Origin of the sequence: Aquimarina hainanensis (assembly GCF_042684685.1) — a bacterium.
In the GTDB taxonomy this organism is placed as follows: Bacteria; Bacteroidota; Bacteroidia; order Flavobacteriales; family Flavobacteriaceae; genus Aquimarina; species Aquimarina hainanensis.
Window position 1 is genome coordinate 1 of sequence record NZ_JBHULX010000017.1, and the last position, 57,671, is coordinate 57,671.

A 57,671-nucleotide genomic window follows, 5' to 3' on the forward strand; every position below is an offset into this window, starting at 1 on the left:
CCGCATTTAGCGCCAGGGATGTTAATGTTTCCAGGTTGCTTACATCTACAGTTGTTGTTGATCCGTCCTCATCTACATAGGAGAACGTTCCATTTGCATTTTCTATGATGGTTGTTAAGGTGTTTAAATAAATAGATAAATCAGCATTTCCCCCATTTTCAAGCGATAATAAATTTCCGGTAAGAGTTAGTTGCTGATTATCTGTGCCATCAAATGTGATAGGAGTTCCTCCTCCGTTATCAAATGTAAAGATTCCGTCACCATTATCTATTAATTGTGCTTTATTAATGGTATAAGTGGTTCCTTCTTCATTAATATAAGTGTAAGAATCTCCATTATCAATAATGAACGTTATTGATTCAGTTGAATTGCACAAAGAAACCCAATTGGATCCATCAAATTGGAAAACACAGTTTTGATCGGTGTTAAAAACCATAGCACCTTCTAAAGGTGTTAGGGAATTCATTTGGCTGTCATTTATTCGAGTAAGTACAAAAACCTTATCGGCACTTTGTAACTCTAAAATAGAGGTAGGGTCGATAACGTTAGGATTGTCTCCTATTTTTACCTGAGCATACAATGCGCTAAAATTCAAACAAATGAGTAAGATTAGGGTAGCTTTTATTTTCATATTTGTAAGAAATTTCTTATTTTTTGAGTCCGTTTCTTTTTTACGGTTATACCATAAATTAGTTGATTGAAAATTTCATAACAGTAACTAATATAAGGATTTATTTAAATTATAAAAAACTGTTAACAAAAATACATTATTTTTTTTATTTTCCGGGGTTTTACCGATTAAATGCGCTTTTGTTGGATTAAATGCATTAATTTTAACTTTTTTTAAGTACAATATTTTTTATTCATTTTTTTTAAAAAGTTCTTTTCTAATTATAAAAAAGATGTATATTTGCAACCGCAAAGGCGGGAGTAGCTCAGTTGGTAGAGCGTCAGCCTTCCAAGCTGAATGTCGCCGGTTCGAACCCGGTCTCCCGCTCTAAAAAAATCTCATCAATATTGATGAGATTTTTTTTTATTCCTTAAAATATAATCATTTTAATTTAAAATCAATTATATAACATAATATGTTGATGAAAAAAAATGAGATAAGTAGAATGTGTGTGATTATATAAGACTTCGTTATTTAATTGTAAGCCGTACTTCTTGTCTTTTGATAATTGGTTATTCATAAATTTACATATTCTTTTATATTGGAGAAAAAGGAGGGTAGAGGAGAACTTGTCTTTTTTAACAAGGATATGATTTAGTCTTTTGATATATTCTGAAAAAAAGAATAATTGAAATAGGCAAGGGATATGCTATATGAGCTAATTTAATATATTTACTAAATAAATTTAGAAATAGATAATGGCGAATAAAATTTTGACTAACTATGAAGAGGTTTTGCAAAAAACAGATTCGCAAAAGATCTTACTAGCGATCTTGTTAATTGGTTTAGGAGTTTATAGTCCTGTGTTCCTGGGGTCACAGTTTCTTACATATGATGATAACTGGTATATTTATGAAAATAAAAATGTGATTGACTTATCATGGAGTTCTATAGTAAATATATTTACAACTCTCCAAGGAGGGCAATATTCTCCATTAGGAGAAGTGTATCACGCTATTTTGTATTCTATTTTTGGTAAAAATGCAACAGCTTTTAAGATTTGTGCTTTATTAGTACATCTTGTTAATGTTACTTTGTTGTTTAAAGTTTTTAACGGGCTTTTTGAAGATAAAGTATTAGTATCTTTCGTAGCTTTGGTTTTTGCGATTCATCCTATGCAGGTAGAGACTATCGGTTGGATTTCTGTGATTTTCAGAAATGCTGTTTTTTTTATGTTTCTTGGGTATTGGTTCTATATAAGATATCTGGAAAATAATTGTAAGAAAAGTAATTTAATTCCTGTTATTGTTTGTTTTGTATTAGCTCTTTTTACTAAAGAGCAGGCTGTATTATTTCCTGTAGGGCTGTTTTTGATAAGCCTTATTAAATTAGAAACAATTAATGTCAAAAGATTCTGGGTAGAAATGGTGTTTTGGGCAATACTTACCATGATATTCGGCTTAGTGACTATAGAGATAACCAAAACAGGAGGTCCTAGTATTGTTAATAGGAGTGTGTCTTTGTATGATAAAGTAGGGTTGTTATCTAAAACAATACTATCCTATTTTTATAATTTCTTATTTCCTTTTAAATTGTCTTTTTCTTATCCGTATCCATTAGAGGGGAATTCTCCTTCTGTTTTTAATATGTTTTTTTCTTTAGGAGTGTTATTGTTAGGAGGGTATCTGTCTCTTAAGAATAAATTATTTAGATTCGGTTTCTTGTGGAGTTTTGGTTTTTTAAGTCTTGGGCTGGCATTTGCTTTTTTTCATTTAAGAGATTCTTTTATGGCGGATCGTTATGCATATGTAGCTATAATAGGTTTTGCGTTTTTGCTGTATTTGATTTTAAAGCACATTAAGAAATTGCTGGGGAATAATAAGTCATTGTTTTTTATTTTAGTATTAGGGTTTTTGATTACTTTCTCTATTCAGTCTTTTAATAGAGTACCAGTTTTTAAAAACTCTAAAAGTGTTTGGACTCAGGCTGTAGAGGCAAATCCTAATAATCAATATGCATACAATAGTTTGGGGTTTTATTATAGAACTCAAAAAAAATTAGATACGGCTTTGGTGTTGTATAAACGAGCAATAAAAATTAAACCAGAGTATTTAGCTCATAGTAATATTGGAAAAATTTATTTTAGTAGAAAGCAATATGATAGCGCTTTGTATCATGTATCCCAAGCTATCTTTTTAAACCCATCTTATCAGAGAGCTTATGAGAATAGGGCAGCTATTTATTATAAGTTGAAACAAAAAGATTCTTTATTGGCGGATTTGAATAAGATTTTATTCTTGGATCCAGATAATATAAAGTACCTTAAAGAGAGAGCTAAGATTTCTTTCGAAAAGAAGAAGTATAAGGAAACGATCCTTGATATGGAGAAAATACTGAAATACGATAAAGCAAATGATTATGCATATTATCTGATTGGTCATTCGAATATGGCGATAAAAAATTATGTCGATGCTAATACCTATTTAGATGAGGCTATTAGGTTGAAAAAAAATAAACCAAACTATTATTATATTCGGTCATTGTGCCGGGTTAATGTCAAAAACTATAAAGGCGCATTAGAAGATGCGATGAAAGCAAAAAAAATGGGAATGAAAATAAGTCATGAGTACTTGATGGCATTACGTCAACAGTTGAAAAAATCAAATGAATAAGTAAAATTTACAAATGAGAATCAATACACTGTCAATAGTTATCCCTTGTTTTAATGAACAAGATAATATCAAAATCCTGTTTGAAGAATTGAAAAAGGTGTTGAATGATTTTGATTTTGTGGTAGAAATGATATTTGTTGATGATGGAAGTAAGGATGGTACGTTTGGAGAAATTGAAAAAATAGCCGATGTAGATAATCGTGTTATGGGGATTTCGTTTTCCAGAAATTTTGGTCATCAGATAGCCTTGTTGGCAGGAATGGAAAAAGCAAAGGGAGATGCAGTTGTAACAATGGATGGCGATTTGCAGCATCCGCCAGAGGTAATCCCTGAGATGATTCAACAATACAATCAGGGGTATGATATTGTGAATACCAAGAGAATTGATGGGGTTTCTACTTCTCTTTTTAAGAGGAAAACATCAAAATGGTTTTATGCTCTGATTAATAAGTTGTCTGATGTACGAGTAGAACCCAATAGTGCAGACTTTAGATTAATGAGTAGGGAAACAGTAGATGCGTTTTTGAAAATAAAAGAACAAGACCGTTTTACCCGAGGACTTATAAGCTGGATTGGATTTAAACAGACGTTTGTAGCGTATACTTCACAACCCAGGTATTCTGGGAAGACTTCATATACCTTAAAAAAAATGCTTGTTTTGGCAGTCAACGGGATAACGAGTATGTCATCAAAACCATTGCGAATATCCCTCTACTTAGGATTATTGTTTTTTGTTACCGGAATCGTATATTCGATTTTTATTTTGTACAATTTTTTTAAGGGAGTTAATGTCGAAGGATGGACCTCTATTCTTATAACTATTCTTATTCTGGGAGGAGTTCAGCTATTTATAATGTCTATAATTGGAGAGTATGTTTCTCGCATATTTAATGAGACAAAAGCCAGACCTCTCTATTTGGTAAAAAAAGAGACCGGTCAAAAGAGTTAATGTGTACTATATAAGCTTAGTGTTGCAAAGGAAAGCTTTCTTCCAATGTAGTTTCTGAAAAATAATGAATCTATTCTAAATAATAATTTAACCAGCCCTTTACCTCCTATGTTTAGAAAAGGAAAAGCATCCGGGTTATAAAACAAAATATATGAGAGAAGTCCTGGGTATATTTGATCTTTTAGAGTGTATCCGTTTTTTAGAAACATTTGATTCAGATCTTTTAAGATAAAAGCCTTTTCGGTTTCCTGATCAAATAGCTCATTTTTTTTGTAGATGCGTTCCCGGATTTTTCTAAAGATAATATTATTGTGTGTTGGTTCTAAGAGGATAAAGGAACCGCCTTCTTTTAGGTTGTTTTTTAGGTTTTCGACTACTTGTTCACACATAGATGGAACATGATGAAGCCCTCCAATGATAATAATGATATCAAATTTTTTGTCACTCTTAAAGGTAGAGATATCCTGAACATATACATGTAAAGCTGGATTTTTTTCTTTGACTTTTTTTATTAATACAGAGCTATAATCAAAGCCTTCATACGATCCCAGATTACCAATGTTTTCTTCGAGTATAGATTTTCCTTCAGAGTATCCACACATGGGCTCCAGAACAGATAATTGCTGGTTTTTTAGATGTTTTTTGTTTTTAAAGAAAAAATGCCACATTAATTTCTTTAGGCACAAATGATTTGTTGCTCTTCGGGCATTGTAATATTTTTCAGAAATATTTTCAAAATGTTCTCTTTGCTGTTCTATTAAGTCACTCATGGGGGTGAATTACAATTTTGATGTAAGGTATAAAAATAATGGTTTTCTTAAAATATAGATAATCCGGTTAAGGTTGTTAGCCGTTCCAGTGCATACATTCCTAATTCCGAGTTTCCTTTAGGGTTTAGAGGAGGGCTCCATACAGCAACAGTGTATTGTCCTGGGTGTATAGCGACAATACCCCCGCCGACACCACTTTTACCAGGTAAACCGACTCTAAAGCTAAACTCTCCGGCTTCGTCATAAAAACCACAAGTTTGCATGATGGCATTAATTCTTTTTATTTTACTGGGAGGTATGAGTGCTATTGAAGTAGTTGGTTTCTTGCCTTCATTTGCATAGATAGCAAAGGCAGAAGAAAGTTCTTTGCAAGACATCTCTATAGCACATTGATAGGTGTAAAAATCCAAAACCTCCTCGATATCATTTTCGATATTTCCGAAAGACTTCATAAGATTCAATAAGGAAGCATTTCTGTAACTGTGTTTTTTTTCAGATTCAAAAACATCATTGTCAATATTGATAGTAGGAATATTGCTGATCCCACTAATAAAAGCGAGGAGTTCTTCTTTAGGGTGCTTTAATTTGGATAGTAATATATCAGAAATGACGAGTGCTCCGGCATTTATAAAAGGATTTCTGGGGATTCCTTCTTCGTGCTCTAGTTGTACGAGAGAATTAAATGGATCTCCCGATGGTTCTACATCCAATCTTTTGAAAATATCATCGCCGATTAACGACATAGCCAGGCTGAGAGAGAATACTTTAGAAATACTTTGAATAGAGAATTTTTCTTCATGACTTCCAATGTGATAGTGTCCGGATTTTAGACAATATAAATGCATGGCAAATTTGTCTTTAGGAACTTTTTCTAATTCAGGGATGTATGAGGCTACTTTTCCTATTGCTTTTTGATAAGGGAGTTCAGACTGAATCTGGTGTAAGATATTTTGGTATTCCATGACGGTTAGTTAAGGTTGGCAAAAGAGCTTCCAGAAGGTACTTCATAAGGTTTTTTATGTTGCTCAAAAACTCTAGCAGATAAAGCACCTTTTAGTAAGATATCATTATTAGAAAGTTCTAACCAGCTGCCTTCTCTTAATCCGATTACAGGTTGGGAGTTAAGTGTGTGGAACTCTTTGATTCTGGTTTCTCTGGTTTCTCCTTTATGGGTAGAGGTAGGATCTGGGTCTAAGTAATGTGGATTAATATTAAACGGGAGAATACCGATAGTTTTAAAGCCGGGAGGGTAGATAATAGGCATGTCATTAGTGGTTTTCATATCGAGACCGCAAATATTACTTCCAGCACTGGTTCCTAAATAAGGAGTTCCGGCTTCTATGACCTCCTTTAAAACGGTTAATAAATCATTTTTATATAATTGACTAACAAGAAGGAAGGTGTTTCCTCCTCCGGTAAAAATACCTTTAGCGTCTTTGATAGCTTTGATCGGATCAGCAAAAGAATGAATTCCTTTGAGAGCTATGTTTATTTTTTGAAATGCCTGTTGTGCTATCTGAGTATACTCATCATGAGAGATCCCATTGGGCTTTGCATAGGGGATAAAGAGAACTTCATTTGTGTTAGAAAATAAGTTTGCTAGGTCATTGAGAATGTATTCCAGATAACCGCTTCCATGTATGGTTGAAGTACTGGCGATGATGCATTTTTTCATATGATTATAATTGTGCTTTACTGGTTGTATGTATTTCTAATTGGAATTGCCATCAGCGTTTTTTGAAGGAGATTTTATATTGTTACTCAGATATGCGTCTCCTTTTTTTAAACAAGCTAATGTAAATTATTTTTAGAAAACTTAAGGGAGAAATGATAGGTGTATTTTGGAATACTCTTTGAAGTTATCATGATGTTAGTTTCTCGGAGTGTCACACAATGTGTTTTAGGTAGTCTTTGGGGTGTATAATTAGTTATGGGAGAAAAATATTTTTTTAGCGCTTTGGAGAAGAATCAGCAACTCTTGTGTTGCTTTTTTTTGATCATTATTCCTTCTGTCATATTGGGGCAAGATGTAAAAATGATACAAGGAAAAGTGGAAGGGGATGCGATTCAGGGATATGCTATTAATATTGTTAATTATACCCAGCAGAAAGGTACGACAAATGACGAACTGGGTTTTTTTGAAATTCCTGTAAAAGTTAATGATTCGGTAGTGTTTTCTTCTGTTCAGTATAATGAATATGTGTGGGTGGTAAAAAAAGAAGATCTTGATAAAGAGCTTGTGGTGATTCCATTAATATCTGCTGTTACAATGCTGAATGAAGTAAATATAAGAGATACAGAATTAACAGGCTTTTTGGGAAAAGATTCAAAAGAAATACAAGTGAACCCCTATGTGAGTAACAGAACGCTTGGGCTTCCGTTTTTAGATTTGGAACCATTGCCCAAAGTGGATAGGGTACTGTTTACAGCTAAATCAGGGATATTAGATTATCCTATCAATCTGTTAAACGGAACAATTAAAAGGCTAAAGAAGCATAAAAATATTCATGAAAAAAGGAGTTTAGTCTCCAAAGGTGAAAAAATTATGGATCCGGTATTTTTTACAGAAACTTTGGGGATTCCTCAAGAATTAGTAACTGATTTTGTGTATTATTGCGAAGAAGATGCAAAGTTTAAGCAATTGATAAGGATAGGTGACCTTTTAGTGTTGATGGATTTTTATCAGAAAAAAGCAAAACAATATAAAGAGCATAAGCAGTTGGATTAGGTGTTTTTAAAGGCTTGTCTTCATAGAAAAAAGTTAATAAGAATTACAGATATTGTTCCATAAGAAAGATGAAAAAAAAAGCATTATTAGGTTTGGTCATGATGGTAATTGTAGTGAGTTCATTTACTACATTACATAAGTTTTATGTAAGTGTTACTCAGATAGAGTATAAAGAGGAAGAAAAATCGTTACAGGTTATATCCAGGGTTTTTATAGATGATTTGGAGAAGGTAATGCGAGAACGATATGATGAATCTCTTACGTTTCTGCCAGAGGGGGAAGATCCTATGGTTGTATCGTATTTAGAGTCGTATTTCAGGCAAAAACTAATAATTAGGGTAAATGGAGAAGAGGTGAGTTGTTCTTTTTTAGGGAAAGAATATGAAAATGATCTGGTTCTCTGTTATTTCGAAGTTTTGGGAGTGTCAGGGCTGGATGAGATAGAGGTGACCAATCAAGCCTTGATGGATGTGTTTGAAGAACAACAAAATATTATTCACATAAAAAAAGGGAAAGAGCGAAAAAGTTTAATATTGGAGAAAGAACGAGAAAGTGGACTTGTTAAATTTTAGTAAATAAATCATCAATTCTTTAAAAAATAAATTATTTTGCGCTTTTATAGTTAACGCAATGTCAATCAAAATGAAAAAATTATTATTTGTATTTTCTGTTGCTTTCTGGGGTTCTGGAGTTGTGTCATATGCACAAGAACAAAAAGCAGAAACTCGTGAGTTAGGGCATATTAATGAAAATAAATTTAGACAGCTGTATCAGGAGTTTTCAACTCCAAATATGTATCGTACAGCTTCTGGGGCTCCTGGTTCTGCGTATTATCAGCAACAAGCTGATTATATCATGGATATAGAACTGGATGATGAAAATAAAAAGCTAACAGGTAAGGAAACAATTACTTATACAAACAATTCTCCTGATGTTTTAGAATTTTTATGGGTTCAGTTGGATCAAAATATGAGAGCTAAAGATTCTAAAACTCCATTAATACAAAATGATCCTATGGGGATAGGAGATACCCCAGATCAGTTTGTTAAAAAATATTTCAAAGAGCCTTTTGATGGAGGGTTTAATATTACTGCTGTAAAAGATCAAAATGGAAAGGCATTAAAGTATACGATTAATCAGACAATGATGCGTGTAGAAATGCCTCAACACCTAAAGTCAGGAGCAAGTTTTACTTTCTCGATAGATTGGTGGTATAATATTAATAATCATGTAGATGGAAGAGGGAGATCTGGTTATGAAGAATTTGAGGATGGAAATAGAGCTTATGTAATCGCTCAGTTTTACCCGAGAATGGCAGTATATAATGATGTAGAAGGATGGCAGAACTCTCAGTTCTGGGGACGAGGAGAATTTGCATTACCTTTTGGTAATTTTGAAGTAAATATCACAACGCCGGATGATCATATTCTAGATGGTACCGGAGTACTTACCAACCGTAAGGAAGTGTATACTAAAGAGATGTTAAAAAGATATGAGAAAGCTAAGAAATCATATGATAAACCTGTGATTATTGTATCTCAAAAAGAAGCTGAAGAGAATTCAAAAACATTTTCTAAAGGGAAGAAAACATGGAAATTAAAAGCAGAGAATGTTAGAGATTTTGGTTTTGCAACTTCCAGACGATTTATCTGGGATATGATGGCTGTAAAAGTTGGAGGAAAAGATGTGATGGCTGTTTCTATGTACCCTAAGGAAGGGAATCCATTGTGGGAAGAATGGTCGACAATTGCTGTTGCGAGTACTTTGAAATCTTATAGTAGAATGACATTTGATTATCCATATCATAAGGCAATTTCTGTACATGCAAAAAATCAAGGTATGGAGTATCCTATGATCTGTTGGAACTGGGGAAGACCAGATGAAGATGGTAAATATACTGACCGGGTTAAGTTCGGAATGATCAGTGTTATTATACATGAAGTGGGACATAACTTTTTTCCTATGATTGTCAATAGTGATGAGCGTCAGTGGACATGGATGGATGAAGGGCTAAATACTTTTGTACAATACGTAGCAGAACAAGATTTTGGAGAATGGTATCCACAAGCTTTAAAACCATTAAAAAAATATCCATCGCGTAGAGGACCAGCAGAAAAAATAGTGCCTTACATGAGTGGGGATCAGAGTTTTATTTCTCCTATCATGACACAATCGAACAATATTTATCAGTTTGGATCTAATGCATATTCAAAACCTGCTACCGGATTGAATATTCTTAGAGAGACAATTATGGGAAGAGATTTGTTTGATTATGCATTTAGGACTTATTCCCAGAGATGGATGTTTAAGCATCCAACACCAGAAGATTTTTTCCGTACGATGGAAGATGCTTCTGCAGTTGATTTAGATTGGTTCTGGAGAGGCTGGTTTTACACTACAGATTATACAGATATAGGAGTAAAAGATGTGAAAAAGTATTATGTGTCTTCTTCTATAAATGATAGAGCAAAAGCATTTATAGAGAGCAGAGGAATTAAAGAAAGTGATTTAGGACCTAGAGTGTATTTGGTAGAAGAAGGAGCTAATGATTACAAAGAAGAATATAAAGAGAAAAGTTCTATAGAAACCTCTAAATCATTAAAAGAATATATGATGGATAATTTCTCTGCTACAGAAAGAACAGCATTAAAAAATCCGAAGTATTTTTATGAAGTTACATTCGAGAAACCAGGAGGGTTGGTGATGCCATTAATTGTAGAATATAGTTATAAAGATGGGACATCAGAAACAATTAAATACCCTGCACAAGTTTGGAGAAAAAATGATTTGGAAGTTAAAAAATCAATTGCTTCAGATAAGGAAATAGTGAAGATAACTGTGGATCCTAAAAACGAAACAGCAGATATTGATACGTCTAATAACAATTGGCCAAAAGGAGCTGCTCCAATAAATAAGTTTGATCAGTTCAAGAAACGAAGTCAGAAACAATAAAAAAACAATATTCAATATATAAAAATAAGGCCAACTCTCGTAGTTGGCTTTTTTATGGAGTTTATTGTCCTTATATTTGCAACTAGTTATGACAGTACTTCCTTTATTTATTAGTGGTCCAGAAATTGCCTTTATCGTTTTTGTTTTGGTAATGGTTTTTGGTGCAGATAAAATACCTGAAATCGCTAGAGGTTTAGGGAAAGGAATGCGTGTCGTAAAAGATGCTACCAATGATATTAAATCAGAAATTACCAAAAGTGCAGAACGCCATGGGATTGATCAAGAAATCACTTCTATAACATCTGATGTTAAAGAAGGAATCAATCAGGTAAAAGATGATATCGAAGAGTTTTCCGGTTCTGTAAAAAGAAAGCTCTAATTCTTCTCTTATTAGAAAATTTTATTCTTTTTTTTAAAAAAAACAAATATTTTTTCAAGTCTCAAATTCCTTTGTTTTTAAGGGGTTTTGTGAGTTTTTATAGTATTATGCAGGCATAATATCGAGTTTTTGTTTGTGTATTTGATACTTTATCTTTTATTTTATTGAGAAATATTTAATATATTTCACTTATAATTGCGCAATTATCAAATATAGTAACATTAAATTAAATTTTTATTAATAGAAGTTTCACACAAACTCAAACTTAATTTAAAATGAAAAAAACACCTTTTATTATAATTTGTTTATTCTTAATCTTTTCCTGTACAAAGGAAGAATCTAATGATATAATCACTTCTGAAACAGAAGAACAAACAGAAGAAAAATTATTATCAATCAAAGAAGTTAATGCCTATATCGCAAAAGAACTAAAAACACATGGAGATGTTAATTGGACAGAAGCACCTGCTCATGTTTTATGGAGTGCTGTATTCCATGGGGATAAAGTTCTTAGTGTAGGGTATGGAGAAGAAGGACAAAGTTTTTCTGAAGTAAAATCTCCTGCACTGAATCAGATAAAGAAAGATATTTATAACGTTATTTATCAGCATGAAGGAGTTGAAAAATCTCAACTCAAAATGCATGAAGATAAAATATTGAATGTTATAGACGTCAAGGTAACTTCTCTGGAAACTATTGTAGCATTAAAAAAAGAAGATCATATCCGTTATTTAGAACCTATAGGATATGCTTCTTACTTAAAACAGGAAACTCAAAAATCGAGTTTTGGATGTAGAAAAGATAATGAAACAATCAATAGTAACGATTATAGAGTGATAACTCCGGCAGCTTGGGTTCCTTGGAGTTATGATAAGCATAATATTTCGCAAGCCTGGAATCATAGTACAGGAGCAGGAATTACTGTAGGAGTTATAGATACCGGAATCTCTCCTAATCAGAATTTATTGGGCTCAGGGTTCAATGATGGAGCATCTAGCGGCAGAACAATCAGTAAGTATGGAACATTTATAGATGGTGCTTTCTGGTGGTCTACAAATGTAGATGGACCAAACGATAAATGTGGGCATGGAACATCGATGGCATCTGCAATCGCATCTCCTCGTAATTCGAGTAATATGCCGGTAGGAGTTGCTTATAACTGTAATTTGGTTTCGTATAGAGGGACAGAAGATGTATTATTAAATGATTATCACGAACGAAAAGGAGTAAGTGATGCGTTGACCGCTTTGGGTAATAAAAGCGATGTAAAAATCATTTCTATGTCGATTGGATATCCCTGGTCTATTGGAAATGTTAAAGATGCTGTTAGGTATGCATACAGTAAAGGAAAACTTATCATCGCAGCAGGAGGGACATCTACTAGTTTTACTAATTGGTTTGGGGTTATTTTTCCTGCAAATATGAGTGAAACAGTAGCTGTAACAGGAATAAAAGATAATGGATACAATCGATGTGATGTGTGCCATGATGGAAATGAAATTGATTTTACAATAGTGATGCAGCGTGCAGCTAATACAAGTAGAACAATTCCTGTACTTGGGTTTAATAATGGAACCAGAAAATACTCTTCGGGCTCCTCAATTGCTACTGCGGCTACCGCAGGAATAGCAGCATTAGTATGGGCTAGAAACCCTGGGATGACTAGAGCACAGGTGCTTACAAAATTGAAAAAAGCAGGGGAATTTTATCCAAATAAAAACGGAGATTTTGGATATGGGAATATAGACGCTTTAAAAGCAGTGCAGTAAGCATTGAATAAATGTCTAATAGTTAATTAATGCCATAGCGAATCGTTTTGATTTGCTATGGTCTTTTTGTTACAAAACCCTGCTTATTGTAAGACCGTCTCGGATTGGAAGTAAAACGGTTTCTACTCTGGGGTCTTCCTTTAGGAGTTTATTGTAGGTAAGAAGAGCTGCGGTAGATTCATCTTCTTTTTTTAGGGGTTTGGTGACCTTACCACTCCATAATACATTGTCTGATAAGATAACTCCTCCTTTTTTCATTTTGTCTATAATAAGATCGAAGTAATTAGGGTAATTAGGCTTGTCTGCATCAATAAAAACCAAGTCAAAAGAAATGTCTATGGTTGGGATTATATCCAACGCATTTCCTACGTGCTGATGTATTTGTTGTCCGAATGGAGAAAGGTCAAAGTATTTTCGTTGAAAATCTTGTAACTCCTCATTGATATCAATCGTATGAAGTTCTCCTTTAGATTGCATCCCTTCTGCAAGACAAAGAGCAGAATAGCCAGTATAGGTGCCGATTTCCAGAATGTTTTCCGGTCGAATTAATTTAGAAAGTATACTGAGTACCCTTCCCTGATAATGCCCGCTGAGCATTCTGGGTTGCAATACTTTTTGGTAGGTCTCTCTATTGAGTTGTCGTAGTAATTCGGGTTCGGATTCTGTATGATGAACTACATAATCATCTAAATCTTCGGGGATAAAATGCATGTCGTATACTTTTGAGCAAAAATATTCTTTTTATTAATAAGATGCATAGGAACTTTTGTTAATAAAGAAGTGTAAAGTTTTGGGCGAGGATGGACCAGATCCCAGATTCCTCATCTTTTTAAGAAGGTGTAAGGAGAAAGAAATCATAGGAAGATAAATTGTCAATTGCAAAAAATGAAAAAAACTCGAATAATCTATCAGAAGCAGAAATACAATTTGTAACGAATGCGTATTTTTGAGAAAAAGATAGTAATCAATATGCAATTTAAAAATACCAAAGCTTTTGCACAGCAGTTAGATTCAGAGGATGCATTACGTTCTTATAGAGAATCGTTTGTTTTTCCAAAAGTTAATGGAAAAGATGTTATTTATTTTACAGGAAATTCCTTGGGATTACAACCCAAAAGTGCACAAACGTATGTAGATGATGTGATGAAGGATTGGAGAGAATTGGCTGTTGAAGGACATTTTTATGCCCAAAAACCTTGGTGGGATTATCATGAACGCCTTGCTAAACCATTGGCTAAAATTGTAGGGGCAAAACCGGAAGAAGTAACGGTAATGAATACATTAACGGTTAATTTGCATCTTTTGATGGTGTCTTTTTATCGTCCTAAGGGGAATAGATATAAGATTATTTGCGAAGAGAAAGCATTTCCAAGCGATCAATATATGCTACAGAGTCAGGTGAGATTCCATGGCTATGACCCAAAGGAGGCAATTGTAGAAATCAAAAAAAGAGAAGGAGAGCATAATTTTAGGCAGGAAGATGTTCTCAATGTTATAAAAGAAGTAGGAGATGCCTGCGCATTAGTGCTTCTAGGAGGGGTTAATTATTATACCGGGCAGGTTTTTGATATGAAGACAATTACAAAAGTAGGACATGAAGTAGGAGCTTTTGTAGGATGGGATTTGGCACATGCAGCAGGGAATATTTCTTTAGAATTACACGATTGGGATGTAGACTTTGCAGCCTGGTGTAGTTATAAATATATGAATAGTGGTCCTGGAAATGCTTCGGGATGTTTTATTCATGAACGATTTCACGGAAAAAAAGATATTCCGCGTTTTGAAGGTTGGTGGGGTACAGAAAAAGAAACAAGATTTATGATGAATCCTGAATTTGTACCTATGCCGAATGCTGATGCATGGCAATTAAGTAATGCTCCTATTCTGGCTATGGCGCCTTACTTAGCCTCTTTAGAAATGTTTGAAGAAGTAGGAATGGAAGCATTAATACAAAAACGAAATAAAATAGTCGCATATCTGGAGTTTGTATTGAAGGATATAGATACTCAGGTGTCAAGTGAATTCGAAATTATTACTCCGGTAAGCCAGGAAGAAAGAGGAACACAAATCTCTGTGTTTCTTCATGGCGAAGGAAGAAAATTATTCGAGTATCTTATGAAAAATGGAGTTATTACTGATTGGAGAGAGCCGAATGTGATTCGGTTAGCACCTGCGCCATTTTATTCTTCTTATGAAGATATGTATGAATTTGGTCAAATTCTAAAAAAAGGAATCTTAGAAAAAAAGAAATAAAGACAAAGCATCTCCTCTCGGAGATGCTTTTTTAGTCCAATCAATTATATATTACTCTACAATAAGCGTGTATTGAGGAGTTTTGTTTAAAGGGCAAAAGTAGCTGTAAGTTCCTTTCTTAAGAGAAACTTTCTTGGTACTACCTGTCGTTCCTTCTGTAACTACTTTTTTTACATACGCTTCTTTGATGTGGTTTTTAGGATTAGAAGCATCTGCTCCTTCTGGTATAAGAACAAATCCTACGTCAGTTCCTGCGTTGTGATTTGCGATATTGAAGATGTATTCTCCTTCTGATAAAGTTAATTGTTTTTGAGTGAATTCACCTTTTGTTTGCTCGAGAGTAACTGTTTTAACATCTTGAGCTGATGCTGTAAATGTAATCGCTAAAACGAATGTAAATAATGTAATAATCTTTTTCATAAGTAAAGTGTATTTGTTGTTTAGTTGGGAAGGGAATATTCCCTCCCCGGTAAGTATGTATTGTTAATTTTTAGTATTAAACAGTTTCCAAAGGTTGTGCTAATGGAAAGTCTACAGGAACCTGAGTAGTACTGTGGATATAGTTAGAAATTGTCTTATCTCCTACTAATACGATAGTATCTATTAAATTTCCTTTAGAGTATCCTGCATTGAAGAAGTTTTCCACAACATTCTGATCAGCTCTTCCTCTGTTTTCAGTAACGTTTTTAGCTAGTTTAGCTAAAGCGTCTAATTTATTGTCAAAAGAAGCTTTTCCTTCTCTTAATTCTAGTATTTGTTGATCGTCAAATCCATTCATCTTTCCAATAGCAGTATGGGCAGATAAACAGTATATACAGTTGTTAACTTGGCTTACTGCTAAGTTTACAACTTCTTTTTCTTTTGCAGAAAGAGAAGTTTTTGCATTGGCAAAATTAAGGTAGTTTTCTAAGGCCGTGTTACTGTGTGCATAGGTAGCATATAAATTAGGAACAAACCCTAGTGCTTTATTTAAATTGTCAAAAATAGCTTGATTGTTTTCTGATACTTCTTCTCTAGTAGGAACATTAAATGTGCTCATAATATTAATATTTTAATTAATTAAATTGTTGTTATAATTTGATGGTACAAAGATGCAACATCAATAGGCACAAGGGAATGGTAGTTTTTCCCTATGAAATGTCAATTATTCCTATGGATAAAAAAACTCCGATTTTTCGGAGTTTTTTGTTTTTATAATCAAATTGCAAAAAGAAGCTGAAAGTTTATGAGGATTTAAAAGAAGGAAACATCTTTTCTTTTTATCCATAATAGTATTGCGCTTAGTATAAATGTGATAATGGCTGTAAAGAAAAGAAGACCACCGTCATTGTTTATTTCAATCCCCAGCTTAGTCAAATGTATGAGAATTGCCCCACCGATTATTCCCAGAGATAAAGTTGCTCCGATCCATACAGTCTTAGGGATAAGTAATAAGATCCCGGCAATAAGCTCAGCAATTCCAGTGGCAATTCTACCGTATGGTTCTAAACCTACCTTAGAAAAAATATAAACACTATCGGGGTGTCCTGTGAATTTAAATCGTAAGGTTTGGATAAGGGTAACTGCTACTATAATTCTTAATACTAATGGAAAGATCTTTTTAGTGCTACTCATTTTTTGTTTGTTATAGTTTTTAGATTAGTTAGGCATAAAACATTATGAGTTAAGTACTAGTTAATAGATACTTTGGGGAATTTGTTTGTTTTTATTCAATAAAAAAAACATGAAGTATTGTTATTCAGTGCTTTGAATAAAAACAACGAATTCCAATTCTTATAATTGTTGGTTTTTACGAGTAAAAAACAGGATTAAAATATTAAATTTTTGATAAAAAAAGAAAGACTATGTTAATTCTTTTCCAAATAATCGACAAAAGTGTCAATTTGTTCATTAGGTATTCTCTTTTTGTCTTTGTTGAAATTTTTTCTGAATTCTGAAGGAGAAAGAGAAGTTCTCTTTTTAAACATTCTACTTAGGTGAGAAGGATCATCAAACCCAATTTCATAAGCGATCTCTTTAGTGGGTTTGTCAGAGTAAATGAGTAATCTTTTGGCTTCTAGTATGATGCGGTCATGAATGATCTGCAAGGGACTCTTTTTGTATTTAGCAAATGTATTCGAAAGTGTTTTAGGAGATTTGAATAGCTTTTTTGCATAAAAAGAGACAGAATGTTCCTTTCTGAAATGAGAGTTAACCAGAACATTAAATTCACGGATCATATTTAATTGTCCGTCAAACATATGTTTAAAATTACTTTGTTGCTTTATAAGCCTGGTAGTTGTAATGATAAAACGAGCCATAAGAATACGGAGCATTTCAGCTTGTATGTTGTCAACAGTATCAAGCTCGTCAAGAAATACCTGATGTAATAATTGTAATTTATGATGTTCTTCTTTAGATAATTCTATAATGGGACTGGTCGCATTTCCATAGAAAAGAATCCCCATACAGCTAACCTCTTCATCATGATCTTTAATACAATAAAATTCTCTGTTGAATTGATATACAATAGCATTTTGACCTCCTATAAACCTAAAAAAAATAGTAGGAGTCAAAACTGCAATACTATTTTTTTTGAGTGTGGTGGCAACACCATCTATTTCTATTTCAGTAGGAGTGTCAGTTGCCCAAATAAAAGTGAAGAGTCCTATCTGCTCGGATAGGCTGTATGTTTGTAATAATTCTTCATTTGCTATTTTGAAAATAGCATTTGTAGAAAATTCATTGAATTGCTTAATCATGATTATTTTGTCGGGGAAGAGGTGTTATCATTACATTGAAATTGAATTTTTATGTATTTTTTTTATAACTATCTGTTAGTTAGTGTTTAATGGGGTGAAATTAAAAGTTTTTTCTATAAAGATAACATGTGTTTCATTGATTTTAATCATTACTACGGGATAAAAGTAACAGAAGGATAATTAATTAATAATTGTTATTTTTACAGAAGGTTTTAATGTTTGTAATTGTTCTTTTTCTTAAGGCTAATCCACCGAAAACATTAGAACTCGAATCAATATCTTTTTACGGTTCTAAAATTTTATCGGTAGGATTGAATAGTAAAGAAATTTATGCAAGCAAAAAATATCGCCATTGTTGGTAGTGGATTAGTAGGATCCTTATTAGCAATATATCTAAGAAAAAGAAATCATTCAGTTACTGTATTTGATCGGCGTCCTGATATTAGAAAAGTAGAATTTAGTGGACGTTCCATTAATTTGGCAATGTCAGTTAGAGGATGGAAAGCGTTAGAAAAGGTAGCTATTGCAGATGAAATAAAAAAGATTGCGATCCCAATGCATAAGAGAGCCATGCATGTCAATGGCAAACCTGAGTATCATCAATATTATGGAGATGAAGGGGAGGCTATTTACTCTATTTCTAGAGGGGTGCTTAATCGGGAAATGATTACGTTAGCAGAGAAAGCTGGAGTTGTTTTTAGATTTGAAGAAAAAGTCTGGGATGTCAATCTTCCAGAGGCAAAAATATATACAGGAGAAACAGAAAAAGGGGCCTGGAAAGAATATCAATATGATATGATTTTTGGATGTGATGGTGCCTTCTCCAGAGTACGTCATAAGATGCAAAGGAGATCAAGATTTGATTATTCTCAGGATTTTTTAGATGCGGGATATAAAGAATTAGAAATTCCGGCAAATCCAGATGGAACGCATCGATTGGATAAAAATTCATTACATATATGGCCTAGAGGAAAATTTATGTTGATTGCATTACCTAATTTAGATGGAAGTTTTACATGTACATTGTTTATGCCTCATGAAGGAGAAAACTCTTTTGAAACATTGACAGATGATCAGAAGGTACTGAATTTTTGGAAAAAGAATTTCCCAGATGCAATTCCTTTAATGCCGACTTTGCTAGAAGATTTTAATAAAAATCCTACCAGTGCTTTGGTGACGATGAGATGCTATCCTTGGACTTATTGGGATAAAATTGCTCTGGTAGGGGATTCAGCACATGCGATCGTACCATTTTATGGACAGGGAATGAATGCAGGTTTTGAAGATATTTCTGTATTGGACGATATTATTTCCAAAGCAGAAAATGATGATTGGCAAGCTATTTTTGAAACCTATCAGGAGTCAAGAAAAAAGAATACAGATGCTATTGCAGAGTTGTCTTATAGAAACTTTATGGAAATGAGTAGTAAGACCGCAGATCCTGATTTCTTGCTTAGAAAACAAATAGAAAAACATTTCTCGGATAAATATCCAGATAAGTGGGAACCCTTGTATTCTAATGTTACATTTAGTCATATGCCTTATGCAAAAGCATTAGAACTCGGAGATATTCAGTCTGAGATTATGGATGAAATCATGAAAGAAGCGAATATAAAGAACCGTTGGGATACAGTTGAGATAGAGCACAAAATTTTAGAGCTTCTAGCAGAAAGAGGTTAACCGATAAGCTTTTTGATCCAGGCTAGTTTTTGAGAAGTGTAAGGAGCATATTTTAGGTTTAGTTCGAAAAGGAATGTCTTGTGTAAGACACTTTTATAATGAGAAAATGCCTTAAATCCATATTCGCCGTGATAGCTTCCGATACCACTACTTCCGACTCCGCCAAAAGGAAGATTGTCTTCTATAAAATGAACCAAAGCATCGTTGATAGCACCTCCGCCAAATGATATTTCACGAAGAACTTGCTGTCGCATGTTTTTGTTTTTGGTAAAAATATAACAAGACAAAGGTTTATCCATTGTTTTTATTTTGTCTAGTACAGGAGTTAATTTTTCATAAGAAATCACAGGTAAAATAGGACCGAAAATTTCTTCTTGCATGACGAGATCATCAAAAGAAACATTGTTCATGATTGTAGGTTCTATAATTCTATTTTCTTTATCAAATTTTCCTCCCAGATATATTTTTGATTGGTCGATCATGGTAATCAGACGATCCAGATTATTTTCGTTGATAATCTGAGTATAATTTCTGTTATCGATACTGTAGGAAGCTTTCTCAATATGTTTTTTTAAAGCAACCAGTAGGGCAGCTTCCATTTTTTTCTCTACCAGGATATAATCGGGGGCAATACAGGTCTGTCCTGCATTTAGGAATTTAGCCCATACAATACGTTTTGCGGTCATATCAATATCAACTCCGGCAGTGACAATTGCGGGACTTTTTCCTCCGAGTTCCAAAATAACAGGGGTTAATTGTTTTGCAGCAGCTTCATAAATAATTTTCCCAACTTTGGTACTCCCCGTAAAAAAGATAGTATCGAATTTGACCTTAAGCAGTTCAGTAGTGTTTCGTACGCCTCCTTCTATTACTTTAAAATAAGAAGGAGGAAAGCTTTGAGTGATTATTTTTGCCAATGCAGCAGATGCATTGGCTGCAATTTCACTAGGTTTTAATACGATGGTGCAACCAGCAGATATTGCTGCAACAACAGGGGATAAGGATAATTGATAAGGATAATTCCATGCGCCAATAACCAATGCTACTCCCTTCGGTTCAGGAAGAATGTAACTTCTTCCGGGAAGATTTGTTAACCCTGTAGAGACACGTTTCTTTCTTGCCCATTTCTTTATTTTTATCAATGCCAGATCAATATCGTGATAGATAATAGCCAATTCGGTTACGTAAGTTTCGTAATCAGATTTTTTAAAATCTTTATAAATGGCTTTATAAAGTAAAGATTCGTTTGTCTTAATCGCATTTTTCAATATTTTTAATTGCTGTATTCTAAAAGAAATATCTTTTGTAGCATTCGTATTGAAAAATTGACGTTGCGAATCTATAATATTTTGATATGGCATATGAGTAACAACAGGTTTAGGTAGTTTGAGGCATGCTTATTTCTGTGTTCTGTTTCTTCTCCAGGGCTAATTGTTTTTGCATTTGTTTTACCGTTAGTGTACTTCCATCATGACTCCATCCTGGAGGACCAAAAATATACATAAATTTATGATACCAATTTTTAGACTTTTTAGTGTCATTCCAAATATCTTTATACTCATGTGTGAGAATTACCCATGGGTTATATGAGTTTGGTGGGTGTGTAACACCGTATTGTACTTCAATGGTGTCATCTAATTCTTTCCAGGTGCCAAATATTTTGTCAAATATATTGAGAAACCCTCCGTGATTCTTATCCATATACTCTATGTTTTTGGCATGGTGTACCTGATGCATAGTGTGGGTGTTAAATATTTTATCGATAAATCCTAGTTTAGGGATATAGACAGAGTGAAGTTGGAATTGCCATAAGGCTTCTATACCTAAACATACCACAAGCATTTCCGGGGGGAATCCAATGGCAGGAATCCACATGTAGAATAAAGGTTTGTATAAGATGGTAAACCACCCATTGCGTACTGCTGTTCCCAGGTTAAAGTTATCAGAAGAGTGATGTACAATATGTGCAGCCCATAGGAACCGAACCATGTGATTCTGACGGTGAAACCAATAATAGGTAAAATCATCCAGTAACTGGCATATGATCCAAACATACCAGGCATAGCTAAAAGATTCCCATCCCATTATATTTGTTCGTACTCCATCTACCAGAGGATTGAAAACCTCATAAACATAATTAAATATTACAATAGCAGAAATCGTTTTGATTAAAGGAGCAATAATAGCAGAGCCTATTCCCATAGTCAAGCTAGAAGCCAAGTCTTTCCATTCATATAGGTTTTTATCTCCATGAGTTTTGCTGTAGGTAAGCTCAACTAGAATGAGTCCCAAAAAGCAAGGAACACCATATACGAGGGGGTTCGTAAAATCCATCTTTTTTTGTTTTTGTTGTATTTTTTGGAATATAGGGAGAATTTTATAAAAGAAAAGGAGAAATGGTAAGGAATCATAAAAAATACTTATAAATAAGTATGATTTTTGCCTGATGGGTGGAATTTAACTGTTCTGAGATTCATTTCAGAATTAGATTTTATTGCTAAAAAGATCTTGCTGTTTGTATCAATACAGGATATTATAACGACGCTATTTTCTAAGACCAGAAAATAGCGTCATAAGTTTTAATAAGAGCTCGTTAGGGTTATTTTAGAGACCCTCCTAATGCTTCGAAAGCATTAAGTACATTTTTAATTGCTTTTTTTTCTGCCAGGCTGATTGTTCTTTCTTTGGTAGTTGTTTTGCCAATCAGCTGTAGTTTAGCAGATTTACTTTCAGCAACTTGTTTGATCATTTCGAAATCTTTTTCTTTTAATACCCTGTCAAACCATTCTCTCATACCTCCTTCTGTTTCGCTGGCTTTGAATTCTCCAGGATTCTCTTCTTCTATTGTGTATGTTTTGCCATCAGCAGTGATAACAATTTGTTTAATGAAAAGCCATTCTTCTTTAGAAAAATGATTAACAGAGATACCCATCCAGGGTTTTCTTTTTTCCTTTTTACCGATGTAGGTGTGTAGAAAGTTTTTAGTGCCGGATAATGTCGACGATTTATCAGAATACCATGTCACCGAATTAGAGACATCGTACTTCTTTTTCATCTTGCCGATTGCTTTTTTGAAATTTTCATTGTTATTTTCGGTTAGTTTGTCTCTTTCCAGTGCCTTTTTAGTTTCTTCTATTTCTTTCTCTACTTTTTTTAGTAATCTTTTGGCTTTTCGGGCTTCAGTAGATTTTGGATATTTTTCTATTAATGCAATCAATCTGGATTTACTTTTTTCGTATTCTAGGTTGCCATTATACTCATTAGCTTGTTCCAGAATTTGTACAGGAGTAAGTTGACAATCTGCAATTTCTTGTTTTAATGATTCATTCTCTTTTTTGAGCTTGTCGTATTCCTCCTGGGGAACACCACAGCTAAAAAAAATAAAGATACAGGAATACAATATCAGGGTAGCTTTTTTCATCATTACGGAGATTAGTTAGTTTACTGGTCTTGAATTTTAGAGATCGTAAAATTCAATTTTTATTATTAGGATATATCCTAAGATACTAAAAAAGTAATGAAGAAGAGATAGGAGAAAGAATTTTTTTTAGTGTAGTTTGTTGATTGTGTGTGGGTTTTAGGTGTGCTATGAGATTGTGAGAAAATTATAAACTGAAAGGCATTAGAGGTTCAGTCTAACTTTTATCGATCTCTTCGCTTTCTTTTAGAGGAAGAAACGTTCTTTTTTCGTTTTGGGAATTCCTTGCGTTGTCTTTTCGAAGTTTCATTCTTTGCTTCTTTTCTTCTGGGAGAGCGATGTTTCTCTTCTGAAGAAAACTCTTCAGTTCCTCCAGAGTTTTGGGTGTCGTCTCGTAGGGTTTGTAGCTCTTGTTGACTAAGGTCTCTCCATTGACCTACAGGAATGTCCAGAGAGACATTCATAATGCGAATTCGCTTTAGTTTTAAAACCTCATACCCCAAATACTCACACATTCTTCTAATCTGACGATTTAACCCCTGTGTCAGTACGATCCGAAAGTCATATTTGTTTAATTGTTCCACTGTGCATTTTCTGGTTACAGTACCCAAAATAGGAATTCCATTAGCCATTCTTTTGATAAAATCGGTACTGATTACCTTATTAACAGTGACAATATATTCTTTTTCGTGATTGTTTCTCGCACGTAATATTTTGTTGACAATATCTCCGTCACTAGTTAGAAATATCAAACCTTCGCTCGGTTTATCCAGCCGACCAATAGGGAAGATTCTTTTAGGATAATTGATATAATCGATGATATTGTCTTTTTCATTCTGAGCAGTCGTACAGACAATACCTACGGGTTTGTGAAAAGCAAGGTAGACATGCTTCTCTTTAGGTTCAGTAATAAGAGCTCCATCTACATGGATAATATCTTCCGGAGCAACTTTTGTTCCCATTTCAGGAACTTTATTATTAATAGTGACACGTCCCTGATCTATTAGCTTGTCAGCTTCCCTACGAGAGCAATATCCTACTTCGCTGAGGTATTTGTTTAATCGGACAAGTTTTTTTTCTGACATAAGCTACATAATAATAAGGTGCAAATATAAGATTAAGACACGAAAAGAGTATCATGAAAAGATTGCAAAGATAATTTATGTATTGCTATTGTGAGAATGTTCGTTTTTTAGAAAATGAAGAATCATTTCGTTCACTTCTTCAAAAAACAGGGAGTGTCCATAGTTTTGAGTGGTAATAAAGGAGACGCCTTTCCAAGACTTACTTATTTTCAAAGCTTCAGAATAAGGGGTGATATCATCATAAGCATCGTGGATTAATAATCCTGGGGTATCAATATCTTTTACATAATTTGCAATCGAAAATTCATGGCTAAAAAAGCCAAACTCTCTTTTAAAGTAAGTATTGAGTTCTTTAATGAATTTATCGGAGAGCTTCAGGGTATTTTGAAAATGTGATAGCAACCCTTGTAATTCAGAAGGAGGGGCTAAGGCAATGATTTTTTGAATAAAAGGGTAGCTGAACTTGTATTGAGAATAGAGAGTTGTCATACCTCCAATGGAGTGACCTATAATATATGTAGGTTTGTGTTTCTGTATGATGAGGTCCATACATGCTGCGTATAATGGAATGTTAAATTGCTTCCCAGAAGAATAACCATGGGCAGGGGCATCGAGGGAAAGAATAGTATAACCTTGAGCATGTAGAAGTTCTATAAGCGGTTTCCAACGATAGGTGTTACTTTCCCATCCATGTACTAACAAGATCGTTTCTTTATTGTGGTTTGGCCAGCTGTAGGATTGAATTTTGAGATCTTCTATATGGAGGATGTCATCAAAAGCCTCTTCGAGAAAGTGCTCCTGTTCAGGTAGTATTCGACCTTTTCTTGGAGTACAAAAGAACGTAAATGCTTGTACTAGTGCTTTTTGTTTGTTGAAAAAAAATAAGAGCTCTAAGTATTTTCCTACTAATAAAGGAAGGGCTTTTTTTATGTGTTTATTCATCTTCTCGATGTACCGTGTCTAAAGAAAAAGCAGGAGTACAGATTGCAATGTACTCACAGGCTTCATTAAATGGATTAGCGTATTGTATTCGGGTACCTTTTAGGATTTTTATAGATTCTCCAGCAGCTAATACTACTTTTTCGTTATCAATGGTAATTTGTTTTTTCCCTTTGATGATATAGGTGTATTCGTCAAATTCGGGTGTTTGAAAAGGCTCCTCCCAGTGAGGAGGTGCAATCATATGAGCAATGCTTATTTCTGTATTACCATCCGTAGCGTTGCCAAAATGCTCCTCGATCAATTTGCCATCTGTAGTGGGAACGACAAAAGGAGATTTTTGAATAAGAAACTTTTTAGAAGAACTCATTTGTCTTGAGGTGTTTAATTCCAGTGAATCCAGAATTGTTTTATCTTGGCAGTATCAGGAATTTGGGAAACGTCAATTTTTTTATCTGTATTAAACCTGAATTCAGAAGGTAAATCTTTTTTGTCGATAGTAAAGTATGCCTGTAGATCATCTATAAATATAACAGCGGTACTTAATGTATTATTGATCTTGGAAATTGTATACTGATCTTTTATGTCTTTGAATGTACTTTGACTTGATAATCCAGTACCCGTTTTGTAGCGAGAGTCAATTACCTGTACAGTTTGGATAGTTGAACTCGAATCGTTTTCATGCTTTGCTTCTAATATTAAAAGTTTTCTTCCTCCTTTTTCAAAAACCTCAATCTCATTAGCGGTATTGATGTATTCTGTCCGGGTCATGTTCCTTACAATAGAATCTTTCGCAAAGATAGAGTCCAGTTGGTATACTTTTATTTCATTTGTGAGAAGACCAATACGATTAGGTGAGATTTCAAAAGCAGCTTGCATTTGATTGTTTTCTTGGCAAGAACAGATGAGTAATGATGTAAAGATATATAAGAAAATTCTGTGATTCATAGTAGTGAGAAAATTTTGTAACCGCTATTTTAATAGTTTGTTTAGTACTCCCAGTGCACCTCTGATAAATGTGGCACTTGTTAGTACTTTGATAATGGCTTTTTCGGTGGTGCTGGTTCTTCTGGATCGAGATCTACTTGTTGATCTTTCAAGTTTTTCTCTTTCTTTTTTTGCAACTTCTTTTGCCTCTTCAGCTTCTGCCTGTGCTATTTTTTTATTAAGTATTTCATACGCACTCTCCCGATCTACTTCTGTATTATATTTTTTAGTGAGGCTTGATTTCTCGATCAGGTTCTTTAATTCCTTATCTGTAAGAATATCCATTCTACTCATTGGTGCTCTAAGCATGGTAGCAGCCAGGGGAGTGGGGCGTCCTTTCTCATCAAGAGCAGAGACAAGCGCTTCCCCGATTCCAAGAGAAGTTAATACTTCTTTGGTGTCGTAGTATTCAGAGATAGGGTAGTTCTCCGCAGTTAATTTGATCGCTTTTCGATCTTTGGCAGTAAATGCTCGTAATGCATGCTGTACTTTTAATCCTAGTTGCCCGAGGACACCATCAGGGACATCGGTTGGGTTTTGAGTTACAAAATACAATCCGATTCCTTTGGAACGGATAAGTTTAACGATGTTTTCTATCTGATCCATTAAGGCGTTAGAAGCTTGTTTGAATATAAGGTGTGCCTCATCCAGAAAGATGACTAATTCTGGTCGACCGCTATCTCCCTGTTCCGGAAATGTTCCATATATCTCGGCTAATAAGCTAAGCATAAAAGTAGAAAATAGTTTTGGACGATCCTGAATGTCGGTTAATCGAATTATATTAATGAGTCCTCGGCCATCATCATCAACTCTACATAAATCCTGTACCTCAAAAGAACGTTCTCCGAAAAAGATATCAGCTCCTTGTTGCTCGAGTTCTACTATTTTTCGAAGTATAGAACCTGTAGAAGCTGTAGAGATTCTACCATAGTCTTTTTCTAGTTCTTTTTTCCCTTCTCTGGTCGCATATTGCAATACTTTTTTCAGGTCTTTTAGATCTAGTAGAGGAAGTTTATTGTCATCACAATATTTGAAAATAATAGCAATTATACCGGCTTGTGTTTCTGTAACATCAAGAATTCTGGATAAAAGTACAGGGCCGAATTCGCTTACAGTAGCACGTAACCGAACACCTTCTTGCTCCGATAAGGAAAGAATTTCAACCGGAAAACTTTTGGGAGTGAATGGAATTCCTATTTTTTGATGTCGTTCATCAATTTTAGGATGTCCGGGACTCGCAGTAGCAATACCGCTGAGATCTCCTTTTATATCCATAAGCAATACAGGAATTCCTTTTTCGCTTAAGTTTTCTGCGAGCACTTGTAATGTTTTCGTCTTTCCTGTTCCGGTAGCCCCGGCAATAAGACCATGACGATTTAGGGTTTTTAAAGGGATTTTTACCTGAGCGTCAGTAATTGTTTCGTTATTGTGAATAGCGGATCCTAATGCTATAAAATCTCCTTTGGTCGTATACCCTTCAGTAATGTGGTCCAGAAAAGCTTGATTTTCACTCATAGTTGATCTAAATTTTGATAAAAATAGGAATCTTAGTTAATCTATCGAAATTATACATTGATTTTAATGAAAAAGGATATTGCTTTATTTTCGTTTTGTGTATTTCCTAAAATGAAAATTAAATAATGTGTTATATTTATAAGGTATAAAATTCGATAACAATGAGGTGGTTATTTTTAGTTGTTTTTATAGGAAGTGTTTTAGGGTGTAATCAACCTATGCAAGTTTCAGAGAGTCCAATATTTCATGTGAGTCATGAACCTAAAAAAGCAGCGGCTCCTTTTTCTGATGCAGTACAGGTAGGAAATACGTTCTTCTTGTCAGGGCAGATAGGAATGGACCATACAACGAGAAAATTGGTTAATGGAGGGATACAGACAGAAACGAAGCAAGCCCTGGAAAATATAAAAGCGGTATTGCAGCAGCATGATATGGAGATGAAAGATGTGGTGAAGTGTACCGTAATTCTTTCTGATATTAAAGACTTCTCATTGTTTAATGAAATCTATAAAACTTATTTTCCTCAAAAACCTGCACGAACAACTTTTGCTGCAAGTGGGTTGGCTGTAGGAGCTAAGATTGAAATAGAGTGTGTTGCAGTAAAATCGGAATGAAATTTATAGGGTTGTAAAAATCACTGTATTGTAGGAAGTGATTTGAATATGCTGGTTTTTTTGTAAGTAGATTGATAATTTTCAAGCTTTTATTAATTACCTTTGCGCCCTTATGCAAGAGAATGTACAAAAAATGTTAAAGGAAGGAAGTATGCTTCCTTTAATGGAGGAGTTTTATACAATTCAGGGGGAAGGGTTTTATAAAGGAACAGCAGCTTATTTTGTTAGAATTGGAGGATGTGACGTAGGTTGTCATTGGTGCGATGTTAAGGAAAGCTGGAATGCTGATTTGCACCCTCCAACCCGTACAGATATCATTGTAGACAATGCTCTTAAGTATAGTGATGTAATTGTGGTTACAGGAGGAGAGCCCTTGATTTGGGATTTAACATTGCTTACTGACGGATTGAGAGCTAAAGGTGCCAAAACACATATTGAAACCTCAGGTGCATATCCGCTGTCTGGAGATTGGGATTGGATATGTTTGTCTCCCAAAAAAGTAAAATTGCCAAAACCTGAAGTATACAAGAAAGCAAATGAACTAAAATGTATTGTATATAATAGAAGTGATTTTAAATTTGCGGAAAAGCAAGCAGCGCAAGTTTCAGATGACTGTATTTTATATTTGCAACCCGAATGGAGTAAAAGGGAGCAAATGATTCCGTACATAGTTGATTATGTTATGGATAATCCAAAATGGAAAGTGTCCTTACAAACTCATAAATATCTCAATATTCCTTAGTTTTTTACATTGAGATAACAGATTGTTGACCGTTTTTTATTGTTCCTGAGTAAGGATTGTGTGTTAATTACGGTTATAACGTATCGTTTTAAGGGTGTTTTTTTTGAAAATCAAACAAATATGTAGGTTTTTTCTTTCTTATTGTATGAGTTTTGTCTTACAGTATTGCCTTTTATCTTCTTTTTTATATAGTTATGTCGAAAAGTTAATTTTTAATTAATGTTTTTCTTGACTTATGGATGCTTATTAGTTATTTTTATATAAGTAATTTAAAATCAAGGGGCTATGAGATATCTGTACACTATTTTCGGATTAAATTTTCGTGTATTCATTAACTTTTTAAAGGATCTCCCAGGAGCATCTAGCTATGCTATTCGCAGATAGTTAGCTCTGGTAGTAGTATCATTTAAATTGTTTGAATAAAGAACAGAATCGAATAAAAAAAAACGTCTAATATATATTAGACGTTTTTTTGTGTTGATTTTTAAGCTGGAGTGCCCTGAATAGGTTATCTTCTAAAAATAGTAGTTTTTATTAGGGTTTGTTTTCTGGTGGGGTATGTATTTTCCGTAAAAAAGAAAAAGAAAGGGGGGATAAAACCCCATAAAAACATATTTTTTGCGTAAGAATTTTCTTGTTTATTTTTTTTGTTTGGTTTGTTTTTGAGTATTATGACCTTTTTAAGGTGTTTTCTGTCTAAAATCTACTACACGAAGTGTTAATTTTTTTTGCTACAGAAGATTCTGATTTATCTTTGTGTAGTAATTTAAAACACAAGGGGTTATGAAATTTTTTTACGGTATTTTTACAATTAACGTTAAAGCTTTAATTGAATTTATTAAGCAATTACCTGCTGCATCAAGCAATGCTATTCATAGGTAATAAACAAATTAAATTAGTAGTATATGGTGAGACTTTACACTTAGAAACAAACAAGACAAAAAGAGGTGTTATCGGTCTTTAATTAGGGGATTAAGACCATAGGGAATATCTTTTACTAAAGTAAAATATTGGAATGTAGCATTATTTGTTGGGGGAAACAAAAAAATGCGAAATTTGAAGGAAGCAGTGCTATTTTAGTTTTATTCAAAATAGCACTGTTTTTTTTCGTTTCTATAAGGAAACAGGTATAGAAACACGAGTAGTATCCCAAGCTAATACCATGTCGTATCCTTTGTCAGCTTTTTTGAAAGCAATCGAAAATGCCTCTAAGGAATCTCCTGTAGTAGGTGAGGTGGTTATTCTGGCAATATCTTTTTCTTCGTTATAAGAATATGCTCCCCAGCTGTCTAAGTCTGAATTAAGAATAATAGTCCATTCTTTTTCTCCTGGAATAGTAAAAAGAGAATAAGTTCCTGCTTTTACAGTTTTGCCTCCAAAAGTTACATCCTTAAAAAATTTAATTTCAGTAGCTTCATCAGCTCCTGTTCTCCATACTTTGTCAAAAGGAACAAGATTCCCGAATATTTTTCTCCCCTTTTTCTGAGGACGGCTATAAATTACTTTTACTTCAGGTTTTGCATTTCGGTCAGCTTTTGCATACGAGATGTCTGTAGGACTTTTTTGTAAATCCGAAAACCGCTGTGCATTCATAGAGGTCAATGAACCAATAAACACCATTACTGCTAATACTAAACTTTTTTTCATTGTACTGTTTTTTTACTTTTTTATACTAAACTGATTAGTCGTAAAGATAGGAGTGTACTTAGTTGGTGTATGTTAATCATTTGATAAAATATGAAAGTAATGAATTAAAAGGTGAAGTCTCATTTTTAGACAGGTTATGTTTTTTAATGATATGATTTTGTTTGTTTTTATTTAAATATGTAACCAATTTTATGTTTTTTGTTTTTATAGTGTAATCTATGTTGAATATTTGCAGTGTTAACTATTAGAAACAATAAAATATGTGTGGAATAGTATGTGCCTTTGATTTAAAGGAAAAAGCAGAGAAGTTAAGACCTCAGTTATTGGAAATGTCAAAAAAAATTCGTCATAGAGGTCCGGATTGGAGTGGTATATACGCTGATGAAAATGCAATTTTAGCACATGAGCGATTAGCAATTGTTGATCCTGCATCAGGAAAGCAGCCATTGTTTAGTGAAGATAAAAAATTAATATTGGCAGCTAATGGAGAGATTTATAACCACAGAGAATTAAGAGAACAGTTTAAAGGAACATATAATTATCAAACGGAATCTGATTGTGAAGTCATCTTATCACTGTATAAGAAAAAAGGGACAAGGTTTCTTGATGAATTGAATGGGATTTTTGCTTTCGCACTATACGATGCAGAAAAAGATTCTTATTTCGTAGCAAGAGACCATATGGGAATCATTCCTTTGTATATGGGATGGGATGAGAACGGAACTTTTTATGTTGCTTCAGAGTTGAAGGCGCTAGAAGGTGTTTGTACAAAGATCGAATTGTTTCCTCCAGGACATTATTTAGATAGTACTAAAGGAGAATTAGTACGATGGTATGTCAGAGACTGGCAGGATTATGAAACGGTTAAAGAAAACCAGACAAGTATAGAAGAAGTTAGAGAAGCTTTAGAAGCAGCGGTGCATAGACAATTGATGTCTGATGTTCCATACGGAGTATTGTTGTCTGGGGGGTTGGATTCTTCTGTAACTTCTGCAATAGCTAAAAAATACTCGGAAAAACGTATTGAATCTGGTGATAAGACAGGGGCTTGGTGGCCGCAGTTGCATTCGTTTTCGGTAGGCTTGGAAGGTTCTCCGGATCTGGCGGCTGCACAAAAAGTTGCAGATCATATAGGAACGGTGCATCACGAGATAAAATTTACAATTCAGGAAGGATTGGATGCTATTAAAGATGTTATCTACAATTTAGAAACATATGATATCACCACGGTTAGAGCATCGACTCCGATGTATCTTATGGCACGAGTAATTAAGTCAATGGGAGTGAAAATGGTATTATCAGGAGAAGGAGCAGATGAGTTGTTTGGAGGATATCTATATTTTCATAAAGCCCCAAATGCACAAGAGTTTCATGATGAAACCGTAAGAAAGTTAAATAAGCTTCATATGTATGATTGCTTACGAGCGAACAAATCTTTGGCAGCATGGGGGATAGAAGGACGCGTTCCTTTTCTGGATAAAGAATTTATGGATGTAGCAATGCGTATTAATCCACAGGATAAAATGATCAATGGGGAACGAATGGAAAAGTGGGTAGTAAGAAAAGCTTTTGAGTCGTATTTGCCGGAAAGCGTAGCATGGAGACAAAAAGAGCAGTTTTCTGATGGAGTAGGATATAGCTGGATTGATACACTAAAAGAGGTCGTAGAACAAGAGGTTACAGATGAGCAATTAGCCAATGCTCAATATAAATTTCCAATTCAGACACCCACGTCTAAAGAAGAGTTTTATTACCGTTCAATTTTTGCAGATCATTTCCCGTCGGATACAGCAGCCCTAAGTGTTCCGCAGGAGCCATCAGTAGCATGTAGTACTAAGATTGCCTTGGAATGGGATGAAGCGTTTAAGAATATGAACGATCCTTCTGGTCGTGCAGTTGCGAATGTGCACGAAGAAGCGTATTAAATTACTTTGTGAGTTGTGAGATTTAGAGAAAGAAAGGCTGCAAACCAAATTGCAGCCTTTTTTTAGTATTACGAGGCTTACTTCGAGATACATAGATATACGGATTTAGTTTCCGCAACGTCCTTCCTGTTTCCAATTATAATTGCTCAATAAGGTGTATAAGTAACCTCGGTAGGTAACCTGGTCTCCTACAAAATATTGTCTGCCACGAACCCATTCGCTAATCCCTTTACAGATATCTCCTGGATTGTTAATAGGGTAAGCGCTATTTGTTCCTGCAATATCCAAGCGAGAAATCGTGCTTTGAGCTCCGTGATAAATTTGTCCGTTTAATAAGGTGATGGTTGGTTGTCTGTTTTTAGAAAAACCATACGGATGGTACATCATAATAGAATTAATGTCAAATTGATCCGTTAGTAACCTGGCATTATTGCTTTTTCTGAAGTTACCTTCCATTCCTGGCTGGATATTTTCCCATCGTATTCTTACATAGTTGTCTCTGTCAGCTCTTGTTTGCTCATGAACAAAACCTAATGTATGTCCTATCTCATGAACAATAAGGCTAATGCTTGCACTGTGTCCTAATTGTATGGTTCCTCGGGTACCTTGTACACCAAAAGAAGCTCTACCGCAACCAGAACAAACATTATTAGATTGATAGATGGTTACATAGTATGATTCATTGGTTCTTTCCTTAAATCTAATATTAGTTTTGCTTGACCATCTTTTAAAAGCTTCTCTGAGATTAGATCGAAGAGTGTTGTTTAGATTTCCTAATCTGTAGATAACAGTATTATTAGGCCATTTTCTAACAGAACCGTATAAAGCTAGTTTTTCGTTCATTCCGACAACTGGTGCCTTTTCAGGATCATATTTTTCTGCTTTGTCGGATAACATTTCTTCAGAAAGAATAATATCGGAATTGTAAAGGTATTCTCCATTGCCAATTTCCTCAACCTCTACCAGGTCTCCTCTAAAATATTTTTCAATGAATTTTCCATTAATAGTTGGATCGTCTGTGATGTTGTCTTCTATTTTTTCATTTTGACAGGATGAAAAAAGAAGCATCACTCCTAAAGATGCGGTTGCTAATGTTCTGATTCTTTGTTTAGTTTTCATAATATTACTTGAGTTTGTGTTAAAAAAAATGTGTGATATTAAATGATTATGGGAATAAACATTTAATTCAGTTATTATTTTCAGAATGATTTGTACAAGTAATTTTTATGAATAGGCAAGAATATTGAAAAGGAATGTTTTGATGGTATTTATACGGTTATTAGGTGATACGTAAATACCTGTTTTAATTTTTCTATAATTGGTTTTATTTGCTAATTTTTTCTAAAAGTACCAGAATGCCTTTCTACATAAAAATAGCATTACATAAACTGTTTGTTTTAATGTATTAATTGTATAATTTTTAAGAAAATGCATGGATTTTGTTTCTTTTGTTGTTGGTTTTCAGACTACTGTTTCATTTTAGGGGGGTAGACAAAAAAAATGTGAAGTTGAATAGAAGTTGTTATAAAAAATGGGAGGGAGGTTTTCGTAGAAGGAATTCAGTAGTTTTAAGATGATTAAGGGAGGGGTTTTATTTTGATGCTGTTTTTAGCTGTTTTAAGCGATTTTTGTTGTTTTTGAAGACAATTGTTAATAACTATTTAAAAACAGGCTTAAAACTATCTTAAAAACGATTTTCATTATTTTATCTTTGTTGGGTTATGAAAATGTAATTTAACAAACGCGTTAATATATGAGTGAAGAAAAAAAACACAATTATTCGGCGGATAGCATTCAGGCGCTTGAAGGAATGGAGCATGTGCGTATGCGTCCTTCAATGTATATTGGAGATGTAGGAGTAAGAGGATTGCATCACTTAGTGTATGAGGTAGTTGATAATTCAATTGATGAAGCATTAGCAGGATATTGTGATCGAATAGAAGTCACCATTAATGAAGATAATTCTATTACAACCAAAGATAATGGGCGAGGAATTCCTGTAGGAATTCATAAGAAAGAAGGAGTCTCAGCATTGGAAGTTGTAATGACAAAGATAGGTGCAGGAGGAAAGTTTGATAAAGATTCATATAAGGTATCCGGTGGACTGCATGGAGTTGGAGTTTCCTGTGTGAATGCATTATCGGATCATTTGCATGCTATTGTATATAAAGATGGAAAGATTTGGGAGCAGGAGTATGAAAGAGGAAAAACTTTATACCCTGTAAAAAGTACTGGAGATACAGATCAGTCAGGAACAGTAGTGACATTCAAACCTGATAAGAGTATTTTTCAGCAAACAACAGAGTATAGTTATGATACGCTGGCAAGTAGAATGCGAGAGCTCGCTTACCTCAATAAGGGGATTACGATAACACTGACAGATAAGAGACATAAAGACGAAGAAGGGAATGATATTTCAGAGGTTTTTTATTCAGAAGAAGGATTAAAAGAATTTGTGAGATTTCTGGATGGGAGCCGTAACCCGATTATAGGGCATGTAATTGCCATGGAGGGAGAAAAGAATGATATTCCTGTTGAGGTAGCAATGATTTATAATGACTCTTATGCAGAGAATCTACATTCATATGTGAATAATATTAATACGCATGAAGGAGGGACACATCTTTCTGGGTTTAGAAGAGGATTGACTTCTACACTAAAAAAATATGCGGATGCTTCAGGAATGTTAGATAAGTTAAAGTTCGAAATAGCGGGGGATGATTTTAGAGAAGGACTAACAGCAATTGTATCTGTTAAAGTAGGAGAACCGCAATTCGAAGGGCAGACAAAAACCAAATTAGGAAATAGGGAGGTAACTTCTGCTGTGTCTCAGGCAGTGTCTGAGATGTTAGAAAACTATCTGGAAGAAAATCCAAATGATGCAAAAACTATTATCGAGAAAGTAATTCTTGCTGCTCAAGCCAGGCACGCTGCGAAAAAAGCGCGTGAGATGGTTCAGAGAAAAACGGTAATGAGTATTGGAGGTTTGCCAGGGAAGTTGTCTGACTGTTCAGAACAAGATCCTGCTTTGTGTGAGGTGTTCTTAGTCGAGGGAGATTCGGCAGGTGGAACAGCCAAACAAGGGCGTGATAGAAATTTCCAGGCGATTCTGCCATTGAGAGGAAAAATTCTGAACGTAGAAAAAGCAATGCATCACAAGGTGTTTGAAAACGAAGAGATTAAAAATATCTTTACAGCCTTAGGGGTGACAATAGGAACGGAAGAAGATAGTAAAGCGCTTAATATTTCGAAATTAAGGTATCATAAAATTGTAATCATGTGTGATGCTGATGTCGATGGTAGCCATATCTCTACGCTTATTTTAACTTTCTTTTTCCGATACATGAAAGAATTGATAGAGAACGGACATGTTTATATTGCCGCTCCACCGCTTTATTTAGTGAAAAAAGGAGCTAAAAAGCAATATGCGTGGAATGATACACAACGAGATCAGATTATGAAAGAATATGGAGATAATTCGAAGATTCAGCGTTATAAAGGTCTTGGAGAGATGAATGCAGAACAGTTGTGGGAAACAACAATGAATCCTGAATACAGAACATTGCATCAGGTTACTATTGATAATCTGACAGAAGCAGACAGGGTATTCTCAATGTTGATGGGAGATGAAGTTCCACCAAGACGAGAATTTATAGAAAAGAATGCAGTATATGCTAATATTGATGCTTAAACAATACTGAAAATACTGGAAAAGCCGAAGAAAATCTCTTCGGCTTTTTTTGTGAGACGATATGAAGAAATGAGTGTTTTTTTATGAAAAAGAAAAGAGGTTCAATACGAATTTAGTAATTCTTGAGGGGGAAAGTTGCGATTTTTTTAGATTCTGAATAGTTTGGTATTTAACCGTTTTATCCATGAGGAATTTGGCTTATAATTTGTATTTTCGCATAGTTTTTAAAGTTTTAATCAAAAAAAATAAATATAATGAAAGTTACAGTTGTAGGAGCTGGTGCAGTAGGCGCGAGTTGTGCCGAATATATTGCAATTAAAGATTTTGCTTCGGAAGTAGTGTTGTTGGATATCAAAGAAGGATACGCAGAAGGAAAAGCAATGGACTTGATGCAGACAGCCTCTTTAAATGGATTCGATACTAAAATTACAGGAAGTACAAATGACTATTCTAAAACTGCTAATAGCGATATAGCTGTAATTACTTCGGGGATTCCTCGTAAGCCGGGAATGACCAGAGAAGAATTGATAGGAATTAATGCCGGGATTGTAAAATCTGTGGTAGCCAGTTTGGTAGAGCACTCTCCTAATGCAATTATCATAGTAGTGAGTAATCCAATGGATACGATGACTTATTTAGCGCATAAAACAACCGATATTCCTAAGAATAGAATTATAGGAATGGGGGGAGCTCTGGATAGTGCACGTTTTAAGTATCGATTAGCAGAAGCATTAGAAGCACCAATTTCTGATGTAGACGGTATGGTAATCGGAGGTCATAGTGATAAAGGGATGGTTCCACTTACTAGATTAGCTACCAGAAATAGTGTGCCAGTTTCAGAATTTATTACTGAAGAACGTTTGGAGCAAGTTTCTGCAGATACTAAGGTGGGAGGAGCTACATTAACGAAGTTGTTAGGAACTTCTGCTTGGTACGCTCCGGGAGCAGCAGTATCTGGATTAGTACAAGCAATCGCTTGTGACCAGAAAAAAATATTCCCTTGTTCTACATACTTAGAAGGAGAATATGGATTAAATGATATCTGTATTGGAGTTCCTGTTGTTTTAGGTAAAAACGGAATCGAAAAAGTTGTAGAAATAACACTTTCTGATGCAGAAAAAGCAAAACTTGCTGAGAGCGCAGAAGGAGTTAAGAAAACAAACGGATTGTTGGAATTATAATTCTAAATCTGATAAAAAATGATGAAAGCTGCCATAAGGCAGCTTTTGTTGTTTCTGGAAGAATGTTATAGATATTTTTTAGAAGTCTTTTTATGCAGTTTTAATTTTTTTATATTTGCAGGATGGAGAAAAAATGGTACTTCAGAATTTTAATTGCTGTGTTTGGGTTGCTGATGGTTACCCAGCAACAAACTGTAGTACCTAATCAGGAAATCGTACTTGAATTTACTGATGTAGAAGTAACTTCTCAAGAGGCAAAAAAAGCAATTGCCACTATTAAAAGACAGCTGGAAACTATTGGAGTAGAGAATGCGAAGGTGTCCGAAGAACTCGAAAATGGAAAGCTGAAGATAACTTACTATAGTGAAGCAGATGTAGCCTTTATTAAAAAAGAACTTTCCAAAGAACAGCGGATCGTATTTGATCATGTATTATATGATCAAGATAATGAAGGAGAACAGTTTCCGCTACATAAAAGCGATAAAGAATACAATATTAAAATATATGAAATCCAGCAAAGTACAGATTTGGATGGAGATATTAATGCTAAATATATTGTAGAGTTAACAGATAAGCAGGGAGAAAATACTGATAGAGATTGTTCTGTATCTGTTATAACAAAAACTTTTGATACGATAGAGCTGCAAAACAAAGTAGCTCAAAAAGTAAATAGAGCCGTTGTAATGGCTATTGACTGCACATCACGTATCATACCTGAGGTTAGAGCCGGTCCTGCTTCCTAACCAGGAATTCAGATTCTTCAGAAAGAATTCCTAAAAAAACAAATCACAAATTCTAAAAGTTAAAAAGAACAACATTTTCATAATGAAGGAAAATCGTTGAACTTTTTTTAGAAACTTACTTACTATAAAAATTAATAATTAAAACTAATCGTCAGCCCAGAAATAACCCTTTTTTTAGGGAGAGTTTATGGGAATTTTGGCCAAAAAACAAACAATAATGCAAAACAAAGGTATTGTTAGGGTGTTTGCGATTTTATTTGGATTGGTGTGTATTTACCAATTATCGTATACATATTTGACCTACACAAAAGAAAAAGAAGCAGAAACGTATGCGCAGCAGAAATACCCTGCAGAAGATGCTTCTAAATTAAGAGAAATCGCTCAGCGTCAATATTTGGATTCTATAGGAAAAGAAGAAATTTTCGCGGGAATCAGTTATAATGATGCAAAGGATAAAGAACTTAATAAAGGACTTGACCTTAAAGGAGGAATTAATGTGATTCTTCAGATTTCGGTAAAAGATATTTTAAAAGGATTAGCGAATTATTCTAAAGATCCTTCTTTTAATAAAGCGTTACTTGCTACTGATGAAACACAAAAAAATAGTCAAAACGATTATATTGATGATTTCTTCAAAGAATTTGAGAAAATTCCAGACGCTAAATTTGCATCTCCTGATATTTTCGCTAATAAAAACCTGAGTGATGATATCACATATGATATGACGAATGAGCAGGTAAAACCTGTTTTGAAAAAGAAAATAAATGAGTCGGTAACATCTGCTTTTGAAGTATTGCGTAAACGTATTGATAAGTTTGGGGTGACACAACCAAATATTCAGCGTTTAGGAGAATCAGGACGTATTCTGGTAGAGTTGCCAGGAGCAAAAGATGTAGATAGAGTTAAGAAACTATTGCAAAGTACAGCACAGTTAGAATTCTGGGATGTATATAAAATGGAAGAAGTTTTTCCTTTTTTATCTGCCGCAAACAATTTGCTAAAAGAAAGAGAAGAGCAGCAAAAGAAGACAGCTGATAAGGTTGCAGAAACAAGCGAGATTGCATCTGACTCTACAAAAGTAGATTCGACAGCATCAAAAGAAGATGCAGCAATTGCAGATCTTTTGGAAGACGCAGAAGATTCTACAAATTTAGAAAAAGCTGTAAACCCGTTATTTGATTTAATTGCTGGGCCAGGAAGACAATCAGGACCAGTTGTTGTTAGTGTAGCAATTAAAGATACAGCACAATTCAGTGCGTATTTAAGAGACCCTCAGGTGAGAGCATTATTGCCTGTAGAGCAGCGATATGCTAAGTTCGTTTGGGGAAAACAAGTAAAAGACGTTCCATTCTTAGATCTATATGCATTAAAAGGAAATAGAGATAATGTAGCAGAACTAAGTGGGGGAGTAATTACTGATGCAAGACAGGAGTATAATCAGGTTGGACAGGTAACGGTAACCATGCAGATGGATGGTAAAGGAGCTAAGAAATGGGAAGAAATGACGGGTAGAGCCTTTAGCCAAAGAAGCCAGATAGCAATTGTACTTGATGATGTAGTATATTCAGCACCAGGAGTAACAAGTGGTCCTATTGGTGGAGGAAGAAGTGAAATTACCGGAGACTTTGATATTACAGAAGGGCAAGATTTAGCAAACGTATTGAGAGCAGGAAAACTGCCTGCTTCTGCAGATATTATCCAAAGTGAAGTTGTTGGACCATCTTTAGGTCAGGAAGCAATTGACAGTGGAATTATGTCTTTTATAATTGCTTTAGTATTGATTCTGATATGGATGATTTTCTATTATGGAAAAGCAGGAGCTTTTGCAGATGTTGCTTTGGTGGTAAATATCTTATTTATATTCGGAGTATTAGCAGGGTTAAAAGCAGTGTTGACATTACCTGGTATTGCCGGTATTGTATTGACAATTGGTATGTCGGTTGATGCGAATGTGCTTATTTTTGAAAGAATTCGAGAAGAACTTACAAAAGGGAAATCTCAGAAAGAAGCGATAAAAGACGGATTTAGTAATGCATTGTCTTCTATTTTAGATGCTAATATTACTACAGGATTAACAGGGCTTATCTTATTAGTATTTGGAACAGGACCTATTAAAGGGTTTGCTACCACTTTATTGATTGGTATTGCTACATCTTTATTTACAGCAATATTTATTACGAGATTGTTTATTGATGGATATGGTAAAAATGGAAAAGAATTAGCTTTTTCTACCAGTATGACAAAAAATCTGTTCAAGAATGTAAACATCGATTTTATAGTAAAAAGAAAAGTGGCGTATATTTTCTCTGCTATCATTGTTTTAGCAGGATTAGGGTCTTTGTTTACGCAGGGATTAGATCAGGGAGTAGATTTCGTAGGAGGAAGAACATATACTGTACGTTTTGCTAAGGATGTTGTTCCTACAGAAGTAGAAAAAGACTTGATAGCTGTTTTCGAAAGTGCTCAGGCAAAAACATTAGGGGCAGATAACCAGTTGAAAATAACAACTAAGTACAAGGTTAATGAAACTGGAGAAGAAGTAGATAGCGAAATCTCTAACAAGTTATTTAGTGCATTAAAACCATATTTGACAGAAGGATTGAGTTATGAAGAATTCTCAAATGGAGATGAAGATAAACAAGTTGGAATTATGTCATCTATGAAGGTAGGACCTACTATCGCAGATGATATTAAGCAAGCTGCGTTTTGGTCTGTATTAGGGTCTTTGATAGTGGTATTTTTATATATCCTACTTAGATTTAGAAGATGGCAGTTTAGTTTAGGTGCTGTTACTGCTGTATTCCATGATGTATTAGTTGTATTGGGAGTATTCTCTTTGACATGGAAATTTATGCCTTTCAATATGGAAATTGATCAGGCGTTTATTGCGGCAATTCTGACAGTGATCGGATACTCTCTGAATGATACCGTGGTTGTATTCGATAGAATCCGAGAATTTTTAGGAGAACATACAGGGTGGCCATTGAGAAAAACAGTGAATGCTGCATTGAATAGTACATTGAGTCGTACCTTGAATACTTCATTAACAACTTTATTAGTATTGGTGACGATATTTATTTTTGCAGTTCCGTTGAGAGGATTCATGTTCTCTCTGATTATCGGGGTATTGGTAGGTACGTATTCTTCATTATTTATTGCTACTCCTGTAATGTTTGATACGGTGAGTAAAGTAGGTTTAAAAGAGAAAGAAGAAAAACCAAAAGAAGATTTAGTAGAAGCATAATAAATATGCATCTATAGCTTAATAAAAGAGCGCCGTTACAATCTTTGTAACGGCGCTCTTTTATATTGATATTTTCTGAAGATTGTATTTAGTTTCTTTAGGAAATGAAAAGCTATTTTTTTGTAAAACTAATTTTGTCTCCAGGCTGTAACTTCCATTGATCAGATAGACCGGCATTTATCTCCAGTACATATTGTGCTGGAGCAGTAGCAGGAAGAGAGGATTCGTCCAGAGGTTTTGCATTTTTTTGAAAATTTATAATAGACTGGTGTTCATCTATAAAAATAATATCAAGAGGAATTAAGGTGTTTTTCATATAAAAACTAAGCGGTTGACTCTCTGGGTAGATGAATAACATTCCTTCCGAATTTTTCATAGATTTTCGATACATCAGTCCGGTTTCTTGTTCGTAATCTGAGATAGCGAATTCGATATCCAGTTTTTGTATGGTATCTCCAGATGGTTTTGTGAGATATAGTTCTCCTTCTTTAGTGAAACGTATTTCAGAAGTTTTAATTGGGGAGTTTGATGTAGGGGTATCCTTGCAGGAGGATATACAAATTAATAAAATGAGGAGTTGATGTATTTTTTTCATGGAAAAACAGATTTGTATTGTTAGCCGGATCATACTTTATATAAGTGCTAAAATAATTAAAAAAAGCCTGATGTATTCCGGTGCTATACATCAGGCTTTTTTTTGAACTAAAGAAGTGGTTTATACTATGCTTCTTTATTCCATTCGATACGCCTGGAGACCATCATGATAGTTCCTAAGATGAGGAATAATCCTATGCTCCCTACGAGCAGTGCATAACTTTCTAATTGTATGATAACAAATATAAAGGTGTATAATGCGATTAGCGATACGGCAATAAATAACATGAACTTAGTGCTTTTTAGTATAGTTTTGGAGTATATAGCAATCAATAAGACTACAGCGGCACCGGCAATAACATACGCTTGCAAAAAGCTGGAGTGTTCTGAGATAGATATTAGAAGAGTGTAAAACATGGATAATGCCAATCCGATCATTAAATATTGAAAAGGGTGAATGGTTATGTTGCTGATGGACTGAATCAGGAAGAAAATTAAAAAGGTTAATGAGATGACCAGATAACCATATTTTGCTGCGCGCTCACTTTTTTGGTACTCATCTACAGGAATTAGCAATTTGACCCCAAATGCAGATGAAGAAATATGAGGAAGTTCTCCGAAAAAATCCTGTTCAAATTCTCTGTTGGTTTCTAAAATTTTCCAGGAAGCTTTAAATCCGTCTTTGGATATTTCTTTTGTTTTGGGGTTGGGAAGGTATTCTCCGTTAAAACTGGGAGACGCCCAATTAGAAGACATGGATACATTGGTCTCACTTCCGATAGGGATAAAACTCAATTCTTCACTTCCGTTGATTTTTATTCCCAGGCTGAAAGACGTGTTTTTTTCAGAGTTAGGAAGGTCTGTTTCGTTTAGAAACTTTGTTTCCAATGTATACATGTATGCATTTTTCTTGAATTTGGATCGCAGGGGGTACGTGTTGTTTCCGATTTGTAGGTTTAGATTACTCTTGATTCCTTTTAGATTGGTAGAGTTAAGAATGATGGTTGCTTTGTTCCATAAGATATCTTCTTCCTTGATGTCATTGGTTTTAAAATCAGGAGCTTTGAAGGTTCCTTTTAGCTGTATGTCAGAAGTGTATACTACAGATTCGTAAATACTTCTACCGAGTGTTTCTGACTCGATGGTGGCATCAATATCTAATTGATCGGGAAAGAAGTATGCGTTGTGTTGTGTAATATCGTCTTTTGTTTCGTAAGTCTTTAATTTTTCGTTCCAGACTTTACTGATATGATGTGTCAGATACGGAACTTTTAGTATTGGTCCGTAAAGGAGTACCTGGTTACCCCATTTCTGGTTGATTTCTTTGACGACTTCTTCTTGTCTGTAGGCACGTTCCTGGATAAGGTCTTTGATATAAGCTAAAGGGATTAATAGAATAAGAATTAGAAAACCCATCATGAGCATTCGAATAGTTAATGACGTTTTTATCCATTGACCAAAAGACTTTTTTTGTTTTTGATGTTCCATTATGTGTTTTTTTTATTGTTGTTTGTTATTGAGAAATGATGTGATGTGGTATAAAAGAATTAGAAATGTTCCGAAGCAGATCGTAAAGCCCCAGGTGTTTATATATGAAATAGGATAGATAATTCTTCTGCTAATATCAGTAACAATGGCTAAAGGGTTAGTCATAATATCCCAGCTATTCCATCGCAAAACACGTCCGAGATATACGCCGAACCCACATAATAAAAAGATTATATAAGTAGCTATGGTAATGATCTTTTTAGGAAGGTGATGACGGAGAATCTCCTGCATGTTTTTTAAAGCAGCAAACCCGATGATTAGACCGTTGATTGCAAAAGAAAGAAGTAATAAAACGTCAAACCATATTGAATCAAGAGAGCTAATTCTGATGTGTTGTAAATCCGTGACGATATAGGGAGCATTAGGGAGAAATGCTAGCCAGATGGTAAAACCAATGATTAAAAATAGTTTGTTTTTTCTAAGGCGTTCTGTTTTTAGTAGTAAAGTAATGAAATATGGAATACTGGCTAAAAATAGATTCCAAACGAGAAATAGAAAAAATGGAGAACTGGTTTTTACAATTCGTAGCATGAGTAATGCAAAGCTAAAGCAGCTGGTAATAGTGAATAAACGAATAAAAGAAATGTCTTTGTTTTGTATTGTTATCATAATGGCGATGTTTTAGATTATAAAAGAGAGGTATCCCAGACAAATAGGGATATTTAATAGAAATAGACTAATTGTTAGTAAATTTTCTTTGTAGTTTTTATACTTGTAAAAAGTGTTAACCAATAGAGCTACAAGCATGGCGCTATTAATGGCAAAGGCGATAATCAGGTAAGTGTATCCGGTAGTTATAAAAAATCCTCTTGGATAGATTATATAGGTTAGTAATAAGCAGCTGCCTATTAAAAAGCTGACAAAAGCGAGTAATAACGCATTTCTGTTTATAGGTTCATTAAATTTCATAAAGGTGTTATTGAAAAAATAGTTTGTAATTCTTGTGTGTTTTTGTTTAGTAGAGGGCGGTAGTTTAATTGATGAAAAGAGAAAGCTCTTTTCCCGTAGTGATATGCGGTATTGAATAGCTGAATTTTATCCAGATATAAAGGAGTGCCCAGTAATAGTACCGCATAGAGATATGCGCTTCTTTTTCCATTGCCAAGCAAATAATATTGCATAGCAATCTCCTCTGGTACCGAAGTGCCAATGTTAGTTAATACATGGAATACATCGTGATTTTCTAACTTTTCCTGAGGAGAGAAGTTATTGCTTTTTAAGAAAAGACCTAATTCGTAACCAAGTGTTTTTTTGGGATAGGTCAATAAGTTTGTTATAGATAAATTCCAGGCTTTATTTGTTTTAAACCACTTTTGATAAGGGATTTTACTGTAGTTGTATAGTATTTCTAATAATTTTGTTCTCATGTTTTAAAGTACTTTGAATTTCAAAGTTTATGTATAAAAAAATATACCTTCTTCCTTTTATTGTTTTAATAGTTTCTCTATTGCTTCTACGTGTTTTCTGAATGCGATACGCCCCTCTTTAGTAGTGCTGTATCTCGTGTTAGGCTTACGCCCGATAAAAGATTTTTCGACATTGATATAGTTTTCTTTTTCCAGTGCTTTAGTGTGGCTTGCCAAATTACCATCGGTGACTCCGAGAAGCTCTTTTAGAGTTTTAAAATCAGCATATTCATTAACCATCAGAATAGACATGATTCCCAATCGAATTCTATGGTCAAAAGCTTTATTTATATTATTGATGATGCTGCTCATGAATATATGATTTCAAAATAATTGATCAGTTGCAAAGGTTACAAAAGTTTTATTTAATTCTTATCATCTTTAAGATAAACAATGCTTCCATAAATTATATGCATAAAGCCAAAGCCTATGATCCAGAACCAAAAACCATATCCGGGAAACATAGCGCATATAAGACCTAATACAATCTCAGTATATCCTAAAAATTTTACATTGCCAATAGTGTATTTAGAAGCATTTACTAGTGCCAGGCCATAAAAAATAAGCATTAAGGAGCCTGTTAAACCGTAGTGATTACTGGATATCTTTATCAAGATATAGATGCCTCCTGTGACTAAAGGAACCAAAAATGCAGTTAGTAACCTCCTGGAGGTGCCATTCCATAGCGATTCATTGTTTCTTTTTGCTTTCTTATGACTTAGGATTACAGCCGTGATAATACTTAGAATTGCTACGGCAGCGAGATCGATTAATACATATGTAAATATCTTTCCATCTAAGATAAGTTGCTTTCGACCACTGCTCTGAACCAGGTAATAGGCAATTGTAGCCCCGATTAATGCGTAAATTCCAGCTAAAATTCCGGATAATCCGCTAAGGGAGAAAAAACGAGATGATTTATTCATCAAATCTTTAATCTCTGATAAGTCTTTTAAATAATTTTCCTTACTCATTATAAAGTACTTTGAAAAACAAAGTAACATAAATATTTATTAGAAACCAAACTTTAAAAAAAAAATAGAGAGGAGAGAAGGGGGATATAAGAATGAAATATACATTTAAGAAGAAAAAAAAGGTATTTCTTTTTAAAAGAAATACCTTCGTTGTATATGGGTGATACTGTTCTAGAAAACTTTAAAAATTCCTCCAAAAGTTATATTCTGTTGCAAGAAATTAAAGTGTTGTTTTGCACTATCGGCTTTACTGCTAGTGGTACGAATATTCGGCATATCAATAAACCCTCCTTTTAATTCGGCTTGCAGGAAGAAATATTTAAAGAAAGTAACATTGATACCAGCTTTTAGAGAGACTCCATAACCTGATAAGTGGAATTGATCATATCGATCTTTGTTAAGAACTTTGGCATTGGTTTTAGGAATGAGCACTCCTGCACTAAATCCTTCAGTGATATTTAATTGTATTTTATCGGGGTTCCAGCCAAAAAAGTCTCCCAGATTATCAACTCTAGCGATCTCCAGGTTGACATAATTCAAACCGTCTGTATGTTCAAAGGCGACGAAATCTTCATATAGAACTTGTTCCTGCTGGTTGTAAGTCCCATTGAAGTAGGTTGTACCTTCATTATCTTCCGTTAGGTAGATATCTCCAGATATTCTTGCTGTCTGATATTGTTCCATTACATATTTCATATGATCAAGACCAATAGATGCATTCCAGTTATCATGGAAATAATATCCGATTCTGGCATTTGTTTGTGGAATGGTGAGGTTAGCAGGGTTTAGGTATTTGTCATAACCAATAGGCTTGGTTACTTTGTCATGTGCTTTGGCATTGTGAATAGTGAAATCATAATTCTCACCTTCAAAATGAATATTTGATTTACTGTATTGGGAAACGTTCCAACCCCAATAAAAATAAAATTTGCCTTTGTTTTTTGTTCGTAATCGTTTGCTTCGTACTTGTGTTTGGGCTGTACCCGTTTGTCCTATTGCTGTATAACATGTAGTCAAAAGCAATAGATAAAGAAATGGAGCTTTTTTCAATGTAGTAGTATTAACTTTTTATAGTGAATTAATAGTTTGTCGAATTTGTACGAGGTTATAAAGTAGTTTTTCCAGGTGATCTAAGTGAAGCATATTTGCTCCATCACTTTTGGCATTGGCAGGGTCGAAGTGAGTTTCCATAAAGAGACCGTCAACTCCAGTAGCAATCCCGGCTCTGGCAATAGTTTCGATCATGTCAGGTCTTCCTCCTGTAACACCACTTGATTGGTTAGGTTGTTGTAAAGAATGTGTTACATCTAATACAGTAGTACCAAATGATTTCATAGTAGGAATTCCTCTGAAATCAACAATCATATCCTGATACCCAAACATTGTTCCCCGATCAGTAATCATGGCATTGGTATTCCCGCTATCTTCAACTTTTTTTACAGCATGCTGCATTGCTTCAGGACTCATGAACTGCCCTTTTTTTAGGTTTACTGTTTTACCGGTTTTAGCAGCGGCTACCACAAGGTCGGTTTGGCGAACTAGAAAAGCAGGGATCTGTAAGATATCAACATATTCCGCAGCGATTACAGCATCTTCATTTTCATGAATATCGGTTACCGTTGGAATTTGAAAAGTTTCACCTACTTTTCGAAGGATTTTTAAGGCTTTTTCATTTCCAATACCGGTAAAGCTATCAATTCTGCTGCGATTTGCCTTTTTGAAAGACCCTTTGAATACATAAGGTATCTTAAGTTTGGAAGTGATTTCGACTACTTTTTCGGCAATTTTTAATGCCATTTCTTCCCCTTCGATAGCACAAGGTCCTGCAAGAAGGAAGAAGTTATTAGAATCCAGATTTTTTAAATTTGGAATGTTTTTAAGATCCATGACAGGTAAATTTTAAGCCGCAAAGATAGGAGTTTTTCTTGTTTATAATCCTAGATTCCCAAGAGTTTAACTACTTGTATTAAGTCCATTTTAAATATGCAGTAAATATTGTAGATTGTGTCGAAATATCTCGTACATTTGCAGCCTTAAATTCTGGCGTATATGACTGCTATAAAAAACATTGCGATAATTGCTCACGTAGACCATGGTAAAACGACATTGGTAGACAAAATTATGTATCACTGTCAATTATTCAGAGAGAATGAGAATACGGGTGATCTTATATTAGATAATAATGACTTAGAACGAGAAAGAGGAATCACTATTACCTCTAAAAACGTATCGGTTACTTATAAAGGAACTAAAATTAATATTATTGATACTCCAGGTCACGCCGATTTTGGTGGAGAAGTAGAACGTGTTTTAAACATGGCAGATGGGGTATTACTATTAGTTGATGCTTTTGAAGGTCCCATGCCGCAAACCCGTTTTGTATTACAAAAAGCGATTGATTTAGGGCTAAAACCCTGCGTTGTTGTAAATAAAGTTGATAAAGAAAACTGTACCCCTGATGAGGTATATGAAAAAGTTTTCGACTTAATGTTCGAATTAGGAGCAGAAGAATGGCAATTGGAATTCCCAACAGTATATGGTTCAGCGAAGAATAACTGGATGAGTAATGACTGGAAAAAACCAACGGATTCCATAGAACCATTATTAGAGATGGTGATTGAACACATTCCATCTCCAAAAGTGGAAGAAGGAACTCCTCAAATGTTAATCACCTCCTTGGATTTCTCATCATTTACAGGAAGGATTGCTATTGGACGTTTACAAAGAGGTGCACTTACCGAGGGAATGCAAGTATCGCTTGTAAAAAGAGATGGGGCTATTAAAAAGACAAGGATTAAAGAGCTTCATACATTCCAGGGACTGGGAAGAATGAAAGTAGAAAAGGTTGAAGCAGGAGATATTTGTGCATTAGTAGGATTGGAAGGTTTTGAGATCGGTGATACAGTAGCGGATTTAGAAAACCCGGAAGGATTACAAACTATTGCCATTGATGAGCCAACTATGAGTATGTTGTTTACGATTAACGATTCTCCGTTTTTTGGAAAAGATGGAAAGTTTGTTACTTCTAGACATATCAAAGAAAGGTTAGAAAAAGAATTAGAAAAAAACCTGGCATTAAAAGTAGAAGAAACAGATAGTGCTGATAAATTTATGGTCTATGGTAGAGGAGTACTGCACTTGTCTGTATTGATAGAAACGATGAGACGAGAAGGTTATGAACTACAGATAGGACAACCACAAGTAATTATCAGGGAAATAGACGGAGTCAAATGTGAGCCTGTAGAAGAATTAACCATTGACCTTCCGGAAACGGTTTCAGGTAAAGCTGTAGAAATGGTGACACTGAGAAAAGGAGAGATGCTGAGTATGGAAGCAAAGGGAGAGCGAATGATCTGTGAGTTTTTGATTCCTTCTAGAGGGATTATAGGACTTCGTAATCAGTTGCTTACAGCAACAGCTGGAGAAGCTATTATGGCACACCGTTTCAAAGAATATCAACCGTTAAAGGGAGATATCCCAGGTCGCATCAATGGGTCATTAGTATCGATGGAAAAAGGAACAGCCATACCTTATTCAATAGATAAACTACAGGAAAGAGGAAAGTTCTTTATCGATCCGGGAGAAGATATTTATGAAGGACAGGTAATTGGAGAAAATTCCAGAGGAGATGATATGACTGTTAATGTTACAAAAACTAAAAAGTTAAGTAACGTTCGTTCGGCAGGAGCTGATGATAAAGCTAAAATTGTTCCTGCTATTAAATTTTCTTTAGAAGAAGCGCTGGAATATATCCAGAAAGATGAATATGTAGAAGTAACTCCAAATCATTTAAGGTTGCGAAAAATCTTTCTGACAGAAGTAGAAAGAAAACGAAACAAAATCGTCTAAAATATAAGTAATACATCGAAAAAAAACTCACGATAAGTCGTGAGTTTTTTGCTTTATAAGCTTTTTTTACTAATTATGTTGAAAATAAAATTATTAAATATGGAAGAAACTATGTTGGTTGATATTGTGGGGTATTTTGCTTCATTTATGGTCTTAATATCATTTTTGATGAAAAACATAAAAACCTTACGATTGGTTAATTCTATTGGCTGTATAGCGTTTATTGTCTATGGGGTTTTGTTGAATTGGTCATTGCCTATTATAATAACCAATGCTGCAATTGTGCTGATTAATATTTATTACCTTTTTGTTAAGAAAGCATAAGAAATTTGAAGAAGAATAGTTTTATTTTATAATAAAAGAAGGTTCATGGATCAAAAATAAACAGGAAAGATACCTGCTCATGAGTAACTAAATAAAAACAAATAAGATGGAAAATAATTTGAGCTGGAAAGAGTTTATACATGTGGAAATGAGAGTAGGAACTATTATCAGTGCAGAAGAATTTAAGGAAGCAAGAAATCCTGCTTATAAACTGATTATCGATTTTGGGGATTATGGGACAAGGAAAACATCTGCACAGATTACTGATTTTTATTCGCCGGATCAATTAATAGGAAGGCAGGTGGTGGCAGTTATTAATTTTCCGCCAAAACAAATTGCCAATATGATGAGCGAATGCCTCGTCTTGGGCGCTGTAAATGAGCGTAAAGAAGTAACATTATTACATCCGGATATGAAGGTAAAAAATGGAGAAAGGATTGGATGAACGTATTTTTTTAATAGACTGATAATAAATAAAATGAACTCAAGGGGGATAGAGGTCAAAAAAATAATACCGGAAGATTGGAATTTCTGATAAGAAAGATAAGAAGACATTTTATGTCTTTTAGTGGGATTGGTACTTCTGTAAGGTTCGTTGCAGATATGATCGTCACTAAAGTAATAGCTCTTTTGCTTGGAACAGAAGGAATAGCTCTGTTAGGAAACCTAAAGAATGCGGTGACCTCTATGAAGACCATAGCTACTTTGGGATTGTTTGATGGGGTGGTCCAAAAAGTATTAGTAGTTAAAGATGATAAAGAAGAAATGAAAGCACTGTTATCCAGTGCATACTTCATTTGTTTTGTAGTTACGATGGTATTATCTGCCTGGTTGTACTTTGATCCTATTTTTTGGAATGATGTAATTTTTGGGAAGCCATACGATTTCTCTTATATTTTTAAACAGCTTGGTATCGCATTATCATTCTATGGGGTTAATGTCTTGTGTACTTCTATTGTTAAAGGGTTTTCTAAATACAAAGTATATATATTACTCAACATGGTAGGGAGTCTTTTAGGACTGTTTATTACGCTTATATTGGTTTGGGAATTTCGATTAGAAGGAGCTTTTATAGCGATAGTGTTAAATCCTGCAATCTCATTATTTGTAACCATCGTAATTATATCGAATCAAAAGAATTTTGCAAAGCTCCTTTGGGCGAACAGAATTTCTAAAAAATATATCAAGCAATTAGCTCCTTATGCAATCATTGGGATTCTGTCAGGAGCTATCTTTCCTTTTGTGAAGATTAATATCAGAAATCAGATTGCATCCTTATACGGAATGAAAACCGCAGGGTATTGGGAAGCAATGCAGCAAATAAGTGATCACTATTGGTTGTTTTTTATAGGAAGTCTCACAGTGTATATCTCTACAAAGCTGAGAGTACGTTATGCAAAAGATACTTTTAGAGATGTAGTAGAGGCGTATCTAAAAGAAATTATGCCTTTTGTCGCAGGTTGTTTTCTAATTATTTTTGTGTTCAAAAAAGAAATTATCTCATTCGTACTATCTGTTGATTTTATGCCGATGGAAGCTGTTTTTAAATGGCAGTTAATAGGGGATTTCTTAAAAATGATAACTCTTGTTTTTTCATATCAATTGGTTGCTAGAGGATGGTTTGTGCAGTATGTTGTAATTGAACTGATTTCTGTAGCTATATTTTATGGGAGTAGTGTATTCTTAATAAACGAATATAGTTTTGTAGGAGGGGCAATGGCGTATACACTGTATGCAGCGTGTACCTTTCTTTTCACAGTATTACTGTTTAAAGATGTATTTATCATTCGAAAAAACTAAAACTAACAAGATCGAGGATTACCGAGACGACTAACCTTTTCTTTGAACTACTTCAAATACCTTATTTCCATCGCATTTTAATGTTTTGGAAGGGTATTTTAACAGCAAAGCATAATCATGGGTAGCCATCAATATTGTATTCCCCTGTTTATTGATGTCCTGCAATACCTCCATTACTTCTACAGAGGTTTGAGGATCTAAATTCCCGGTGGGTTCATCCGCAAGAATTAATTCGGGATCGTTTAGCAAAGCTCTTGCAATAGCTACGCGTTGTTGCTCCCCTCCGGATAATTGATAAGTGAACTTGTTTCCTGAGTCCTTCATGTCTACTTTGCTTAAGACTTCATCTATTTTACTATTCATCGCTTTTTGATCCACCCATCCAGTAGCTTTGAGAATAAACAAAAGATTCTCTTTTACGGTACGATCATTCAGGAGTTTGAAATCCTGAAAAACAATCCCTAGTTTTCTTCTCAAAAAAGGAATTTGTTTTTCTTTTAATGCTCTCAGATCAAAATCAACAATACTTCCTTCTCCTTCCCGTAGAGGAATATCCCCATACAAAGTTTTCATAAAACTACTTTTACCAGTTCCGGTTTTTCCGATGAGATACACAAAATCCCCTTTGTTAATTGTCACGTTAATTTCAGAAAGGATTAAATTCTCTCGTTGGTATATAGAAGCATTTTTTAAATAAAGAACCGAATCTGGCATAGTTTTTTATAATGTTTAATAAGTATCAGTAAAAGTAAAAAGTTTAATGAAAATAGTATAGTTATGAAAATTGTTTTTTTTACTTTTTATTGTGTAGCCCTGTTAAAAAAAAGCCAAATGTAATTATCTCTAAAATATTTCGTTATTAAAATGAAGATTACGCTATCTTTAACGCAAAAACCACTCAAGGGATACAATAGTTACTTTTGGATTGTAATACATAACTAAATGAACAAATACATCACTTTGGTGCTTTTTGTGGTAGTCCTGTTTACTACTACTTCTTCAGCACAACAATCTGCCATTTATACCAATGATTTAGTTTTATTTCACCAGGCGATGGAACTGTACAATAATAAGCAGTTTCTGGCAGCTCAAAACCTGTTTGATAAGGTGAAAAGTGAAGTAAAAGACGAAAATATTCAGGCAGATTGTGCATACTATATAGCCAATTGTGCAGTGTGGTTGAATCAAAAAGGAGCTGATACATTAATGGAGGATTTTGTAGAAGAGTATCCTACCAGTGTTAAGCGAAATGCAGCATATCTAGACGTAGCTAGTTATTATTTTGACCATGGAAAATATGCCTATGCCAGAAAGTGGTATGATAAAGTAGATACCAAAAATATGAGTAGATCCGAATTGGAAAAATATAATTTCAATAATGGATATGCATATTTCAAAATTCAACGATTTAATGAAGCAAAAAAATACCTGAATAAAGTTCAGGATTCTGAAAAGTATGGAGCACAGGCAAAATATTATTTGGGATTTATAGCCTATGAAGGAGATAACTATAAGGAGGCAAACGAACTTTTTGATGAGGTGAAAGATTTAAAAGAATACAATAAGAATCTTTCATATTTCCAGAGTGATATGAATTTTAAATCGGGAGATTTTAGAGGAGCAATCAGAGAAGGAATCGCTCAATTACCGACCTCAAAAGCAGCTGAAAAATCGGAGCTTAACAAAATCATTGGCGAGAGTTATTTTAATTTGGAAGAATATGAGAAAGCTATTCCTTATCTCAAAGCTTATAAAGGAAGAAAAGGAAAATGGAGTAATACCGATTATTATCAGTTGGGATATGCATTTTACAAGCAAAAATCATATGAAGAAGCAATCTCAGAGTTTAATAAAATTGTCGATGGACGCAATGCCATTTCACAAAATGCATATTATCATTTGGCAGAATCATATCTGAGAACGGATAAGAAACAGCAGGCATTACATGCTTTTAAGAATGCATCAGAAATGAATTTTGAGCAACAAATAAAGGAAGATGCTGCTTATAATTATGCTAAATTGAGTTATGAGATAGGAAACTCTTATAAAACGACTCCACAAGTACTATTAGGATATTTAAAAGAATACCCGAATTCAGAATATAAAGATGAAATCAATGAGCTGTTGATAAGCTCTTATCTAACATCCAAAAATTATAAAGAAGCAATGGATCTGTTAGAAAGAAGCCGAAACTTTGAGGATAAGAAAGTATACCAAAAAGTAGCATTTTACAGAGCTGTTGAGCTATTCAATGAAGGCGACTATCCAATGGCGATACGTTATTTTGATAAATCATTATCAGAACAACGGGATCCTGTATTTACAGCCAGAGCGATGTATTGGAAAACGGAGTGTCAGTATGTTCTAAATGATTTTGAAGAAGCACTACTGGGATATAAAGAGTTTAAGTCCAATAGCAGTGCTTCTCAATTAGAGGAATTCAGAGATATAGATTATAATCTGGCATATACCTATTTTAAATTAAAAAAATACGAACAAGCGGCTTTTTATTTTGATGTATTTCTGAAACAAGGAAATGCAGATAGTGTAAAAGAAGCAGATAGTTATTTGAGAATGGCAGATTGTCATTTTATATCCAGAAAATACTGGCCCGCTATGGAAGCCTATAATATGGCAATTAAAAAAGGAGGAGCTGATGCAGATTATGCACATTATCAGAAAGCGATTAGTTATGGTTTTGTCAATAAGAATGATCGTAAAATTGAAGACCTGCTGGCGTTTCTGAATAACTATCCGAATTCAGTGTATAAAGATGATGCTTTGTATTCTTTAGGGAATGTGTATATCTCGGAGCAAAAGATTAACAAAGGAATTGCAGCTTATGACAGGATTATATCAGAAACCCCCAAAAGTTCATATGTGGCAAAAGCAATGCTAAAACAGGGATTGGTATACTATAATGAGAATCAGGGAGACAATGCGCTGTCTAAATTTAAAAAAGTGGTAGCAAAATATCCAGGAACAGAAGAAGCAGTCCAGGCAGTTAATACAGCTAGATTAATTTATGTTGATATGGGAAGAACAGATGAATATGCTTCCTGGGTAAAAGGTTTGGGGTTTGTGAATGTAAGTGATGAAGATCTGGATAATACTGTATTTGAAGCAGCAGAAAAACAGTTTCTAGAGAATAATGAGTCTGCTGCTATTCATGGATTTGAGAAATATTTAGCACAGTTTCCAAAAGGACTACACGCTACTAAAAGCCATTATCATCTGGCAGAGTTACTTTTTAAGAAAAAAGAAAAAGAGGCAACCATTCCTCATTACCTATACGTGCTAAATCAGCCTAGAGGTGAATTTACAGAGCAGTCTTTAGCCAGGCTTTCGCAGGTTTATCTAGAAGATAGAAAATATGAAGAAGCCATTCCGGTTCTAGAACGATTGGAAAATACAGGAGACTATCCCCAGAATATCATTTTTGCACAATCAAATCTGATGAAATCCTATTATCAATTAGTGAACTACAGAAAGACCATTTTGTATGCAGAAAAAGTGTTGTCTAACCCCAAAATAGAAAAAGATGTAAAAAATGATGCCCATTTATTTATAGCAAGAGCAGCTTTGCAAACAGCAGATGTGTCGAGAGCCAGAGCAGCTTATAAAGAAGTAGAAAAGAGTGCAACCGGAGAATTAGCCGCAGAAGCATTGTATTACAATGCGTATTTTATACATGAGTCAGGGGAGTACAAAGCATCGAATGAAGTCATTCAGAAACTGGCAAAAGAATATTCCGGTTACCGTTTATATGGGGCAAAGGGATTAGTACTCATGGCAAAGAATTTTTACGCATTAAAAGATGCATATCAGGCAACATATATCTTAGAAAGTGTAATTACTAATTTTTCAGAACTTCAGGATGTGGTAGCAGAAGCTAAAACAACCCTTCAAAAAATTAAAGCAGAAGAATCCAAAACGAATTCATCTATACAAACTGACCAATAATACCTTCAAAAAAAGTAAATAGAAAAGAGTTTTATGATTAAGAATATCCATAAAATAATAGCATTAGTAGGGATAGGGCTTATGAGTTCTGTTGGGATGGCACAAGAAAAAGAAGAAGAAACCATAGGTACAGAGCGGGTCGTGATCGTGAAGGCATATACTCCTACAATCAGTGATGCTTTTAAAATAAAATCAATACCCTCTGTAAAGGATTCGGTAACACAGCAAAAAAAAGAACTTAACTATAGTATTTTTTCAGTACCTGTCGCTTCTACTTTTACACCGGTAAAAGGAAAAGCTGCCGCGATAGAAAAACCAAAACAAGCCAAGTTGTATGATAATTATGCAACCCTTGGTTTTGGAAATTATACATCAGTATTGGCAGAGTTTTATAGTAATTTCCAGTTAAATCGTTCTGATAATATGGGGGTGTATCTGCATCATAATTCCTCTCAGGGAGGAATTGATGACTTGGTGTTGGATGATAAGTTTTACAATACCTTTCTCGATCTGAATTATACTTCCAGAACCAGAGATGTGGTTTATGGAATTGAAGCAGGAGGAGAACATAAATTAATAAACTGGTACGGACTTCCCGCAAATTCTATTCTAACAACAGCACAAATAGATGGAATAGAAGAACAACAAAGCTATTATGGAGTAAAAATAGGGGCTCAACTGGAAATAGAAGATGCCATGCTGAAAAAAGGACAACTAGAGTATCGTTTTTTTGGAGATGCATTTAATACTTCGGAACATCGTTTACAGATAAAACCAACATTCGAATTTGAGGTAGCAGATGAAGTAATCACCACCAAAGTAATAGCTGATTATTTAGGAGGAAGTTTCGAAAGGAATAGAGGTTCATTGTCACAAATACCGAATGAGTATAGTGTTTTTAATATTGGAGTAGCTCCAAGTTTAATTATATTGAGAGATCATCTGTCTGTGCAATTAGGAGCATCAGTATTCTATAGTATGGACATAGAAAACAGTGATAATGATTTCTTTATTTATCCTAATATTACGGCGTCCTATAGGGTGTTAGAAGACGCCGTTATTGCATATGGAGGAATCGAAGGAGGCTTATCTCAAAACTCATATAGAGATGCTGTTATAAAAAACCCATTTGTATCACCTACGTTGTTTTTATCTCCGACAAGTAATCAATTCGATGGATATATTGGTCTTAAAGGAAAATTGTCAGATATGGTTACCTATAACTTTAGAGGAAGTTATATATCAGAAATGGATAAAGCCCTTTTGGTAAATAATCCCAGAACAACGTTGTTACTAGAAGGGTATGATTACGGAAACTCCTTTTCATACCGATATGATGATATGAAGACAATAAAGGCACTTGGAGAAATAGGATTTGCTATCAGTAATAGATTTAAATTGGGAGCATCTGTAACGTATTTTAATTATTCTATGGACAGAGAACAAGAAGCATGGAACCTTCCGGAAATTGAATCTTCGTTAACGATGGATTATCAAATTACAGATCAATGGTCTTTTGGAGCGCAAGTTTTTTATGTAGGAGAGAGAAAAGAGTTGGATCATGCAACTTTGACAATTCCTTCAGTGGCACAATCTGTAGTAGAACTGGATAGCTTTATAGATGCAAATATTAATATAGGGTATAGATTCAATGATAGATTATCGGTATTTGCCAAAGGGAACAATCTTTTGGGAGAAACATATGAAAAGTGGATTAATTATCCAGTTCAGGGAATTCAAGTACTAGGAGGGGCAACCTATAAATTTGACTTTTAATTTTTTTTAGCAAATTGAAAAAAGTTTAAATCACTTCAAAGAAAAATATAGGGGGTGGAACCCTATAAAGAAGCAAAATCTTTTGTAGAAGCGTAGTTTTTTGTTTTTAGAATAATAGGATATGGTTATTTTTAGCATATCTATAAACAAACTCTAACTTAAAAATACGCTAATATGAAAAAAATAATGGGGCTTCTTTTGGG

51 protein-coding genes, 1 tRNA gene and 1 pseudogene (1 of these 53 running past the window's edge) are annotated in these 57,671 nt (G+C 34.3%); 24 read left to right on the forward strand and 29 right to left on the reverse strand.

The genetic code is table 11. The annotated features are described in order from the left end of the window. Positions 1-631 (reverse strand): annotated as a pseudogene (locus ACFSTE_RS09530) (hypothetical protein); the annotation flags it as partial. 293 nt (positions 632-924) lie between these two features. Between ACFSTE_RS09530 and ACFSTE_RS09535 the strand changes: the two are divergent. The 3 genes from ACFSTE_RS09535 (at position 925) to ACFSTE_RS09545 (ending at position 4,231) form a co-directional block, all read left to right on the forward strand. Then, positions 925-997, forward strand: a tRNA-Gly gene (locus tag ACFSTE_RS09535). Positions 998-1,368: 371 nt separating this feature from the next. Beyond that, a complete protein-coding gene (locus ACFSTE_RS09540; RefSeq protein WP_378256610.1) occupies positions 1,369-3,282 on the forward strand; it encodes a tetratricopeptide repeat protein in 1,914 nt (637 codons plus the stop codon). A gap of 13 nt (positions 3,283-3,295) precedes the next feature. Next, positions 3,296-4,231, forward strand: coding sequence for a glycosyltransferase family 2 protein (locus ACFSTE_RS09545; RefSeq protein ID WP_378256608.1), 936 nt, complete (start codon positions 3,296-3,298; stop codon positions 4,229-4,231). Here ACFSTE_RS09545 and ACFSTE_RS09550 read toward each other — a convergent pair. The 3 genes from ACFSTE_RS09550 to pepE are packed head-to-tail and all read right to left on the reverse strand — an operon-like array spanning position 4,228 to position 6,676. Continuing rightward, positions 4,228-5,001, reverse strand: a complete 774-nt coding sequence (locus tag ACFSTE_RS09550) for a methyltransferase domain-containing protein (RefSeq protein WP_378256606.1) — start codon at positions 4,999-5,001, stop codon at positions 4,228-4,230. The genes ACFSTE_RS09545 and ACFSTE_RS09550 overlap by 4 nt on opposite strands. 47 nt (positions 5,002-5,048) lie before the next feature. Continuing rightward, positions 5,049-5,963: a glutaminase gene (locus tag ACFSTE_RS09555; RefSeq protein WP_378256604.1), complete on the reverse strand. Its 915-nt coding sequence runs from the start codon at positions 5,961-5,963 to the stop codon at positions 5,049-5,051. A gap of 5 nt (positions 5,964-5,968) precedes the next feature. Continuing rightward, positions 5,969-6,676, reverse strand: a complete 708-nt coding sequence (pepE, locus tag ACFSTE_RS09560; protein WP_378256602.1) for a dipeptidase PepE — start codon at positions 6,674-6,676, stop codon at positions 5,969-5,971. Between the two features lie 255 nt (positions 6,677-6,931). On the opposite strand from pepE, the gene ACFSTE_RS09565 reads away from it, so the two are divergent. The 5 genes from ACFSTE_RS09565 (at position 6,932) to ACFSTE_RS09585 (ending at position 12,829) form a co-directional block, all read left to right on the forward strand. Continuing rightward, positions 6,932-7,729, forward strand: coding sequence for a hypothetical protein (locus ACFSTE_RS09565; RefSeq protein WP_378298117.1), 798 nt, complete (start codon positions 6,932-6,934; stop codon positions 7,727-7,729). A gap of 68 nt (positions 7,730-7,797) precedes the next feature. Next, complete coding sequence (locus ACFSTE_RS09570) at positions 7,798-8,301, forward strand: DUF6702 family protein (protein ID WP_176029080.1); 504 nt, start codon at positions 7,798-7,800, stop codon at positions 8,299-8,301. A gap of 70 nt (positions 8,302-8,371) precedes the next feature. Continuing rightward, positions 8,372-10,681: a M1 family metallopeptidase gene (locus ACFSTE_RS09575; protein WP_176029081.1), complete on the forward strand. Its 2,310-nt coding sequence runs from the start codon at positions 8,372-8,374 to the stop codon at positions 10,679-10,681. Positions 10,682-10,769: 88 nt separating this feature from the next. Further along, positions 10,770-11,060 (forward strand): Sec-independent protein translocase subunit TatA/TatB, encoded by a 291-nt coding sequence (locus ACFSTE_RS09580; protein ID WP_176029082.1) that lies wholly within the window; start codon positions 10,770-10,772, stop codon positions 11,058-11,060. A 275-nt stretch (positions 11,061-11,335) separates the two neighbouring features. Next, positions 11,336-12,829 carry a S8 family peptidase gene (locus ACFSTE_RS09585; RefSeq protein WP_378256597.1) on the forward strand — a complete coding sequence of 498 codons (1,494 nt, stop codon included), beginning with the start codon at positions 11,336-11,338 and terminating at the stop codon, positions 12,827-12,829. A 69-nt stretch (positions 12,830-12,898) separates the two neighbouring features. Here ACFSTE_RS09585 and ACFSTE_RS09590 read toward each other — a convergent pair whose 3' ends face one another. Next, complete coding sequence (locus ACFSTE_RS09590; protein ID WP_378256595.1) at positions 12,899-13,540, reverse strand: O-methyltransferase; 642 nt, start codon at positions 13,538-13,540, stop codon at positions 12,899-12,901. 258 nt (positions 13,541-13,798) lie between these two features. Between ACFSTE_RS09590 and kynU the strand changes: the two genes are divergently transcribed. After that, complete coding sequence (kynU, locus tag ACFSTE_RS09595) at positions 13,799-15,082, forward strand: kynureninase (protein WP_378256593.1); 1,284 nt, start codon at positions 13,799-13,801, stop codon at positions 15,080-15,082. Positions 15,083-15,133: 51 nt separating this feature from the next. Here kynU and ACFSTE_RS09600 read toward each other — a convergent pair whose 3' ends face one another. The 4 genes from ACFSTE_RS09600 to ACFSTE_RS09615 all read right to left on the reverse strand — a co-directional run bounded on the left by ACFSTE_RS09600 (position 15,134) and on the right by ACFSTE_RS09615 (position 17,823). Then, the gene (locus ACFSTE_RS09600) at positions 15,134-15,502 is read right to left on the reverse strand and encodes a cupredoxin domain-containing protein (protein WP_176029086.1); all 369 of its coding nucleotides are present in this window, start codon (positions 15,500-15,502) and stop codon (positions 15,134-15,136) included. Positions 15,503-15,578: 76 nt separating this feature from the next. Then, a complete protein-coding gene (locus tag ACFSTE_RS09605; protein ID WP_176029087.1) occupies positions 15,579-16,121 on the reverse strand; it encodes a carboxymuconolactone decarboxylase family protein in 543 nt (180 codons plus the stop codon). Between the two features lie 194 nt (positions 16,122-16,315). Next, positions 16,316-16,696, reverse strand: a complete 381-nt coding sequence (locus tag ACFSTE_RS09610; RefSeq protein ID WP_176029088.1) for a DoxX family membrane protein — start codon at positions 16,694-16,696, stop codon at positions 16,316-16,318. Between the two features lie 233 nt (positions 16,697-16,929). Then, entirely contained in the window at positions 16,930-17,823 is an 894-nt protein-coding gene (locus ACFSTE_RS09615; protein WP_378256589.1) for a helix-turn-helix domain-containing protein, read from the reverse strand. A 330-nt stretch (positions 17,824-18,153) separates the two neighbouring features. Here ACFSTE_RS09615 and ACFSTE_RS09620 point away from each other — a divergent pair, with 330 nt between their 5' ends. Continuing rightward, positions 18,154-19,503 carry an FAD-dependent oxidoreductase gene (locus tag ACFSTE_RS09620; RefSeq protein ID WP_176029090.1) on the forward strand — a complete coding sequence of 450 codons (1,350 nt, stop codon included), beginning with the start codon at positions 18,154-18,156 and terminating at the stop codon, positions 19,501-19,503. Here the strand turns inward: ACFSTE_RS09620 and ACFSTE_RS09625 are convergent. From ACFSTE_RS09625 to ACFSTE_RS09660, 8 genes are all read right to left on the reverse strand, one after another. Further along, the gene (locus ACFSTE_RS09625) at positions 19,500-20,864 is read right to left on the reverse strand and encodes an aldehyde dehydrogenase family protein (protein ID WP_378256587.1); all 1,365 of its coding nucleotides are present in this window, start codon (positions 20,862-20,864) and stop codon (positions 19,500-19,502) included. The two genes, ACFSTE_RS09620 and ACFSTE_RS09625, sit on opposite strands and share 4 nt — an antisense overlap. Before the next feature lie 16 nt (positions 20,865-20,880). Then, on the reverse strand, positions 20,881-21,837 hold the full coding sequence (locus tag ACFSTE_RS09630; RefSeq protein WP_176029092.1) for a sterol desaturase family protein: 957 nt from the start codon (positions 21,835-21,837) through the stop codon (positions 20,881-20,883). Positions 21,838-22,102: 265 nt separating this feature from the next. Beyond that, positions 22,103-22,927: a hypothetical protein gene (locus ACFSTE_RS09635; protein WP_378256585.1), complete on the reverse strand. Its 825-nt coding sequence runs from the start codon at positions 22,925-22,927 to the stop codon at positions 22,103-22,105. A 218-nt stretch (positions 22,928-23,145) separates the two neighbouring features. After that, entirely contained in the window at positions 23,146-24,006 is an 861-nt protein-coding gene (gene rluF, locus ACFSTE_RS09640) for a 23S rRNA pseudouridine(2604) synthase RluF (protein WP_378256583.1), read from the reverse strand. Between the two features lie 75 nt (positions 24,007-24,081). Beyond that, positions 24,082-24,948, reverse strand: coding sequence for an alpha/beta hydrolase (locus ACFSTE_RS09645; RefSeq protein ID WP_378256581.1), 867 nt, complete (start codon positions 24,946-24,948; stop codon positions 24,082-24,084). After that, the gene (locus tag ACFSTE_RS09650) at positions 24,941-25,315 is read right to left on the reverse strand and encodes a cupin domain-containing protein (protein ID WP_176029096.1); all 375 of its coding nucleotides are present in this window, start codon (positions 25,313-25,315) and stop codon (positions 24,941-24,943) included. Before ACFSTE_RS09650 ends, ACFSTE_RS09645 begins: the two co-directional genes overlap by 8 nt. A gap of 14 nt (positions 25,316-25,329) precedes the next feature. Then, entirely contained in the window at positions 25,330-25,893 is a 564-nt protein-coding gene (locus ACFSTE_RS09655) for a hypothetical protein (RefSeq protein ID WP_176029097.1), read from the reverse strand. Positions 25,894-25,917: 24 nt separating this feature from the next. Then, positions 25,918-27,447, reverse strand: coding sequence for a helicase HerA-like domain-containing protein (locus tag ACFSTE_RS09660; RefSeq protein WP_378256576.1), 1,530 nt, complete (start codon positions 27,445-27,447; stop codon positions 25,918-25,920). Positions 27,448-27,608: 161 nt separating this feature from the next. Between ACFSTE_RS09660 and ACFSTE_RS09665 the strand changes: the two genes are divergently transcribed. Then, positions 27,609-28,061, forward strand: coding sequence for a RidA family protein (locus ACFSTE_RS09665; protein WP_378256574.1), 453 nt, complete (start codon positions 27,609-27,611; stop codon positions 28,059-28,061). Between the two features lie 112 nt (positions 28,062-28,173). Continuing rightward, positions 28,174-28,803: a 7-carboxy-7-deazaguanine synthase QueE gene (locus ACFSTE_RS09670; protein WP_176029100.1), complete on the forward strand. Its 630-nt coding sequence runs from the start codon at positions 28,174-28,176 to the stop codon at positions 28,801-28,803. Positions 28,804-29,916: 1,113 nt separating this feature from the next. Here ACFSTE_RS09670 and ACFSTE_RS09675 read toward each other — a convergent pair. Further along, positions 29,917-30,450 carry a DUF2911 domain-containing protein gene (locus ACFSTE_RS09675; protein WP_176029101.1) on the reverse strand — a complete coding sequence of 178 codons (534 nt, stop codon included), beginning with the start codon at positions 30,448-30,450 and terminating at the stop codon, positions 29,917-29,919. Between the two features lie 260 nt (positions 30,451-30,710). On the opposite strand from ACFSTE_RS09675, the gene asnB reads away from it, so the two are divergent. Next, on the forward strand, positions 30,711-32,375 hold the full coding sequence (gene asnB / locus ACFSTE_RS09680; protein ID WP_176029102.1) for an asparagine synthase B: 1,665 nt from the start codon (positions 30,711-30,713) through the stop codon (positions 32,373-32,375). Positions 32,376-32,480: 105 nt separating this feature from the next. On the opposite strand, the gene ACFSTE_RS09685 is transcribed toward asnB, so the two are convergent. After that, a complete protein-coding gene (locus ACFSTE_RS09685) occupies positions 32,481-33,494 on the reverse strand; it encodes a M12 family metallopeptidase (RefSeq protein WP_176029103.1) in 1,014 nt (337 codons plus the stop codon). A gap of 634 nt (positions 33,495-34,128) precedes the next feature. Here ACFSTE_RS09685 and gyrB point away from each other — a divergent pair. From gyrB to secDF, 4 genes are all read left to right on the forward strand, one after another. Further along, the gene (gene gyrB, locus ACFSTE_RS09690) at positions 34,129-36,066 is read left to right on the forward strand and encodes a DNA topoisomerase (ATP-hydrolyzing) subunit B (protein WP_176029104.1); all 1,938 of its coding nucleotides are present in this window, start codon (positions 34,129-34,131) and stop codon (positions 36,064-36,066) included. 254 nt (positions 36,067-36,320) lie between these two features. Beyond that, the gene (gene mdh, locus ACFSTE_RS09695; protein ID WP_378256570.1) at positions 36,321-37,247 is read left to right on the forward strand and encodes a malate dehydrogenase; all 927 of its coding nucleotides are present in this window, start codon (positions 36,321-36,323) and stop codon (positions 37,245-37,247) included. 122 nt (positions 37,248-37,369) lie between these two features. Then, entirely contained in the window at positions 37,370-37,990 is a 621-nt protein-coding gene (locus tag ACFSTE_RS09700) for a hypothetical protein (RefSeq protein WP_176029106.1), read from the forward strand. A 217-nt stretch (positions 37,991-38,207) separates the two neighbouring features. Further along, positions 38,208-41,234: a protein translocase subunit SecDF gene (gene secDF, locus ACFSTE_RS09705; protein WP_176029107.1), complete on the forward strand. Its 3,027-nt coding sequence runs from the start codon at positions 38,208-38,210 to the stop codon at positions 41,232-41,234. A gap of 112 nt (positions 41,235-41,346) precedes the next feature. On the opposite strand, the gene ACFSTE_RS09710 is transcribed toward secDF, so the two are convergent. The 9 genes from ACFSTE_RS09710 to kdsA form a co-directional block, all read right to left on the reverse strand. Then, complete coding sequence (locus ACFSTE_RS09710) at positions 41,347-41,829, reverse strand: DUF192 domain-containing protein (RefSeq protein ID WP_176029108.1); 483 nt, start codon at positions 41,827-41,829, stop codon at positions 41,347-41,349. A gap of 125 nt (positions 41,830-41,954) precedes the next feature. Beyond that, positions 41,955-43,316 carry a cell envelope integrity protein CreD gene (creD, locus tag ACFSTE_RS09715; protein WP_176029109.1) on the reverse strand — a complete coding sequence of 454 codons (1,362 nt, stop codon included), beginning with the start codon at positions 43,314-43,316 and terminating at the stop codon, positions 41,955-41,957. A gap of 12 nt (positions 43,317-43,328) precedes the next feature. Then, entirely contained in the window at positions 43,329-43,985 is a 657-nt protein-coding gene (locus ACFSTE_RS09720; RefSeq protein ID WP_176029110.1) for a DUF1361 domain-containing protein, read from the reverse strand. Between the two features lie 12 nt (positions 43,986-43,997). Continuing rightward, positions 43,998-44,285 (reverse strand): hypothetical protein, encoded by a 288-nt coding sequence (locus ACFSTE_RS09725; protein WP_378256567.1) that lies wholly within the window; start codon positions 44,283-44,285, stop codon positions 43,998-44,000. After that, on the reverse strand, positions 44,282-44,743 hold the full coding sequence (locus tag ACFSTE_RS09730; RefSeq protein WP_378256565.1) for a hypothetical protein: 462 nt from the start codon (positions 44,741-44,743) through the stop codon (positions 44,282-44,284). The genes ACFSTE_RS09725 and ACFSTE_RS09730 overlap by 4 nt, the downstream gene beginning before the upstream one ends. Positions 44,744-44,800: 57 nt before the next feature. Next, on the reverse strand, positions 44,801-45,094 hold the full coding sequence (locus ACFSTE_RS09735; RefSeq protein ID WP_176029113.1) for a winged helix-turn-helix domain-containing protein: 294 nt from the start codon (positions 45,092-45,094) through the stop codon (positions 44,801-44,803). 53 nt (positions 45,095-45,147) lie between these two features. After that, positions 45,148-45,756, reverse strand: coding sequence for a hypothetical protein (locus ACFSTE_RS09740; RefSeq protein ID WP_176029114.1), 609 nt, complete (start codon positions 45,754-45,756; stop codon positions 45,148-45,150). Between the two features lie 171 nt (positions 45,757-45,927). Then, a complete protein-coding gene (locus ACFSTE_RS09745; protein WP_254883993.1) occupies positions 45,928-46,773 on the reverse strand; it encodes a hypothetical protein in 846 nt (281 codons plus the stop codon). 51 nt (positions 46,774-46,824) lie between these two features. Then, positions 46,825-47,643: a 3-deoxy-8-phosphooctulonate synthase gene (gene kdsA, locus ACFSTE_RS09750; RefSeq protein WP_176029115.1), complete on the reverse strand. Its 819-nt coding sequence runs from the start codon at positions 47,641-47,643 to the stop codon at positions 46,825-46,827. A gap of 162 nt (positions 47,644-47,805) precedes the next feature. Here kdsA and typA point away from each other — a divergent pair, with 162 nt between their 5' ends. The 4 genes from typA (at position 47,806) to ACFSTE_RS09770 (ending at position 51,729) form a co-directional block, all read left to right on the forward strand. Then, on the forward strand, positions 47,806-49,605 hold the full coding sequence (typA, locus tag ACFSTE_RS09755; protein WP_176029116.1) for a translational GTPase TypA: 1,800 nt from the start codon (positions 47,806-47,808) through the stop codon (positions 49,603-49,605). A gap of 99 nt (positions 49,606-49,704) precedes the next feature. Then, on the forward strand, positions 49,705-49,929 hold the full coding sequence (locus ACFSTE_RS09760) for a uroporphyrinogen decarboxylase (protein WP_176029117.1): 225 nt from the start codon (positions 49,705-49,707) through the stop codon (positions 49,927-49,929). Between the two features lie 106 nt (positions 49,930-50,035). Then, complete coding sequence (locus tag ACFSTE_RS09765; RefSeq protein WP_176029118.1) at positions 50,036-50,374, forward strand: tRNA-binding protein; 339 nt, start codon at positions 50,036-50,038, stop codon at positions 50,372-50,374. Positions 50,375-50,487: 113 nt separating this feature from the next. After that, positions 50,488-51,729 carry an O-antigen translocase gene (locus tag ACFSTE_RS09770; RefSeq protein WP_378298120.1) on the forward strand — a complete coding sequence of 414 codons (1,242 nt, stop codon included), beginning with the start codon at positions 50,488-50,490 and terminating at the stop codon, positions 51,727-51,729. Positions 51,730-51,759: 30 nt separating this feature from the next. Here ACFSTE_RS09770 and ACFSTE_RS09775 read toward each other — a convergent pair whose 3' ends face one another. After that, positions 51,760-52,443 (reverse strand): cell division ATP-binding protein FtsE, encoded by a 684-nt coding sequence (locus ACFSTE_RS09775; RefSeq protein ID WP_176029120.1) that lies wholly within the window; start codon positions 52,441-52,443, stop codon positions 51,760-51,762. A gap of 228 nt (positions 52,444-52,671) precedes the next feature. On the opposite strand from ACFSTE_RS09775, the gene ACFSTE_RS09780 reads away from it, so the two are divergent. The 3 genes from ACFSTE_RS09780 to ACFSTE_RS09790 all read left to right on the forward strand — a co-directional run. Next, a complete protein-coding gene (locus tag ACFSTE_RS09780) occupies positions 52,672-55,692 on the forward strand; it encodes a tetratricopeptide repeat protein (RefSeq protein ID WP_378256556.1) in 3,021 nt (1,006 codons plus the stop codon). Between the two features lie 33 nt (positions 55,693-55,725). After that, positions 55,726-57,468, forward strand: a complete 1,743-nt coding sequence (locus tag ACFSTE_RS09785; RefSeq protein ID WP_378256554.1) for a TonB-dependent receptor — start codon at positions 55,726-55,728, stop codon at positions 57,466-57,468. Between the two features lie 174 nt (positions 57,469-57,642). After that, positions 57,643-57,671: the start of an amidohydrolase gene (locus ACFSTE_RS09790; RefSeq protein ID WP_378256552.1), read on the forward strand. It continues 1,597 nt past the right edge of the window; only the first 29 of its 1,626 coding nucleotides appear in the window; its start codon is at positions 57,643-57,645; its stop codon lies beyond the right edge, outside the window.

What these genes read in the sequence shown, in the direction of transcription:
- ACFSTE_RS09540 (WP_378256610.1), top strand. Translation starts at nt 1,369, where the DNA reads ATGGCGAATAAAATTTTGACTAACTATGAAGAGGTTTTGCAAAAAACA.
- ACFSTE_RS09545 (WP_378256608.1), top strand. Translation starts at nt 3,296, where the DNA reads ATGAGAATCAATACACTGTCAATAGTTATCCCTTGTTTTAATGAACAA.
- ACFSTE_RS09550 (WP_378256606.1), bottom strand. Translation starts at nt 5,001, where the DNA reads ATGAGTGACTTAATAGAACAGCAAAGAGAACATTTTGAAAATATTTCT.
- ACFSTE_RS09555 (WP_378256604.1), bottom strand. Translation starts at nt 5,963, where the DNA reads ATGGAATACCAAAATATCTTACACCAGATTCAGTCTGAACTCCCTTAT.
- pepE (WP_378256602.1), bottom strand. Translation starts at nt 6,676, where the DNA reads ATGAAAAAATGCATCATCGCCAGTACTTCAACCATACATGGAAGCGGT.
- ACFSTE_RS09565 (WP_378298117.1), top strand. Translation starts at nt 6,932, where the DNA reads ATGGGAGAAAAATATTTTTTTAGCGCTTTGGAGAAGAATCAGCAACTC.
- ACFSTE_RS09570 (WP_176029080.1), top strand. Translation starts at nt 7,798, where the DNA reads ATGAAAAAAAAAGCATTATTAGGTTTGGTCATGATGGTAATTGTAGTG.
- ACFSTE_RS09575 (WP_176029081.1), top strand. Translation starts at nt 8,372, where the DNA reads ATGAAAAAATTATTATTTGTATTTTCTGTTGCTTTCTGGGGTTCTGGA.
- ACFSTE_RS09580 (WP_176029082.1), top strand. Translation starts at nt 10,770, where the DNA reads ATGACAGTACTTCCTTTATTTATTAGTGGTCCAGAAATTGCCTTTATC.
- ACFSTE_RS09585 (WP_378256597.1), top strand. Translation starts at nt 11,336, where the DNA reads ATGAAAAAAACACCTTTTATTATAATTTGTTTATTCTTAATCTTTTCC.
- ACFSTE_RS09590 (WP_378256595.1), bottom strand. Translation starts at nt 13,540, where the DNA reads ATGCATTTTATCCCCGAAGATTTAGATGATTATGTAGTTCATCATACA.
- kynU (WP_378256593.1), top strand. Translation starts at nt 13,799, where the DNA reads ATGCAATTTAAAAATACCAAAGCTTTTGCACAGCAGTTAGATTCAGAG.
- ACFSTE_RS09600 (WP_176029086.1), bottom strand. Translation starts at nt 15,502, where the DNA reads ATGAAAAAGATTATTACATTATTTACATTCGTTTTAGCGATTACATTT.
- ACFSTE_RS09605 (WP_176029087.1), bottom strand. Translation starts at nt 16,121, where the DNA reads ATGAGCACATTTAATGTTCCTACTAGAGAAGAAGTATCAGAAAACAAT.
- ACFSTE_RS09610 (WP_176029088.1), bottom strand. Translation starts at nt 16,696, where the DNA reads ATGAGTAGCACTAAAAAGATCTTTCCATTAGTATTAAGAATTATAGTA.
- ACFSTE_RS09615 (WP_378256589.1), bottom strand. Translation starts at nt 17,823, where the DNA reads ATGATTAAGCAATTCAATGAATTTTCTACAAATGCTATTTTCAAAATA.
- ACFSTE_RS09620 (WP_176029090.1), top strand. Translation starts at nt 18,154, where the DNA reads ATGCAAGCAAAAAATATCGCCATTGTTGGTAGTGGATTAGTAGGATCC.
- ACFSTE_RS09625 (WP_378256587.1), bottom strand. Translation starts at nt 20,864, where the DNA reads ATGCCATATCAAAATATTATAGATTCGCAACGTCAATTTTTCAATACG.
- ACFSTE_RS09630 (WP_176029092.1), bottom strand. Translation starts at nt 21,837, where the DNA reads ATGGATTTTACGAACCCCCTCGTATATGGTGTTCCTTGCTTTTTGGGA.
- ACFSTE_RS09635 (WP_378256585.1), bottom strand. Translation starts at nt 22,927, where the DNA reads ATGATGAAAAAAGCTACCCTGATATTGTATTCCTGTATCTTTATTTTT.
- rluF (WP_378256583.1), bottom strand. Translation starts at nt 24,006, where the DNA reads ATGTCAGAAAAAAAACTTGTCCGATTAAACAAATACCTCAGCGAAGTA.
- ACFSTE_RS09645 (WP_378256581.1), bottom strand. Translation starts at nt 24,948, where the DNA reads ATGAATAAACACATAAAAAAAGCCCTTCCTTTATTAGTAGGAAAATAC.
- ACFSTE_RS09650 (WP_176029096.1), bottom strand. Translation starts at nt 25,315, where the DNA reads ATGAGTTCTTCTAAAAAGTTTCTTATTCAAAAATCTCCTTTTGTCGTT.
- ACFSTE_RS09655 (WP_176029097.1), bottom strand. Translation starts at nt 25,893, where the DNA reads ATGAATCACAGAATTTTCTTATATATCTTTACATCATTACTCATCTGT.
- ACFSTE_RS09660 (WP_378256576.1), bottom strand. Translation starts at nt 27,447, where the DNA reads ATGAGTGAAAATCAAGCTTTTCTGGACCACATTACTGAAGGGTATACG.
- ACFSTE_RS09665 (WP_378256574.1), top strand. Translation starts at nt 27,609, where the DNA reads ATGAGGTGGTTATTTTTAGTTGTTTTTATAGGAAGTGTTTTAGGGTGT.
- ACFSTE_RS09670 (WP_176029100.1), top strand. Translation starts at nt 28,174, where the DNA reads ATGCAAGAGAATGTACAAAAAATGTTAAAGGAAGGAAGTATGCTTCCT.
- ACFSTE_RS09675 (WP_176029101.1), bottom strand. Translation starts at nt 30,450, where the DNA reads ATGAAAAAAAGTTTAGTATTAGCAGTAATGGTGTTTATTGGTTCATTG.
- asnB (WP_176029102.1), top strand. Translation starts at nt 30,711, where the DNA reads ATGTGTGGAATAGTATGTGCCTTTGATTTAAAGGAAAAAGCAGAGAAG.
- ACFSTE_RS09685 (WP_176029103.1), bottom strand. Translation starts at nt 33,494, where the DNA reads ATGAAAACTAAACAAAGAATCAGAACATTAGCAACCGCATCTTTAGGA.
- gyrB (WP_176029104.1), top strand. Translation starts at nt 34,129, where the DNA reads ATGAGTGAAGAAAAAAAACACAATTATTCGGCGGATAGCATTCAGGCG.
- mdh (WP_378256570.1), top strand. Translation starts at nt 36,321, where the DNA reads ATGAAAGTTACAGTTGTAGGAGCTGGTGCAGTAGGCGCGAGTTGTGCC.
- ACFSTE_RS09700 (WP_176029106.1), top strand. Translation starts at nt 37,370, where the DNA reads ATGGAGAAAAAATGGTACTTCAGAATTTTAATTGCTGTGTTTGGGTTG.
- secDF (WP_176029107.1), top strand. Translation starts at nt 38,208, where the DNA reads ATGCAAAACAAAGGTATTGTTAGGGTGTTTGCGATTTTATTTGGATTG.
- ACFSTE_RS09710 (WP_176029108.1), bottom strand. Translation starts at nt 41,829, where the DNA reads ATGAAAAAAATACATCAACTCCTCATTTTATTAATTTGTATATCCTCC.
- creD (WP_176029109.1), bottom strand. Translation starts at nt 43,316, where the DNA reads ATGGAACATCAAAAACAAAAAAAGTCTTTTGGTCAATGGATAAAAACG.
- ACFSTE_RS09720 (WP_176029110.1), bottom strand. Translation starts at nt 43,985, where the DNA reads ATGATAACAATACAAAACAAAGACATTTCTTTTATTCGTTTATTCACT.
- ACFSTE_RS09725 (WP_378256567.1), bottom strand. Translation starts at nt 44,285, where the DNA reads ATGAAATTTAATGAACCTATAAACAGAAATGCGTTATTACTCGCTTTT.
- ACFSTE_RS09730 (WP_378256565.1), bottom strand. Translation starts at nt 44,743, where the DNA reads ATGAGAACAAAATTATTAGAAATACTATACAACTACAGTAAAATCCCT.
- ACFSTE_RS09735 (WP_176029113.1), bottom strand. Translation starts at nt 45,094, where the DNA reads ATGAGCAGCATCATCAATAATATAAATAAAGCTTTTGACCATAGAATT.
- ACFSTE_RS09740 (WP_176029114.1), bottom strand. Translation starts at nt 45,756, where the DNA reads ATGAGTAAGGAAAATTATTTAAAAGACTTATCAGAGATTAAAGATTTG.
- kdsA (WP_176029115.1), bottom strand. Translation starts at nt 47,643, where the DNA reads ATGGATCTTAAAAACATTCCAAATTTAAAAAATCTGGATTCTAATAAC.
- typA (WP_176029116.1), top strand. Translation starts at nt 47,806, where the DNA reads ATGACTGCTATAAAAAACATTGCGATAATTGCTCACGTAGACCATGGT.
- ACFSTE_RS09760 (WP_176029117.1), top strand. Translation starts at nt 49,705, where the DNA reads ATGGAAGAAACTATGTTGGTTGATATTGTGGGGTATTTTGCTTCATTT.
- ACFSTE_RS09765 (WP_176029118.1), top strand. Translation starts at nt 50,036, where the DNA reads ATGGAAAATAATTTGAGCTGGAAAGAGTTTATACATGTGGAAATGAGA.
- ACFSTE_RS09770 (WP_378298120.1), top strand. Translation starts at nt 50,488, where the DNA reads ATGTCTTTTAGTGGGATTGGTACTTCTGTAAGGTTCGTTGCAGATATG.
- ACFSTE_RS09775 (WP_176029120.1), bottom strand. Translation starts at nt 52,443, where the DNA reads ATGCCAGATTCGGTTCTTTATTTAAAAAATGCTTCTATATACCAACGA.
- ACFSTE_RS09780 (WP_378256556.1), top strand. Translation starts at nt 52,672, where the DNA reads ATGAACAAATACATCACTTTGGTGCTTTTTGTGGTAGTCCTGTTTACT.
- ACFSTE_RS09785 (WP_378256554.1), top strand. Translation starts at nt 55,726, where the DNA reads ATGATTAAGAATATCCATAAAATAATAGCATTAGTAGGGATAGGGCTT.